We start from the raw sequence: 55,672 nt of genomic DNA, 5'->3' as shown, positions 1-55,672 counted from the left end.
CTGGCCGCACTGAGCGGGAGCGAGCGGCGCCGGCTCGTCGGGGAGTTCCTCGACGCGGTGTTCGGCGGTGTGCGCGACAACCCGGCGATCGCGGGGATCGAGCGCTCACTCACCCCCGAGCTGCCCGACGAGCCCACGCCCGGGCAAGTCGACGCGTGGGTCGAGCTCGCGGAACTGACCCGGGACCCGGAGTTCCGCGCCCTGCTGCAGCGCCTGGTCGAAGACCACCACACCCTGGCCAAGGACGTCGTCCACCGCGTCGTGGAGCTCAAGTCCTCCGGGCAGGACGGCGCGGCTGCCGTTCGAGCCATCGACCCCACAGCCGAAGACCTCACGCGGATCCGCGCAGCCGCCGACCCGAGACGCGACGACTACCTCCGGCTCCTCGCCCGCGTGAACGGCTGGGCGGCGCCGGATCCGCTCACGCCGGCCCTCGACTGGTTCCTCGAAGCGGTCCGCCGTCACTCGCCGAACTTGCTCGCCAGGTAGCCCTTCACGACGTACTTCGCTTCCGCCACGATGCGTTCGTCGCCCTGCGGGTCGCGGCGGAAGGCCAGCTTCAGCAGCGCGTCGGCCGTCTCGTTGGCGATGGCGATGGCGAAGCGGAGTTCGTCGGCCGGGCGGTCGACCTGCACGCGCAGGATGTCGACGAGCGAGTCGACGATCACGGAGTTGTTGTCGCGCACGGGGTCCAGGAGCTGCAGGTCGATCACGTCACCGAAGTGGACCTTGGAGAAGCCCGGGATCTCGCGGTGCATCCGCAGGTAGATGTCGAGCACCGAGTCGACGATGTTCCACCAGTGCTCGGGGTTCAGCTCCTTGAGCCGCTCGTTCACCGCGGCTACGAAACGCTCCAGGTTCCGCTGCGTCAGCGCCTGCACCACGGCCCGCTTGTCGGGGAAGAACTGGTACAGCGAACCGACCGCGACGTTCGCGCGCTTGGCGATCAGGGTGGTCGTCAAGGCGTCGTAGCCGAGCTCGTCGATGAGCTGGGCGCTGGCGTCGAGCATCTGCTCCACCCGCTTCGCGCTGCGTTGCTGCACGGGCTTGCGCCGGAGCGGAGTGGTCTCCGCCTGGGTCTCGGACACTGTCGTTCCTCGGTCCTTCTCGCTTCCCTGTTCCGCCGGTGACGACGGAACCACTCGTCTGATCTGGGACTTTAGCGCCCTTGCGGGCTTCCCCCTGGACGAGTGACGACCTAACATATGAGAACTTTTCATGTTCACCCGACCGGGTGGCCGGATGAGAGAGGTGTTCCGCCGGTGGACTACCCGACCTTCCCGCCCGAATTCCTCTGGGGTGTGTCAACCTCGGCGTTCCAGATCGAAGGCGCCACGGCCGAAGCGGGCCGCGGACCGTCCATCTGGGATACCTTCACCGCGACCGACGGAAAGATCGCGCGCGGTGAGGACGCCAAGGTAGCGGCGGACCACTACCACCGCTACTCCGAAGACATCGCCCTGATGGCGGAACTCGGCGTCGGCGCCTACCGGATGTCGATCGCCTGGCCGCGGGTCCAGCCCACCGGTACCGGCAAGCCCCACGCCGAGGGCCTGGCTTTCTACGACAAGCTCATCGACGAGGTCTGCGCCGCCGGCATCGAGCCCGTCGTCACGCTCTACCACTGGGACACCCCGCAGGCGCTCGAAGACGCGGGCGGCTGGCTCAACCGCGACACCGCGAACCGCTTCGCCGAATACGCCACCGTCGTGGGTGAGCGCTTCGCCGACCGGGTGAAAATGTGGATCCCGCTCAACGAGCCCGTGGTCATGTCGATCTACGGCTACGGCATCGGCGAGTACGCGCCCGGCCAGTTCCTCCTGCTCGACGCCCTCCCGACCGCGCACCACCAGAACCTCGCCCACGGCCTCGCCGTCCAGGCGCTGCGCGCGGCCGGCGCCACCGGCATCGGCACGGCCAACAACCACTCGCCGATCTGGTCCGTCGGCGAGGGCGCCGATGAGGCGAAGGACTGGCTCGACGCCCTCCTCAACCGCACCTTCGCCGACCCGGTGCTGCTCGGCAGCTACCCCGAGCAGATCCACCCCCACCTTCCTGAAAGCTTCGCCGACGACCTGCCGGTCATCCACCAGCCGCTCGACTTCTACGGCGTCAACTACTACGAACCGCTGGGCGTCGCGGCACCCGGTGAGGGGAATCCCCTTCCGTTCGAGCTGCGCCCCATCGAGGGTTACCCGATGACGACCAACGACTCGCCGATCGTGCCGCAGGGCCTGCGCGAGCTGCTGGTGTCGTTCCAGGACCGCTACCTCGAGCACCTCCCTCCCGTCTACGTCACCGAAAACGGCTGCAGCTTCGCCGACGAACCGGGCGAAGACGGCCTCGTCCACGACCCCGAGCGCATCGACTTCCTCGACGGGCACCTGCGGGCCGTGCGCGAAGCCGTGGATGCCGGCGTGGACGTGCGCGGCTACTTCGTCTGGTCGCTGCTCGACAACTTCGAGTGGTCCAAGGGCTACGCACCCCGTTTCGGGCTCGTGCACGTGGACTACGAGACTCAGCGCCGCACGCCGAAGGACTCCTTCACGTGGTATCGAAAGCTGGTCAACGATGAGTGACACGACCACCAACGGGGTCCCGGCCGCGTTCGCCGAACCCGTCGTGCGGGTGCGCCCCGCCTGGATGAGCCTGCTGTTCTTCGCGAACATCGCGCTGTGGCTGGGGATCTACGCGCCGATCCAGGTCCTGCTGCCGCAGCAGGCTGAAATTTTGGACGCGGCGAACAAGGAGACCGTGTTCGGCGTCGTCACCGGCATCGGTGCGGCGGTGGCGCTGGTCGCGAACCCGGCCATCGGGCTGCTGTCGGACCGCACCACCTCGCGCTTCGGCCGCCGCCACCCGTGGACGGTCGCCGGCGCGGTCACCGGTGCGGTCGGCCTGGTGGTGCTCGCCGAAGCGCCGAACGTCGTGGTGATGACCCTCGGCTGGTGCCTCGTGCAGGCGGGGCTCAACGGCATGCTCGCCACGCTCATGTGCGGCATCGCCGACCGCGTGCCGGTGGGTCAGCGCGCGCAGGTGGGCGGGCTCGTCGGCATCGCGCAGATGCTCGGCACGGTGCTCGGCGCCGTTGTCGTGGTCGTGATGCTCGACCTCGCCGGCCTGCCCCTGGGGTACGCGGTGTGTGCGGTGATCGTGCTCGGCGGCGCCGCCGCGTTCGTGCTGCGGACGCCCGACGCGCGCCTGCCGGTGGCGTTCCGGCCGAGCGCGCGCCGCAAGGACGTGCTGGCCGAGCTGTGGGTGTCGCCGCGCAAGCACCCGGACTTCGCGTGGGCCTGGGGCTGCCACTTCATGATCAACCTCGGCAACGCGTTCGGCACCCTCTACCTGCTGTTCTTCCTCAAGGACGCCGTCCACTACCCCGATCCGGACACCGGGCTGCTCATCATGATGGGCCTCTACGGCGTGGCGCTCGTGATCGGCGCGGTGCTGGCCGGGCACTTCTCCGACGCGTCGGGCCGCCGCAAGCCGTACGTGCTGGCGTCCTCGGCCGTGATGGCGCTGGCCGCGCTGCTGCTCGTGGTGTGGCAGACCTGGCCGGTCGCGCTCGTCGCGTCGCCACTGCTGGGCGTCGGGTTCGGCGTGTACATGGCGGTGGCGCTGGCGATGCTCACGCAGGTGCTGCCGGTCGCGCAGAACCGCGCGAAGGACCTCGGCGTGGTGAACATCGCGAGTTCGCTGCCGCAGGTCGTGGCGCCGTTGCTGACGACGCTGATCCTCAAGTGGCTCGGCGGCTACCCGGCGCTGTTCGGGGCGGCGGCGCTCGCGACCGTGGTCGCGGGAGTGCTCGTCACGCGGGTGCGAGCCGTCCGGTAATCGGGCAAAGGCGATAACACCGAAAAGTGGAACCGCGGGCCGGTGCCGGTCGGGGGAGGGGAGTGCAACGGCACCGGCCCACGGAGTTCGTGGACGCAGCAGGGTTTGGACCAGCTGCGATGATCTTCAACCTAGCGGCGGATTTCGCCGTTCGCTAGATCTTGCCGTGATAATTTTCGATTAATCGCGATGGGGGCCGGGGTACCGGGACTGGTTCGTCGCGCTCGGGGGGACGGACGAACCAGTCCGCGGCTGAGGCGAGGGTGCCGGTGCCGGGTCGACTGGGGCGGTCGGACCCGGCGCTCGCTCGCCGGTTCGGGGTCAGGCCGTGGCGGCCCGGGGGGTCACCAGCGCGTGGCGGCCGGTGGTTTCGGCCGGCGACACGCGGTCCGCGCGCCGGGCCTGGTTCGGGAGACGGCGTCGGCTGGAGCGGCTCTCGTCCTGGGTGCGGGCCTGCGGCGCGAGGCCGCCGGCGACCAGGTGCTCGTGCGCCACCTGCCACACCGAGCACGGCGCCTTGCAGCGGTGCCACCGGGTGGAGCAGGTCGGGCAGTCACCGCGCTCGTCGGGCTCGTGCGCCTGCAGCATCGCCCGCCAGCCTTCGGTCAGGCGCGGCAGTTCGGAGCGGGCCACCGAGACGAGCGACTGGGCGTCGGCGCGGTTCGCCAGGTCGGACAGCATGTCGAGGCGTTCCCAGACCGCGTTGCGGAGGACCTGCCCGAGTACCTGATCCATCGAGAGCTCACCGTTACCTTTCCGCCATTTTGGCGGCTTCGTTGAGCGCGGCCCGGAGCTGGCCGAGCTGGCCGGACGTCAGGCGCGCGGTCTCACCCGGGGGTGAAACGACCACGACCTGGTCGTCCTCGACGAACACCGTCACCGCGCGCTCGCGGCTGATGAGGTCACCGCACTGCACGCGCCACACCAGCTGTCCGCCCTCGTAGTGACGCACGCCCGCCGTGCGGGGGTCGGCGACGGCGGAGGGGGTGACCGGCCGGGTCGCCGTGGCGACAGCCGCCGCGCCCGGGGCGGGCCGCACGGGCCGCACCATGGTCCCGGCATGTCCTCCTGCGAGCGAGTCAACGAACTCCACTGGCCCTCCACCGCTCTCTCGTCCGAGTGCACCTTGCGAGATGCACGTCCGCGTCGTCACCGTTCGGTCCGGTTTCCCGTCCGCCGGACGATCTCTCGTCCGACAAACCTCTGACGGGCCGCCCGGTTTTCGTAGCTCTCCGTGATCGCTGCCGGTGTCCGGGCGGTGACGGAGATCTGACAACTACAGTGAAGTGAAAGCGAGTGCGATAGAAGGTCGAAACCGCGTCATAGCGGTGACCGGACGGGGTTCCACGGTAAGCGGTCAGTGGAGTTCGGCCGGGCCGATCAGACACACTGTCTGCTCGTTTCACAAGGTTTCACAGGTGTGCTTAGTCTGCTTCCGACGCCCAACGGATGGTGAGGGGTCGTTATGGACGCCAGCTCCGGCGACAGCGTTTCCGGTGCCGATGCCCGCCAGGGCAGCCCGGTTCCGCCCGACGCCTGGGAACAGCCCGACATGCGTTCGGCGCTGGCGGCCAGGGAGATCAGCGCGGTCTACCGCTTGTTGCGCAAGCACGGCGTCTCGCAGCGCCAGATCGCCGCGATGACCGGCCAGTCGCAGTCCGAGGTGTCGGAGATCCTCAAGGGTCGCCAGGTCATGGCCTACGACGTCCTCACGAGAATCGCCGACGGCCTGGGTGTCCCCCGTGGGTACATGGGTCTCGCGTACGACGAGACCACGGCGATACGGGTCGTCGGTTCGTCCGACGGCCGGCAGGCTGAGGAGGACGAGTCCGTGAAGCGACGGAGGTTCCTCGCGCACGCCGCCCAGGTCACGATGGGTGCGGCGGTGTTCGGTCCGGAATCAGGGACGTGGTCGGAGGCGCCCGCGCGGACGCCCGCTCCCGGGCGCATCGGGATGACCGACGTGCGCCAGGTCGAGGCGGCGACCAGAGCGCTGCGCTCGCTCGACTACCAGTACGGCGGCGGGTTCTGCCGCGACGCCGTGGTGGCGCAGCTGTCCTGGGGCCAGCAGATGCTCGAGGCGAACTCGACGGAGCTGGTCAAGTCCCGCCTGTTCGTGGCGCTGGCCGACCTGCACAGCCTCGCCGGCTGGACGTCGTTCGACACCGGGCTCATGGATTCCGCCCGCGGTCACTTCGCCAACGCGCTGGACCTGGCCAAACAGGGCGACAGCCACCCGCTCGTGGCCAACGTGCTCTACCGCATGGGCCGCGTCTACCTGCACCAGGACGCGCCCAATGACGCGCTGAAACTCTTCCAGCTCGGCCAGATCGCCGCGCAGGAATCGGGTTCGGAGCTTGCCGTCGCGGTGCTCTGCGCCAACGAGGCCTGGGCCTACGCGATGATGGGCAACGAGGAGCAGGCCACGAAGCTGCTCGGCCGCAGCAAGGACGAGTTCGCGCGCGCCGACGTCGCCAACGCCGAGTCGTGGGTGAAGTTCTTCAACGAGACCGACGTCTACGCGATGACCGGCACCGTCCACACGGTGCTGGCGCAGAAGAACCCCGAGCACACTAAGTACGCGATCCCCGCGCTGACCAGGGCCGTCGAGTCCTACACCGACGACATGGCGCGCAGCAAGACGTTCATGCTCAGCGCGCTGGCCACCAACCACCTGCTCGACGGCGACCTCGACCACGGCGCCAAGGTCGGTGGCAAGGCCATCGACTACGCGGAGAGCATCAAGTCCGAGCGCGTCAAGGACCGGATGCGCCCGCTGCAGGTCGAGGCCGAGCGTCGGCGCAACAACGGTGACGCGCGTGATCTCGCCGACCGGCTCAAGATCTTCTACGCCGCCTGAGGTCGCCGCAAGCACCGGTGCGCCGGTCGACGGCCGCTTCACGCAGGCGAAGCTGCACGGGGTCCTGACCGAAACGTGCGCGCTGCTGGGCTTGGACCCGACGGCCGCGCGGCTGCTGCGCTTCACCAACAACGCGGTGTACGCGCTGGCCAGCGCCCCGGTCGTGGTGCGGATCGTCGGCTCCACGCGGCTTCGCCACCGCGTCGACACCGTCGTGCGCGTCGCCCGCCACTTCGCGCACCACGACGTGCCCGCGATCCGGCTGCTGGAGGGCGTCGACCAGCCGCTGGCCGTCGGACCGCACCTGGTCACGGTGTGGCACGAGGTGCCGTCCGCCGGACCGCCGGCTGGCCCTGCCGACCTGGCCGGACTGCTGCGCCGGGTGCACGCGCTGCCGCCGCCCGAGGGCCTCGTCGAGTGGGAGCCGTTCGACGCGGTGCGCGCCCGGGTCTCCGACGCGGAGGAGCTGGCCGACGGCGACCGCGAGTTCCTGCTGGAGCGCTGCGCGGAGGTCGAGGCGCAGCTCGCGACGCTGGAGTTCCCACTGGCCAAGGGTTTCGTCCACGGTGACGCGTATCCGGGCAACGTGATCTCCGGCCGGGACGGCCCGGTGCTGTGCGACTTCGACTCCTCGTGCGTCGGCCCGCCGGAGTGGGACCTCACGCCGCTCGCCGTCGGCCGTGAGCGGTTCGGTGACCGGCCGAGCCGCTACCTGCGGTTTTCCCGCGCGTACGGGTTCGACGTCACCGCCTGGCCCGGCTTCGCCGTGCTGCGCGCCGTGCGGGAGCTCAAGCTCACGACCAGCGTGCTGCCGATCCTGCGCAGCCATCCGAGGGTGCGACCCGAGCTGCACCGCCGGCTCGACGACCTCCGCCACGGGCGCACGAATGTCACCTGGACTCGTTACCACTGAGTACCGCTCACCGGGACAAGTGCCCTGCGTCACATACATGAGCCGATGCACGTGCATTCGACGCCCCGAGATGACCGCTCATCGCTTTCCAGCCGACTGCCGACGAGGTGCTGGCGCGAGTAGAAAATTCGGCTCGGCGGGTCGCCTCGGACGATGGATTGCTAGTTCCGTAGTGCAATTTGCAGCTACGTGACGTGATCTCGGGCCGTTCGGGGCTCAGGAGACGGCGACCGGTGCCCGCGTGAGCACCACGGCGAAGCCGAACGCCAGCCCCATCACCGTGAGCTCGAGCGTGGCCCACGACGCGATCGCCGTGCGGTTGTGGCGCACGATCTGCGGCATCAGCCGCCAGCGGAGGTTGCCGGCGAGCAGCGCGATCGCCCCCGTGCACCCGATCTTCAGCAGCACCAGCTGCCCGTACGGCGTGGTGAAGACGCCCGCCCAGAAGCTGATGGTGGGGTTGGCCAGGATCTCGACGGCGCCGTTGAACACGCCGGTCACCGCGGAGATGATCAGGCACAGCGTCGCCAGCTTGGAGAACCGCGGCAGCGCGTGGGCCAGCAGCGTGCGGTTCGTCGCGAGCAGCACGATCATCGCGCCGAGGCCGCCGCACCACGCGACGGCGCTCATCACGTGCAGCTCCATCGAGATCATCGTGTAGTCGTGCCACGACGAGTTCGACGCGTGGCCGGTCACCGGCAGCGGCAGCAGGGCGAACATGCCCACGCCCACGCGCACCTCGGCCGGCACCTTCTCGCCCTGGCGCAGCGAGAGGAAGCCGAGGCCCGCGTGCAGCAGCGCCAGCACCGCGACGATCACGAGCGCCTTGCCGGCGCCGACCTCCGCGATGTAGGAGCCGATGTCGCTCGCGGTCAGCGTCGACCGGCCCGGCTTGTACTCCGCCGTCTGCAGGATCAGCGCGACCACGGAGGTGGCCGACCAGATCAGTGCGGACGCGACCGCCGCGGGCCGCGCCCGCTGCATGATCGGCTCGGTGAGCTTCGGCCGGTCGTACCCGACCATCACCGACAGCAGCCCCAGCCCGATCGTGGCGACCGCGGCCAGGTCCATCAGCACGCGCACGATCGGGATGGCGGCCGAGACCACCTCGCTGGGCTCCACCACACCCGGCACGGGGGCGGCCGCCGTGAGCGCGACGCCGATCAGCGCGCCCAGCAGGCCCGCCGTGACCACGCAGACCAGCGTGGACCAGCGGACCGTGGAGGTGGTCTCGGCTCGCGTCACTGCTTCGTCTTCTCCTGCCTCGGCTCACGCCCGGTGCGCAGCGCGACGGTCAGCCCGATCGCGAGCAGGACCACGGCGCCGGCGATCCACACCCAGATCGGGATCCCGGTCGAGTTCGACGTCGAGCCGGTGGCCGCCGAGGCGGGTGCCCCGGACGCCTTGGCCGCGTCGACCTTCGCCGGCGTACCGGCACCCGCTTTGGTGAGCGTGAACGGGATCTCGCCCGACACCGGGTGCCCGTCGGCCGACAGGATCCGGTAGCCGACGGTGTACTTGCCCACGGGGCCGAGTGGCCGCAGCGGCGCGCTGATCACGTTGTTCTCCACGGTCACCGGGCCTTCGGCCCACTGGTTGCCGTCCGGCCCGGTCACGGCGATCTGGTTCACGTCGGCGTTCTGCACGTATTGGTCGAACGTCAGCGTGACCTTCGCCGGACCGGCGGCGACGGACGCGCCGTTCGCCGGGTCGGAGCTGATCAGCACGTTGTGCGCCAGCGCCGGGGTGGCCGTGCCGAGCAGGGCCACCCCGGTGATCGCCAGCGCGAGGAGCGCTTTCCGCATCACTTGGTTCCTTCGGTGTTTCCGTTCGCGGCGCTGTGCCCGGTGGCGGCGAGGCGCGAGCGCAGGACGGCGCCCCCGCCGATGCCGAGCCCGAGGGCACCCACGACGAGGCCGGCTCCGCCGAGCCACCGGGCCGTGGTGTCTTCGGACGCCGGTGCCGCGGCTTCGGTGCCGCTCGCGCCGGCGGTCATCGACGCGTGGTCGCCGTCGGTGCTCTCGGCGGCGAGCTTGACGGTGGGCGCCGGGTGTTCCGGCTCTTCACCGCCCGCGGGGGTCGGCTGGTTCCACTCGACCACCTTGCCACCCTCGTAGGTCTGGATGGCGGGGAACTCGAGCTGGTCGACGTTCGCCGGCAGCGGGCCGGCGCTGATCTGGAACTCCTGGAACTCGTTCTGCCCGATCTTGGTGCCGGGCTGCGCGGTCCAGACCACCTTGGTGACGGCTTCGGTGATCTTCGTGCCGGAGGCCGTGGTCACCGGCTGCGGCAGCGCCGATTCGGTGACCTGCGCGGTCCAGCCGGGGATCGGTTTGGTGCGCACGCTGCCGATGCCGTACTCCGGCTTGATGTCGACCTCGAGCTTGACGGTGCCGAGCTTCGCGTCCTCGTTGGGGACGCGGAAGAAGATCGAGCCGTAGCCGCCCTTGGCCGGCTGGTCGCCGTAGACGTTGGCGGTCACGTGCGCCGACGCGATGCCGGCGCCGAACAGGCCGGCGAGGCCGACGGTCGCGGCCACCACGGCGGCGCGCTTGAAGACGTGCTGGGACAAGGGTTTCTCCTGAACAGGGTGAGCCGGCGGAGCGTTTCGCGGGCTCCGCCGGTGAGGAAAGAGGGGATCGAGCTGGGTTCAGGAGAAGACGGGTGGCCCGCGCCGGCCGCGGACGCGCCGCAGTTCGACGTCGAGGATCGCCACGGCCCCGGCGGGCCGCGGCGGGAGGACCGCACCCGCGGCGGCGGGTACGGGAAGCGTCGGGATGAGGCGCGGCAGGACCGCGCGAAGCACGTGGAGCACGGCCAGCAGCAGCGCGTCCGCGCGCGCGAGAAGCAGAGCGGTGACCAGCGTGGCGACGGCGTGGGCCGCCGTCATCGTCCAGCCGCTCGTCCAGCCGGCGGCGGGGTGGCCGTCGTGGGTCGCGAGCGTGGTGAGCACGAGGTGCATGACCAGCTGGCCGGCGCCGAGCACGCCGACGGTCGCGAGCCGGCCGCGGGCCTTGCCGGCGAGCGCGGTGGCGGTCCAGCCGAGCAGCCCGGTGAGCAGCACGGTCAGCGCGGGGTCGGGCAGGCCGCCGTCGGCGACGGCGTGAGCGGTCACGGCGAGTGACGCGCAACTGGCCGCGAGCAGCCCGCCGCGCGCGGCGGCGAGTGCGCCGCGTTGCCGGATCCGGGTGCTCACCGCAGCAGCTTATCGCCGCTTCGGCCCGTGATCGAACGGTCTCGGCCCGTGAGCCCGCGTTCGCTGAACGTTCAAGTAGATGCAGGTGGGCGCGTTGCGATCAGGTGACGGCCCCCCGGTCAGGCCACTTGCTTCGGTTGCCGAAGTTCTCAGGATGCGAAACGGTGGGCCGATCATCGGTGAGACGGGAGGTTTGGTCCGTGCCCGTTCTGGGTAGTCACGCTACCGGTTGATGAGCTACTCCGAACGGGTGACGTCTGGGGCATCTCACAAGCGGCGGGAGAACGAATACGCATGAACCTCTTCGAGTACATCTCGGACCGGTGGGACAGGCTGTTGCTGCAGTCCTGGCTGCACACGAGCATGGTCGTGCAGTGCACGATCCTCGCGGCGGTGCTGGGCGTGGTGATCGGCATCGCGGTGTACCGCAGTCCCATCGGCTCGGCGGTCGCGACCGCGCTGGCCAGCACGATCCTCACCGTCCCCTCCTTCGCCCTCCTCGGGTTGCTGATCCCGATCTCGGGGCTGGGGTCCACCACCGCGGTCATCGCGCTGGTCCTCTACGGCCTGCTGCCGATCGTGCGGAACACGATCGTCGGCCTCGCCGGCGTGGATCCGTCGATCACGGACGCGGCCCGGGGCATCGGCATGAGCCGGTTCGCGGTGCTGACGCGCGTGGAGCTGCGGCTGGCCTGGCCCGCGATCCTCACCGGGATGCGGGTCGCGACGCAGATGCTGATGGGCATCGCGGTGATCTCGGCCTACGCGAAAGGCCCCGGCCTGGGGTCGGAGGTCTTCTCGGGCCTCACCAACGCGGGCAGCACCAACTCCCTCAACCAGGCCCTCACGGGCACCGTCGGCGTCGTGATCCTCGCGCTCGTGCTCGACGGCATCTACGTCCTGATCAAGCGATTCACCGTAACGAGGGGGCTCCGTGGCTGAGCACACCGACGACCAGGTCTCCGGCGTCGAGATCGAACTGGAGCACGTCACCAAGCGCTACTCGGGCACCCGCGCACCCGCCGTCGACGACTTCTCGATGGTCGTGCCCGCAGGCAAGATCGTGGTGTTCGTCGGCCCGTCGGGCTGCGGCAAGACCACCACGATGCGGATGATCAACCGCCTGATCGAGCCGACGTCGGGCCGCATCACCATCGGCGGCGACGACGCGCTCAAGCTCGACGTGGACACGCTGCGGCGGCGCATCGGCTACGCGATCCAGCAGGCCGGCCTGTTCCCGCACTTCACGGTGGCGCAGAACATCGGCGTGGTTCCGGGCCTGCTGGGCTGGGACAAGAAGAAGGTCGCCGCGCGCGTCGAGGAGATGATGGACCTGGTCGGCCTCGACCCGGCCGACTTCCGCGACCGCTTCCCGCGCCAGCTCTCCGGTGGCCAGCAGCAGCGCGTCGGCGTGGCCCGCGCGCTCGCGGCCGACCCGCCGGTGCTGCTGATGGACGAGCCGTTCGGCGCCGTCGACCCGATCACGCGCGGCAACCTGCAGGACGAGCTGTTGCGGCTGCAGACCGACCTCAAGAAGACGATCGTGTTCGTCACGCACGACTTCGACGAGGCCGTGAAGCTCGGCGACAAGATTGCCGTGCTCGGCAACCAGTCGAAGATCCTGCAGTACGACACCCCGGACGCGATCCTCGCGAATCCGGCCGACGACACCGTGGCCGGCTTCGTCGGCGCCGGTGCCTCGCTGAAGCAGCTGACCCTCCTGCGCGTGCGCGACGTCGAGTTGAAGCAGAACGTGCTCACCGCCGGCGTCGACGAGGCACCGGGTGAGGTTGCCAAGCGGCTCGACGAGCAGCGCAAGAACTTCGTCCTCGTGCTCGACGCCCGCCGCCGTCCGGTGCGCTGGGTGCACCGGCGTGAGCTCACCGCGGCGACGTCGCTGGGCACGGCGGGCAAGCCGCTGCGCGACATCGTGAGCCTGCAGTCGACGCTGCAGGACGCGTTGGAAGCCATGCTCGCCGAGGGTGGCGGCGTGCCGGTCACCGGCCCGCGGGGCGAGTTCGCCGGCATGATCGAGCTCGACACCGTGATCAGCACGATCCAGCAGCTGCGCGAAGAGCACGCCGACGACCACGAGCCGGTCGCGGGTGGTGCGCAGTGACGGCGGTCGTCGACACCGGCTTCAGCACCGAATCCGGCTCCCGCGGCGCGGAGCGCTTCCGCCTGTTCGCCCAGCCCATCGCGGTCGTCGTGCTGGTCGCGGCGACGCTCGGGTGGGTCTTCGGGACCGGCCTGACGGCCACGGAGAAGGAGACGCTGAACGCGACGTCCCTGCTCACCGCGCTGCGCGACCACGTCGCGATGACGCTGGTCGTCGTGGTGATCGTGGTGATCGTGGCCGTGCCGCTGGGCGTCATGGTCACGCGGCGCTGGGCCCGGTTCCTCGCGCCGTTCTTCCTCGCGATCGCCAACATCGGCCAGGCCGCGCCCGCGTTGGGTGTGCTGGTGCTGTGGTTCATCTTCACCGGCGCGGTCGGCGGCCTGTGGGTCGCGGCGCTGCCGCTGGCGTTCTACTCGCTGCTGCCGGTGCTGCGGAACACGATGGTGGGCCTGCAGCAGGTCGACCCGGCGCTGATCGACGCCGGGCGCGGCATCGGGATGTCGTCGTCGGCGGTGCTGTGGCGCGTGGAGTTCCCGCTGGCCATCCCGCTGATCCTGGCCGGCCTGCGCACGTCGCTCGTGCTGGCCGTCGGCACGGCGACGTTCGGCATGTTCGTCAACGCCGGCGGGTTCGGCCTGCTGATCGACACCGGGTACAAGCTCAACCTCACGAAGGTGCTGATCACCGGTTCGGTGCTGGCCGTCGCGCTGGCGCTGCTGGTCGACTGGCTCGGCGCCGTGGCGGAGCAGTACTTCGGACCGAAGGGACTGCGCTGATGAAGGTCCTGAAGACGGCCGGTGCCCTGGCCGGCGCGGCGGTGCTGGCCGTGTCGCTCTCGGCGTGCGGGCTCGACCTCAACACCGCGCTGCCGTACTCGATCCAGTCCGGGTCGATCCAGCCGACGCCCGGTGTCCAGGGCGTCCGGGTCGTGGTGGGGTCCAAGGACTTCACCGAGAACATCATCCTGGGCTACATGGCGGAGATGGCGCTGAGCGCCGCCGGTGCCGACGTCGTCGACCTCACCGACATCAAGGGGTCGAACTCGTCGCGGCAGGCGCTGCTCAACGGCCAGACCGACGTCACGTGGGAGTACACGGGTACCGGGTGGATCAACTACCAGGGCAACGAGCTCCCCGTGCCCGGCGGTGAGAAGGCGCAGTACGAGGCCACCGCGAAGGCCGACGCCGAGAAGAACGGCATCACCTGGCTCAACTACTCGCCGCTCAACGACCAGTACGCGTTCGCCACGACGGAGGCGTACGCGCAGAAGAACAACCTGAAGTCCACGTCCGACCTGGCGACCTTCCTCAAATCGCACCCGGACCAGGCGCGGTTCTGCCTCGAGACGGAGTTCACCAGCCGGCAGGACGGCTTCCCGGCCGCGGTGAAGGCGTACGGCTTCCAGAACCCGAAGATCGAGAACTTCGGCATCGGCACCATCTACTCCGCCGTGGCCAACGGCACGTGCCCGGTCGGCGAGGTGTTCACCACCGACGGCCGCATCGCGGGCCTGAACCTGCGGGTGCTCCAGGACGACAAGAAGGCGTTCCCGCAGTACAACGCGGCGGTGACGATGCGCACCGACTTCCTGAACGAGCACCCGGCGCTGCGGGGCCCGCTCGAGAAGATCACGGCGGCGATCGACAACAAGCAGATGGTGGAGCTGTGCAAGCAGGTCGACGTCGACGGCGAGGACGCCGGCGTCGTCGCCCACCAGTGGATGCTGGAGAAGGGCTTCATCAAGTAACCGACCCCACACGGGCCGCTCGCTAAGGAATGCTAAGTTGCTCAGGATTCCTTAGTCGAGCGGCCCGCGTGTCGGGCCGGGAGGAGGCGGAGGCGTTGCCGAAGCTGGAGATCATCCTGGCGAGCACCCGGCCCGGCCGGGTCGGACTGCCGGTGGCCAAGTGGACGGAAGCCGCGGCGATCGAGCACGGCGGGTTCGACGTCGAGCTCGTGGACCTCGCCGAGGTCAACCTGCCGTTCATGAACGAGCCCAAGCACCCGCGCCTGGGCCAGTACGAGCACCAGCACACCAAGGACTGGAGCGCGAAGGTCGCCGAGGCGGACGCGTTCGTCTTCGTGATGCCGGAGTACAACTACGGCTACAACGCCGAGCTCAAGAACGCCATCGACTACCTCCACAACGAGTGGAAGTACAAGGCCGTCGGCCTGGTCAGCTACGGCGGCGTCGCGGCGGGCACGCGCGCGGTGCAGCAGATCAAGCAGGTCGTGACGACGCTGCGCATGACGCCGGTGTTCGACGCCGTGTCGATCCCGTTCGTGCAGCAGTTCCTGAACGAGGCCGGCGAGTTCGTGCCGAACGACATCGTCCAGACCTCGGCCAAGGCGATGTTCGACGAGCTCGTGCGCGTCACCGACTCGCTCGCGCCGCTGCGGGCGGGCAACTAGGGAGCAGGTCATGGAGGGGCAGCGGGAGGACGTGCAGGACACGTGCGTGCGCTTCCACGCGGCGATCGAGCTGATCGGCCCGCGCTGGACGGGCGCGATCCTGCGCGCTGTCCTCACCGGGCAGCACCGCTACGGCCAGATCAAGGCCGCGGTGCCGGGCGTCAGCGACACGATGCTGTCGCAGCGGCTGAAGACGCTGGAGGAGGAGGGCGTGCTCGAGCGGCAGGTCATCGCCACGTCGCCCGTGCAGGTCGAGTACCACGCCACGGCCAAGGGCCGGGACCTCGAGCCGGTGCTCGACGCCGTGCGCTCTTGGTCGCACAAGTGGATCCAGTTGCCGTCTTGACCTGCGTCGAGTTCGCGGCCGGGCCGGTCACCTCACGGGGTGAGCGGCCCGGAGCGCGCTCAGACGCCGAGGCGGTGCAGCAGCTGCTCTTCGAGCGAGTCGAGCTCACTCGAGACGGCGCGGTGCGCGGCCTTGCGCCGGGCGGCGGGCATGCGTTCGGCGGCGCGGACGGTGGCGGAGAGCTGTTCGAGCGTGTCCTGCGTGCCGGCGGCGAACTTCTGGTCGGCGTCGGTGGCCTTGCTCGACTTCTTGAGTTCGTTCAGCCCCTGCACGAGCCCGGCGATGCGGGCGTGCAGCGCGGCGCCCCGCCCGGTGAACTCGCCGAGCTGGTCGACGGCGACGCCGAGCTTGCGAGCCTGGTAGCGGTCGTACGCTTCCCGCGCCGCCCCGGCCGCGCGCACGGCGTACGGCGCGACGACCGGCAGCACAGCCGGGCCGATCACCTTGGCCACCGCGATCGCGTTCTTCGCCTTCTTCGGGGTGATCCGAGCTTCACCCGCGTCTTCTTTGGCCTTGCGCGCCATGGCCCACCTCCTGCGACGTGTCGGGGTCGAACTTACTGGTCCCTTCGGCCCCGGGCATGTCGGCTCGCAGCACGGAAAGGCGATTCTGACGGGGGCGGCGGATAAGGTGATCGTCATGGGTAACGAGGTGCTGCTCGACGCCGGCGCGGTCAGCCGCTGCCGTCGTCGTGTGCATCTGGAGCACGACCCCGCGATGCGCGAGGTCCCGCTGCCGCCGCCGGATCCCACGGCGCAGCAGCGGATCGCCGACGCGACGGCGCACCGCGAGGCGATCGTGCGTCGGCTGGTCGAGAGTTCGGGGCCCGACGCGACGTGGGCCCGGATCCCGCGTGACCTGCCGGTGGCCGACCGCGTGCGGCTCACGGAGGAGGCCCTCGCCGAGGGCGTCCGCTACATCTGGGGTGCGCTGCTGCGCGCCGACCCGATCGGCCACCGGCGCGGCGGCGCCGACCTGCTCGTGCGCACGGCGACCGGATACGTGCCGGTGCTCGTGGTGCGCCACCGCATCACCGACCGCGGCCAGGGTGCGTCGACGACTGAGCTGACCGACCTCGATCCCGGCCACCGCACGCCCGACGAAACGCGCAAGGTCCGGTCGCAGCCGCGGGACCAGCTGCGGCTCGCGCACCTGCGCCGGATGCTGCAGACGTACGGGAAGGCCGAGACCGGCCGCGCCGTCGGCGGCGTGATCGGCTTGGACGCCGACGTCGTGGTGTGGCACGACCTGACCGCCGGCACCTGGCCCGGCGGGCGCAGCGCGCTGAACGAGTACGACGTGCGCTTCGCCGACCGGCTGGCCGTGGCCACGGCGGCCGCGACCGGCGGCGAACCGCTGGCCATGCCCTCGCGCGTGCTGGAGTGCCGGCGCTGCCCGTTCTGGCCCACGTGCGAGGTGCTGCTGGGCGAGCTGCGCGACGTCAGCCTCGTGGTGCGCGGGGAGGACGCCGGGGAGCTGCGCAAGGCGGGCGTGTCCACTGTAGACAAGCTGGCCGCGCTCGACCCCGCCGCCGAGCCGCCACCGATGAACTGGACGGGCGGCACGTTCGCCGACGCGATCGTGCTCGCGCGCGCGTGGCTCGCCGACTTGACGGTGGTGCGCCGCACGCCGCACGTCGAGGTCCCCCGGGCCGACGTCGAGGTCGACGTGGACATGGAGAGTTTCGGCGACGCCGGCGCGTACCTGTGGGGCACGCTGCTCTCGGGCGCGGACATCGGCGTGCCGCAGGGCTACCGCGCCTTCGCGACGTGGGACCCGCTGCCGACGGTCGACGAGGCTCGCTCGTTCGCGGAGTTCTGGGCGTGGTTCACCGACGTGCGGGAGCGGACGCTCGCGGCCGGGCTCACGTTCCGCGCCTACTGCTACAACGCGCTGGCGGAGAACCGCTGGCTGTTCGGCTCCGTCGACCGCTTCGGCGACCAGCCGGGGGTTCCGGCCAAGAAGGACGTCCAGTCCTTTGTGGATTCCGACGAGTGGGTCGACCTGTTCCGCAGCGTCACCGACCAGTTCCTGTGCTCGCGCGGCAAGGGGCTCAAGGTGATCGCGCCCGTCGCCGGGTTCGAGTGGCGCGACCCGGAGGCCGGCGGCGAGGCGTCCATGCGCTGGTACCGCGACGCCGTCGGCATGGACGGCGAGGCACCCGACGACGAGCAGCGCGAGCGGCTGCTGCGCTACAACGAAGACGACGTGCTGGCCACCAAGGCCCTGCGCGAGTGGATGTCGACGCGGGCGCAGACCGAAGTGCCGTACATGCTCGACCTCTGAGATCCCGGGGTTTTTCCCTGAGTCGGTTCCCCCGCGCCTGGCGCATACTCGTAGGCGAGTACTCGTTGGCGAGGAAGTGGTGTGGGTGAAGCGGCGGAAGGTCGGCAACATGCTGGGGCTGGCGGTGCTGTCGGCCCTGCTGGAGCGGCCGATGCACCCCTACGAAATGGCGACTGTGCTGCGGGAACGCGGCAAGGAAGCCGATCTGAAGATCAAGTGGGGCTCGCTCTACACCGTGGTCGGCAACCTGGAGAAGCACGGGTTCGTGGCCGCTGTCGAGAGCGTGCGCGACGGTGGGCGGCCCGAGCGCACCATCTACCGCCTCACCGACGCCGGCCGCGCCGAGCTGGAGGACTGGGTTGCCGAGCTGCTCGGCGAGCCGGACCTGGAGCCGACGAAGTTCCGGGCCGGGTTGTCGATCATGGCGTCGCTGGGGCCGGACGAGGTCGTCGCGCTGCTGGCGACGCGGCTCGTGACGCTGGACGAGCGGATCGAGCAGCAGTCGGCGGCGTTGGACGCCGCGCGAGCCGAGGTGCCGCGCCTGTTCCTCGTGGAAGGCGAGTACGAGCTGGCGCTGCTGCGCGCCGAGGCCGAGTGGGTGCGCGGCCTGCGCCGCGACCTGACGTCCGGCGCGCTGCCGGGCGTCGCCGAGTGGCGGCGCTACCGGGAGACCGGGGAGCTGCCGGAGGACTTGACCGCTTTCGCCGAAGGCGGCCAGGAGTAAATGAGCCGGCTCCGGTGGCGGTGCTGGCACACCGCCGCCGGAGCCGGGGAAACCGTCGAACCGATTCCGCGGAGCGGATCCGATCCTCAGGCCGCGAGCACAGGATACGGGCCCGCGCTCGCCGGACCGGTTCGGCCGATCACCGAACGGGAGACGAGACATGGGGAACACCGAGGTCAAACGGCACCGGACGAAGCTCGTGCCGGAGATGGAAGGGCCCGTCGCGCGGGCGTACGCGCGGGGGCGGGGGACCGAGCCGCAGGTGGCGTACTACCGGTCCTCGGCGGCGGCGCTGGCGAAAGACCTGCCCGACGGTGCCGACGTGCTGGAGGTGGCGCCCGGCCCGGGCTTCCACGCGGTCGAACTGGCGCGGCTGGGGTTGGCGGTCACGGGGCTCGACGTGAGCCGGACGTTCGTGACGCTGGCTTCCGACTACGCGCGGGAGCAGGGAGTCGCGGCGAAGTTCGTGCACGGGGACGTGGCGAAGATGCCGTTCGACCCGGAGTCGTTCGATTTCCTGATCTGCCAGGCGGCGTTCAAGAACTTCGCGGACCCGGTCGACGCGCTCGACGAGATGTGGCGCGTGCTGCGGCCGGGTGGCGTGGCCGTGGTGCAGGACCTGCGGAAGTCGGCGACGGCCGCGGAGATCGAGGCCGAGGTCGACGGGATGGAGCTGGGTCCGATGGGGGCGTTGATGACCAGGTGGACGTTGGGGCAGTTGAGGAAGCGGGCGTACACGCCGGAGGGGTTCGAGGCGTTGGTGCGGGAGAGCCGGTTCGGGTCGTGTTCGGTTGTGGCGGAGGGGATCGGGATTGAGGTGCGGATGAGGAAGAGCGAGTAGGTTTTCGGGTCGCCTGGCTGTGGGGCTGGGTTGGGTTGGGTTGGCAGCCCAGCACCCCGATCCTTGATGGTGACGACGGTCTGGACCACCTTGTCAAGGCTGGAAAGCGTGCCTTGACAAGGTGGTCCAGACCGCGTGGAAGGCGGGGATCGAGGTGCAGGGCAGGGACTGGGTGCTGGCGGGGCCGGCGTAGTCCTTGGTCGTTGGGTGCCCGCAAGGGGCCGGCGTAGTCCCTGGCCGTGGGGTGCTCGGTTGTTGGTTACCGCGGGGCCATGCGGAGGGCGCCGTCCATGCGGATGACTTCGCCGTTGAGGTAGTCGTGGTCGATGAGGGACAGGGCGAGCTGGGCGTATTCGTCCGGGCGGGCCAGGCGCTTCGGGAAGGGCACGCCGGCGGCGAGGCCCGCGCGGAATTCGTCGCTGACGGTGGCGAGCATCGGGGTGTCGACGATGCCCGGGGCGATGGTCAGCACGCGGATGCCCTGTGACGCCAGGTCGCGCGCGGCCGGCAGCGTGAGGCCGACGACGCCGCCCTTGGACGACGAGTACGCCACCTGCCCGATCTGGCCGTCGTAGGCGGCGACGGACGCGGTGTTGATGACGACGCCGCGGGCGTCGTCCGCGAGCGGCTCGGTCTTGGCGATCGCTTCGGCGGCGATGGTGAGCACGTTGAACGTGCCGATGAGGTTGATCTGGATGACCTTCGCGTACAGCGCGAGGTCGTGGCGGCCCTTCTTCGACAGGATGCGGGCCGACGGGCCGATGCCGGCGCAGTTGACGACCGTGCGCAGCGGCACCCCGGAGCCGGCCGCGGTGTCGACGGCAGCCTGGACCTGGTCGGGGTCGGTCACGTCGGCTTCGACGTAGATGACGCCGTCGACCTGCTCGGCCTTCTCGATGGACGCGGCGAGGTCGAGCGCGAAAACGCGCGCGCCGTTGGCGGCCAGCGCCTTGGCGGTCGCGCCGCCGAGGCCGGAAGCACCACCCGTGACGAGCGCTGCGGTGTCGGTGATCTGCATCTTCAGCCTTTCTGGTCCGGGTGCGGCCCTGCACCACAGTCGACAGGTTAACGGCCGTTCGCACCCGCGCCGGGTGTGTTGGCTCACGCACGGCGTGTTCTTCACTTCTCGCGTGGAGTATTCGGCTTCGCCCACTTCCGTTAGCGCCCGCTTCAACTCCGAATGTCACCTTCGGCAGCATGAGCGCAGCTCGGATCGTGGTGGTGGGGACGGGGTACGTCGGATTGACCACGGGGGCATGTCTCGCGAGCCTGGGGCATCGCGTCACCTGCGTGGACGTGGACGAGGCGAAGGTCGCGCGCCTCTCCGCCGGCAGAGTGGACATTCTCGAACCGGGGCTGGCCGAACTGGTCGCCGGCGGCATCGCAGGCGGGCGGCTCTCCTTCGTCGTCGGCGCCCGGGAAGCGGTGCGAACCGCCGACGGGGTGTTCCTCTGCGTGCCGACGCCGATGGGTGCGGGCGGTTCCGCCGACCTGCGCGCGGTGGAGGCGGTGACGGCCGAGATCGGCGACGTCCTGCCCGCCGGCTGCGCGCTGATCACCAAGTCGACCGTGCCCGTGGGCACCTCCAAGCGGATCGCCGCCATGCTGGGCCGCGACGACGTACCGGTGGTGTCCAATCCGGAATTCCTGCGTGAAGGCACTGCGGTGTCGGACTTCCTGAACCCGGACCGCATCGTCGTCGGCTCCGACACGCACGCCGCCGCGCGCTGGGTCGGGGACCTGTACGCGGACCTCGGCGCCCCGGTCGTGGTCGCCGACGCCGCGAGCGCGGAACTCGTGAAGTACGCGGCCAACTGCTTCCTCGCGCTCAAACTGTCCTATGTGAACTCGATCGCCGAGCTGTGCGAACGCCTCGGCGCCGACATCAACCTCGTCACCGAGGGCATGGGCTACGACAAGCGCATCGGCCGCACGTTCCTCAAGCCCGGCCCGGGCTGGGGTGGCTCGTGCCTGCCCAAGGACACCAGCGCGCTCGTGAAGGTCGCGGAGTCGGTGAACTACGACTTCCGCATGCTCACCTCGGCCATCGACGAGAACATCGCCCAGCGCGACCGGATCGTCGCGAAGATCGCCGGCGCCTGCGGCGGCACGCTGGCCGGCGCGCGGATCGGTGTGCTGGGCCTGGCCTTCAAGGCCGGCACCAACGACCTGCGCGACTCGCCGGCGCTCGCGGTGTCGTCCGTGCTCGGCGCGCTGGGTGCGGAGATCACGGCCTACGACCCGGCGGTCGACGGCGGCCTCCCCGGTCTGGGTGGCGGCATGACCGTGGTCGACGACCCGTACCAGGTCGCCAAGGACGCCGACGTGATCGTGGTCCTCACCGAGTGGGCGGAGTTCAAGAACCTCGACTGGACCGTGATCGCCGAGGCGATGGAGGGCGACGACGTGGTCGACACGCGCAACCTCCTCGACCCGACCACGATCATCGACGCCGGCCTCTCGTGGCAGGGCGTCGGCCGGCCGCGCGCCGCCGGGCGCAAACGGGTGGCCGTTTCGTAGCGGGCTCGGTTAGGGTCGCGGACGCGGCATCGCGTGTCGGTCACCGGCTGGGTGAGACATGGAGGTGCCGGGATGCCTTCTGGAGGCATTGTCCGTGTCCGTCCCCGTTTCTGTTGAACTCAACCACTTGATCGTGCCGTCCCGGGACAACCGGGAGTCCGCGGAATTCCTCGCCCACTTGCTGGATCTCGAAGTGGGTGAGGAATGGGGGCCGTTCATCCCCGTCGAAACCCGCAACGGAGTCCGCCTGGACTTCGCGACCGTCCCGCCGCAGGACTTGCGGCTGCAGCACTACTGTTTCCTCATCCCCGAAGACGCGTTCGACGCGTTTTTCGCACGACTGAAGGAAACCGGCGTCACTTATCACGCCGATCCGCAGGGCCGGCTGCTCGGCGAGCTCAACCACAACCACGGTGGCCGCGGCGTCTACTTCCTCGACCCGGGTGGCAACGGGATGGAAGTGATCACGCAGCCGTACGAGCCGCAGCGCCGCCGGCCAGCGAGCTGGTAGCGCTTTCCGGGCGGTCCTCACGCGGGCAGTGAGGACCACCCGCCGCCCGTGGCGAGCAGCGTGCGGACCGCCGTCGCGTGGTCGGCGAAGCTCGCGAGGTCGCTGTGCAGCAGGGACGCGCGGTCGGCGTCGAGCGGCGCGGTGTCGTCGCGCCAGAGTTCGAGCGTCCAGTTGGCCGCGAGGAACATCGAGCGGACGAGGCCGATGATCCCGGCGTCGTCCGGGCCGCCGCTGTCGCGGTAGGCGTCGAGGATTTCGTTGCAGGTCTCGAAGAGCCGCTCGAGGCCGCGGACGGCTTCGGCGGGCGTGCCGTCCCAGTCGGGGCCCGGCCAGGTGCACGAGCCGAGCTCGAGCCACAACCGCCAGCCGGCGGTGAGCTCAGCGTCGTTGCACGGTGTCCAGTGCCCGGGCATGCCCTCGAGTGTGCGCCCCGGCGGCGGGAAAACCGCCGGGGCAATGGGGTTTCTCACTCGTGGGGGCGTTCCCAGAGCCAGAACTCGATGCCCTGGTCGTCAAGGCAATCGGCGGTCGTGCCGTACGGGTGGTGCTCGACTTCGCCCGCCGTGCCGCCGTGGTCGCGCACGCGCGCGAGAGCGGCGGTGAGGTCGTCGACGGCGTACATGAGCTTCCAGCCGACCTGCCGGCCCGGGCCGCCCCACAGCCCGCCTTGCAGGCCGGGGCCTTCGAAGCCCCACGCGCCGGGCACCGAGCCCGGCGAGAACTGCCAGCCGAGCACGCCGCCGTAGAACGCCTTGGCGCGTGTGTCGTCGGGCACCTGGAACGTGAAGTACATGGCTTCGCCCTGGTGCGCGGCCGGGGTGTCGTGCTTGCCGGTCTGCGCCGCCTGCGCGACCAGCCACCGCTGACCGTACGGGTCCTTGAGGGTGCCGGCGAGCCCGTAGCCGCGGTCCTCGACCGGCCGCAGCAGTTCGGCGCCCCGCTCGACGGCGCGGCGGGCCGACTCGCGGGGGTCGGCGACCTCGACGCGGATCAGCGGCCCGCCCTCGGGGGCCACGACGTTGCCCAGCTCGGGGAACTCTTCGGCGAGCATCAGCACGCTGTCGCCGATGGCGAGCTCGGCGTGGCCGATGCGCCCGTCGTCCATCACGATCGGGTCGGACCGGCGGCGGGCGCCGAAGACCTCGACGTAGAAGTCCAGCGCGGCGCGGGCGTCGGTGACGACCAGGTACGGCGCGAGGGCGCGCACGGCGGCGTCGGCAGGGGTTTCGGTGGTGGTCATCTCGGCTCCGTTCAGGATGAGGCGCTGCAGGTTGTCGCGCAGCTCCGCGGCGAACGCCGGGTCGGGATCGACCGGAGCGGAGGGCAGGCGGAGCGCGTCGAACGGCTCAGGCATCACGGCCCCCCTTCTCCTCGTAGCTGCGCCGGAACGCTGCCTTGGCGCGGGTCAGCAACGCCTCCGTGGCGTTGACCGTGCGCCCCAGGCAGGCGGCGACGTCGCCGACCGGCAGGCCGTCGACGTACCGCAGCGTGAGCACGGCCTGGTGGTGCGCCCCGAGTGACTCGAGCACCTGCCGCGCGCGCAGGGCGTCGAGCTGTTCGTCCCACGGGTCGTGGGTTTCGGGTTCGGTGTCGCGCACCAGCCGCAGGCCGCGCTCTTCGCGAGCCTTGCGCCGCCAGTGATCGGCGAGCTTGTGCCGGGCCACGCCGATCAGCCACCCGGTGCTCACCTGCGGCGCACTCTCCTTGCGACAGGCGGCCACCGCCCCGAGGAACGTCTCCGACGTCAGCTCCTCGGCCAGCACGCGGTCCCCGCACCGCGCGAGCAGGTACCCGTACACCTCCGGCAGCGCGGACTCGTACAGCCCGAGCAGCGCGAAGGCCGGGTCCGGTCTCACGCGGGGTTCCGTCACACCCTCATCGTCGTCCCGGCGCGGCGATTTCCGTCGGGCGAATTTCGGCGGGTTGCGCCGGCCACTTCATCCGCAAGGTCACGACGTGCTTCCTGACGCCGGGGAACAGGCGGAACACGCTGACCACGTAGCTGCCCGGCTTGGCGTGCTTGCGCGCGAGGAAGTCGTGCGCGCAGGCGGCCCCGTACCTCAGCGTCCACCCGGCGTACCGCTCCGACCGGTGCTCCAGCACGAACCCCATGTCGTCGACCAGCTCGGTGTACTCGTGCACCCGCGTCGCGCCGACTTCGCGCCGGTACTCCAGCTCGTGCGGATAACCCCAAACGTCCATGACCAGCAGGTTCCTGGTGCGAATCCAGCCGACACGGCGGCGAGATGGGAATCCCACTTCGCTGCGCCCGCCTTACGATTCGTGATCAGTTCGTGGCGAGGGGTGAGAGGGCGCATGGACCGGCCAAACTATCGGCGACGCCAGCTCGGCCGGACCTTGCGCAAGCTGCGCGAGCAGGCCGGCCTCAGCCAGGAGGACGCCGGACGACCGCTGCGCTTCTCCACCTCGAAGATGAGCCGGATCGAGCAGGGACACATCCCCGGCTACAACGACTTCCTCGCTCTGCTCGACCGGTATGGCGTGATCACCTCGGACTACGACGAGTACATCCGCATGTTCGACTACGCCAAGGAACGGGGCTGGTGGCACGCCTTCGGTCTGAACGACCGCGGCTTCGTGAGTGTCGAGGCGGAAGCATCGGCGCTGCGCACCTACGAGATCGGCTTTGTACCCGGCTTGCTGCAGTCGGAGTCGTACATGCGCACAACGTTCGCCTCAGCCCAACAACCCTTACAGGGCGACCGGCTCGAGGCCGAGATCGCTGTGCGCCTCAGGCGTCAGCGCAGACTCGCGGAAGTTCCACTGCTTGCTTTGCACGCCATCATCGATGAAAGCGCCTTGCTGCGGAGCCACTGCGGGAGCGAGGAGTTGGAGCACATCCTCACCGTTGGCCGACTCGCGAATGTCACTGTGCAGGTGATTCCGAAGGCGGTGGGTTCGCACAGCGGTCTCGCCGGCAACTTCACTGTCGTGAGCTTTCCTGATCCCTCGGAGCCCGACATGGCCTATGTCGAGTACAGCTTCGGTTCACTGCAGATCGAAAAGGATCAAGAGGTTCGCGCTGCTAGGCTGATGTTTGAGCATCTCGCCGATCTTGCGCTGGACCAGGAAGACTCCGCCGCCCTGATCAAGGAGATGATTGCCAGGCAGTGAGCGGAGGAGACCAGCCCATGGGCCTGCCGGACCTCCAGTGGCGCAAGAGCAGTTTCAGCTCCGGCGACGGTCAGGGCGGCAACTGCGTCGAAGTGGCCATCGCTCAGCCGGTGGTCGCGGTACGCGACTCCAAAGCTCCGGCCGGATCTCTGGTCTTCACCGAAGCGGCTTGGCGAGGACTCGTGAGCGCCCTCCACACCCACGAGTCCTGACCACCTCAGCGAGGATCAGGCAGCCGCCGCGCCAAGCCCGTCACCGCCAGCGCCACCACCGCCAGCAAGGCGATCACCAGCACAAACGCCCCCTCGAACCGCAGCGACCCGGTGCTCAGCCCGGCGAACAGGCTCCCGAACACCGCCACCCCCAGGGCCAGCGACGTCTGCTGCGTCGTGGTCATCACGCCGCCGCCGATGCCGGCGAGGTCGTGGGGGACGCGGGACAGGACGATGCGGAAGAGGGTGGTCATGGCCATGCCGTTGCCGACGCCGATGAGGATCATGGCGGGGGCCAGTTGCCACACGGAAAGTGACGGCCAGGCCAGCCAAGCCGAACCCGCCAGCACCAGCAGGCCGACCGTCAGGATCGCGCCGCCGATGGGCACGACCTTGCGGCCGAGGCGGACCACCAGGTGGCTGCTGACCAGCGACGTCGCGAAGTACGCCACGGCCATCGGCGTCAGCGCCAGGCCCGAGCCGAGCGGGCCGAGGTGCAGGCCGTCCTGCAGGGTCACGGCGTAGATGAACATGAAGGACCCGAAGCCGCAGAAGAACGGGACCGCGACGACCAGGCCGTGGCGCACGTTGGCGGTCCGGACCAGGGCCGGCGGCAGCAGCGGCATGTGGCCCCGCGCTTCCAGCCGGGATTCGACGCGCGCGAAGCTCACCACCGCGAAGGGGAACAGCACCAGCAGCGCGATCGTCCACCACGGCCAGCCCAGCGCGGAACCCTCCATGAGCGGCACCAGCAGCGAGAGCAGCGACGCGGCGAGCAGCACCGTGCCCCAGCGGTCGACGCCCAGCGGGTTCGCGGCGCGGCTGTCCGGCACCGTCCGCCGGGCCACGAGCAGCCCGACGAGCCCGATCGGCACGTTGACCAGGAAGATCGGCCGCCAGCCCGTGCCCCACAGGTCCGCGGCCACGAGCACGCCGCCCAGCAGCTGGCCGACGACGGTGGAAATGCCGCCCATCGCGCCGTAGTAGCCGAGCGCGCGGGAGCGGTGGGCGCCCGAAGTGCCCGCCTGGATGATCGACAGCACCTGCGGCAGCAGCAGGGCGGACGCCGCGCCCTGCGCGGCGCGGGCGAGCACGAGCGTCAGCGCGTCCGGCGCGAGGCCGCAGACCAGCGACGTCAGCGTGAACAGCGCGAGCCCGAGCAGGAACAGCCGGCGGCGGCCGAACGCGTCGCCGAGGCGGCCGCCGAGCACGAGGAGCACGGCGTACGCGATGCCGTACGCGGCCACGACCAGCTCCAGCGTCGCGGTGGACGCGTGCAGGTCGGCATCGATGGTGGGGAGGGCGACGTTGACGATGAAGAAGTCGATGACCGGCAGTGCCGCCCCCAGCAGCACGGTGACCAGGCCCGCCGAGGTGAGGGCGGGTCTGGCGGACACGTCGGTGGGGTGCACCGGCGTGGTGGTTGTCGTCGTCATGACAACCACGCTCCGACGCTTCTCAACCTGGTACCAGGTGCGCTCTCATCCTGGTAGTGGGACTACCTGGTACCAGGCACGGAGTCGTGCTGAACTGGGAGCATGACCTCCGCTGTCGAAGTACGCCTGCGCCGCGGCGAGCTCGGCGCGTTCCTGCGCAGCCGGCGCGCCCGCATCACGCCCGAGCAGGTCGGCCTGCCGCTCAGCGGCCGCCGCCGCACGCCCGGGCTGCGCCGCGAGGAGGTCGCGCAGCTGGCCGGCGTCGGGGTCACCTGGTACACGTGGCTCGAGCAGGGCCGCGACATCAACGCGTCCGAACAGGTCCTCGGCGCGATCTCCCGCACGCTGCGCCTCGACCCGCACGAGCACGCGCACCTGTTCACGCTGGCCGGCTCGCCGGAACCGGCCGCGGTCAAGGAGTGCAACGCCATCACCGCGTCGATGCGGAAGATGCTGACCAAGCTCGAGCCCTACCCCGTCGCGATCCGCAACGCGCGCTGCGACCTGCTCGGCTACAACCGCGGGTACACGTGGCTGATGGGCGACGTCGACGCCATCCCGTTCGAGGACCGCAACACCCTCGTCCAGTGCCTGCTCAACCCCGACTGGCGCGCTCGCATGCTCGACTGGGACTCCAACGTCCCGCGGGTCATCGCGTCGTTCCGCGCCGCGATGGCCGAACACGTCGGCGAGCCGGCGTGGAAATCGCTGGTCAAACGGCTGAAGGCGGAGTCGCCGCTGTTCGCCGAGCTGTGGAACCGCCACGACGTGAACGCCGAGCCCATCCGCACCAAGTGCTACGACCACCCCGAGGTCGGCCTGCTCAAGTTCAACTTCACCTACCTCTACTCCGGCCGCCGCTCCGAGATCACGGTGTCGACCTACACCCCGGCCGACGAGGAGACCGCGGCCAAGCTGCCGCTCGCCTTCGACTGACCCCTACGGCGCCGGACGTAGCGGAGAAGCCGCTTCCGGACGGACGCGCGAACGGCCGTTGACCGGTAGTTTTCTGCACCATGCAGGAGTGGTGGCGGGCGCGGAACCCGTGGTTCGGGCGGGTGTTCCGGACCCTCGTGGTGCTCGCGTTCGTGCTCGGCGCGACGAGCGCCGCGGGCCGCTGGCAGCCGGGCGCGCCCCACCTCAGCGCCGGCGGCGCCGCGTGGCTGGCTGCGACCGCGTTGACGCTGCTGGTCGTCCACCGCTACCCGCTGCCGGTTTTCGTGGTCACGGCCGCGTCGGCGTACGCGTTCTACGCGTCGAGCGAGCCCGGCGGGCCCGTGATCCTGGTGCCGACCATCGCGTTGTTCATGCTCACCCGGCGCAGCGGCCCGGTGATCGCGAGCTGGACTGCCGGCGGTGTGCTGGTGGCGGGGTACTTCGCGCACGTGATCACGACGCGGTCGTTCGCGATCACCGGCACGGCCGGTGTCTTCGTGGTCTGGGCCGCGGCCGTGATCGGCATCGGTACGGCCGTGCGCTACCAGTTCGCCGCGCTCGCGGCCCGCCGCGAGCAGGCCGCCGAGCACCGCCACCGCCTGGCCGAACAGGAGCGGCTGCAGATCGCGCGCGAGGTGCACGACGTCGTCGCCCACAGCCTCGCGATGATCAACGTGCAGGCCGGCGTCGCCGCCCACGTCGCCGACCGGCGGCCCGAGCAGGCGAAGGAGGCGCTGCTGAACATCAAGGCGGCCAGCGCGTCGGCGCTCAACGACCTGCGCGCGACGCTCGCGGTGCTGCGCTCGGGCGAGGACAAGGCGCCCGCGCCGAGCCTCACGCAGATCGGCGAACTGCTGGACCACGCGCGGTCCGCGGGGCTGGACGTCGAGCTGCACGGCGACCCCGGCGAGGTGCCCGCGCCCGTGGCCGGCGCGACCTACCGGATCCTGCAGGAGTCGCTCACCAACGTCGTCCGCCACGCCGACGGCGCGCAGCACGTGGCCGTGCGCTTCGACCGGCGGCCGGGCGCGCTGACGCTGACCGTGCGTGACGACGGCCGCACCACCACCGCGCCCACGCCCGGCCACGGGCTGCGCGGCATGAACGAGCGCGCCGCGGCGCTGGGCGGCACCGTGCGGGCGGGCGTGACCGATGGCGGTTTCGAGGTGCGGGCCGAACTGCCCGTGGAGGGGGAAACATGACGATCAAGGTGGTGCTGGCCGACGACCAGGCCCTGGTCCGCGCGGGGTTCCGCGTGCTGCTGGAGACGGAGGACGGCTTCGACGTCGTCGGCGAGGCGGGCGACGGCGCGGAGGCCGTGGCGCTCGCGCAGCAGCACCGGCCGGACATCGTGGTGATGGACGTGCGCATGCCCGGCACCGACGGCCTCGAAGCCACGCGCCGGATCACCGCCGATCCAGCATTGGGCGAGACGAAAGTGCTGGTCCTGACCACCTTCGACGTCGACGAGTACGTGTACGAGGCCCTGCGCGCGGGCGCGAGCGGGTTCCTGCTGAAGGACACCGAACCGGTGGAGCTGCTGCGCGCGTTGCGCGTGGTCGCCGCGGGCGAAGCGCTGCTGGCGCCGACCGTCACGCGCCGGCTGATCTCCGAGTTCGTCGGCCGCCCCGAGCACCGGCGCATCGACACCGGGGCCGTCAAGGAGATCACCGAACGCGAACGCGAGGTCCTCGGGCTCGTCGCGGGCGGCCTGTCCAACGACGAAATCGCCGCCCACCTGGTCATCTCCACCGCGACGGCCCGCACGCACGTCAGCCGCATCATGACGAAGATCGGCGCGCGCGACCGTGCGCAGCTGGTGGTGCTCGCCTACGAATCCGGGCTGGTCACGCCGCGCCGGCACTAGCCCGAAGGTGTGAGTTACGCCGTGTCGGTGAACGTCCTCCCACGCTCGGACGCCTTACCGGCAGAGCATCGCTTCACTCAGCGATGTGTTCGGCGGAAGGAGCTCCCATGGTGTGGGAGGTCGTCGTGGTCGCCGCGCTGGCCGTGGTTTTCCTGGTCAGGCTGGTGCTGCAGCTCAAGCGGGGCTGACGGGCGGCGCCGCGGGGTGCTCCGCTGCGCGCGAGGCTCGGCCGTGCGGTCGGAGCCACCTTCCTGCGTGAGCGCAGGCCGGGGGCGGGGACGCCGCGGCGGGACCGCTCGCGTGATCACGGTCTTCTCCGCGTCCGATTCCGGCGCTGGAGGTTTCGGTGCCGGCGGCTTCGGCGCCGAGGCTTTTTGTGCCGGGCTGCCGTTGGGCGGCGTCGGCGGGTTCTTCGGGGTCCGCTCGGCGGCCAGGGTGCCGTTCAACGAGCCCGAGTCACTCGCCGGGCGCGACTTGGGCGCCGAGTGCCGCGGCCGTCCCCCCACCCTCGGGATCTCGATCGTGATCTCGCTGGTCACCTTGAGCGGCGCCGGCTTCGCGCGGTACGAGAGCTTGCGGGCCAGCGCGTGGCTCGGCCGTTCCACGTACCGGTAGCTCACCTCGACCACACCGAACACCGCCGGGATCACGATCAGCAGCGCGATGGGCAGCGGCACGGCCGGGCGCAGCAACTGCAGCAGCACGAACGACACGAGCATGTGCAGCAGGTAGATCGAGTAGCTGCGCTCGGACACGATGGTCCAGAACTTCCGCTGCTTGAGCTTCGGCTCCGCCATCATGCCCAGCATGAACAGCACCACCGCGAACGCCATCGACAGGTTGTAGGAGGTGTCCACGCGGCCGACGTTGATGATGTCCGCCAGTACGTACAGCGACCAGGCGATCGCGCCGTACAGCGCCCCCGTCCACAGGGGGATCTTCTTCGAACTGCTGGCCCAGATGATCTGGCCGATGATCATCACCGGCAGGTACGACACGTTCACCGCGAACAGCGAGTACGACGGGCCGAGCTGCGAACGGCTCATCATCACCACGAAGATGAACGTGAGCTCCACCGCGATCGCGAGCCACACCGAGCGGCGCAGCAGCGGCAGCACGGCCATCAGCAGCACGTAGTAGACGACCTCGACGATCATCGACCACGCCACCGGCACCAGCACGATCTGCGGGTAGATCAGGTAGTTCACCAGCAGGGTGTTGGTCGTGATCGTGAGCGGGTTGAGCTCCTGCGACTGCCCGGTCGAGGGCGGGTGCAGGTTCACCACCAGCATCAACGCGGTGAGCAGCACCACGAACAGCATCGGCGCGTACACGCGGATCAACCGGTTCACGGCGAACCGCCCCTGCCCCTGGCGCAGTGCGATCGGCGTGACGACGAATCCGCTGACCACGAAGAAGAACGGCACGGCGATCTCGCCGATGCCCTGCGTGGACATGTGCATCGGGTCGCTGGTGAGCGCCTCGATGAAGGTGATGTACGGGGCGCTGTCGTGCTTGGCGATCACCCACGGGTGCGCGATGTGGCTGTAGAAGACGAGCAGGGCGCCGAGGCCACGGCCGATGTCGATGAAGACGATGCGAGTTTTCTTCTCGACAGGAGGCTGGTCAACCAGCGCGACCACCCCCTGCTCCTCGGCTGATTCCCCCGAGCAGGGTAGCGCCTTGCTCCTGGGCTGCGGACTACTCCCCGGAAATACGCGGGATGCGAGAAAAAGCACCCACGGCGTCTTGGCCTCGGAATATGCCGTAAGTCGGTACCATCGGGTAGGAATTCGTCCCGTTTCACCCGAGCCGTTCAGGAGTTCCGCGCGAGTGCAATCGCCTACCCTCGACGCGGGCTTCGAACCCCGATCGGTCTTCGCCGCCAGAGTCCGCCCGGCTGTGCCCGCGGTCGGTCTGTACGTCCTGTTCCAGCTCCTGGCCTTCGGGGTGCTCTGGCTGATGAGCTGGAAGGCGGACGTGTCGCCGGGCCGCTTCGTCGGCGCCTTCGACGCGAACTGGTTCACCGCCGTGGCGACCCACGGTTACGACCAGGTGCCCACGGTCCTCCCGAACGGCGCGCCCGGCGAGAACAGCCTGGTCTTCTTCCCGCTCTACCCGGCGCTGACCGCCGTGCTCACGTTCGTCGGCCTCCCCGCGCTGCCCGCCGCGTTGACGGTGTCGCTGCTCGCGGGGTGCGCCGCGGCGTGGGGGCTGTTCGTGCTGGGCCGCGACCTCGCGGGGCCGCGGGTCGGCCTGCTGCTCGCGGTGCTGTGGTCACTCGGCCCCGGTTCGACGGCGCTGCACCTGGCGTACTCGGAGTCGCTGCTCGTCGCGCTCGTGGCCTGGACGCTCGTCGCGGTGAGCCACCGCCGGTGGCTGCTGGCGGGCGCGCTCACGACCTTCGCCGGCCTCACGCGCGCGAGCGCCGGCGCGCTGGTGGCGGCAGTCGGCATCGCGGCGATCGTCGCGATCTGCCGGCGCCAGGACGGCTGGCGGCCGTGGCTCGGTGGCCTGCTCGCGCCGCTGGGGTTGCTGGGCTACCTCGGGTACGTCGCTCTGCGCACCGGGCGCCTCGACGGCTGGTTCTGGCTGCAGAACGCCTGGCAGATGCACTTCGATCTCGGTCGTTTCACTTGGATCCAAGTCCGCGAGGGCCTCACGGCCAACACGTCGAGCTGGATCACCGTCACGGCGATCATCGTGCTGGCGGCCGTCGCGCTGCTGCTGTGGACGTGGTGCACGCGGCTGCCGGTGGCGTGGCACGTCTACGGCGCGCTGACCGTGCTCATCGCGCTCTGCTCGTCGAACTACTTCCAGTCCCGCGCCCGGTTCCTGCTCCCGGCGTTCGTGCTCACGGTGCCGCTCGCGCTGGCGCTCGCCAAACTGCCGACCCGCGTGCTCGCCGTGTTGCTGCCCGTGGGGGCGGCGATCAGCGCGTGGTACGGCTCGTTCCTGATGGCGATCGCGCACCTGGCCCCGTGAGCCGGACTCACGCCTGCGGCGCCAGCCAGAGCGTCACGAAGGCCTTCTCGTCGGCCTCGGCGGCCGCGATCAGCGCGGCGTCGTCGAGCTCCCGCGGGTCCGGTCCGGTGTCGCCGACGATCTTCGGCGCGTAGCCCAGCGAGCGGTAGCCCGCGAGCACGGCCGCCGGGTCGTCGCCGAGTTCGCGGATCGCGTCCGGGTCGAACTCGCAGACCACGTGGGGCCGGTCGCGGCGCAGGACCTCGTCGAGGCCCGCGAGCGCGCGGTGGTCGCGGCCCTGCAGGTCCACCTTGACCAGGCCGATCCGCTGCGCCGTCACCTCCGGCAGCGCGTCGAGCCGCACGGCGGGGACCTCGAGGCCCGGGCCTTCGGCGCTCACGCGGTTGTCGCCGCTGTTGCCCTCGGACGCCTGGGTCAACCGGACCGTGCCGGGGGAATCCCAGGCCGCGGACTCGACGACCGTGACCAGCTCGGCGGCCACGGCGGGCAGGTTGACCTCGACGTTGCGGCGCAGGTACGCGGCGTTGACCGGGTCGGCCTCCACCGCGACCACGCGCGTGACGTCCGGCGTGGCCCGCAGCAGGCGCAGCGTGTGGTAGCCGACGTGGGCACCGACGTCGAGGAACACGCCGTCGGCCAGGCGCGCCATCAGCTCGGCTTCGCTGTCCTCCCAGGACCGGTGGAAGACGATCCACGGGAGCATGACCTCGTCGACCGGCATGAGCAGCGAGCCGACGTCGCACGGGACCACGTCGGCGCCGTGCGGCACCGGGGCGTGGGCCAGGCGGGCCGCGTCGTGCATCGCGCCGACGTCGAGCGTCACGCGCTGGATGGCCTTCTCGTCGGCGTCGAGCCGTTCGTCGCGGGCGGCGAACATCTTGTGCACCGACGCCGAACTCGCCTCCAGCTCGGCCCCGACCCCGCCGTAGCCGTCGGAGAGCTTCGCGACGTCCGCCTCGAGGTTGCGCAGCGCGAGGTCGGTGTCCGGACCACGGCGGCGCAGGTCCTCGACCGTGCCGCGCAGGCCCTCGATGCGTTCGGCGAGCCCGCGGCTCGAATCGGCGGCGCGCCGGGTGTCGGCGAGCGAGTTCTCCAGCGACTCGATGCGTTCGAGCAGCCGCCGGTTGCTCTCCTCCGCGCCGGCCAGCAGCGCGCCCATCACCTTGCGCTGGTGCACGTCGTAGTGGTCGATCGCGCGCAGCACGGCCTTGCGCAGCGCCGGGGCGAGCGGCAGGCGCGAAGGCGTGTCCGCCTCCGGTCGCCAGTGCAGCGCCTGCGACGCCTCGTGCAGCGGCGAGATCGGGTGCGGCGGCGCGGGCTGCCCGGCGTGGCGGCCGGACTGCCAGACGCCGTGCGCGTGCTCCAGCTCGCGCCGCATCCACTCGGCCGCGGTGGCCATGGAGCGTTCGCGCAGGATGTACTCCCGCGCGGCCTGGCCACGCTTCGCGGCTTCGGCGGGGTCGTCGGCGACCTGGCGCATCGCGGCGGCCGCGGCGTCGAGATCGGGGTCGGCCCAGACGGCGTCGGCGTGGTACGGGTAGTTGTCCTTGCCCACGTTGACCAGCTGGTACGGCACGGGCCAGCCCGTCGACGCGTCCAGGAACTCCGTGGTGCTGGAGTAGTTCGTGGAGATCACCGGCATCGCGCGCGCCATCGCCTCGGCGACGGTGAGGCCGAAGCCCTCGCTGCGGTGCAGGGAGACGTAGCAGGTGCTGCGCTCGTACAGCGCGTGCAGCTCCGCCACCGACAGGTAGTGCTCGACGAGTTCGATGCGGTCGTCACCGAGCACGGTGGCGCGCAGGCGCTCGGCCGCGTTCGGGTGCAGTTTCGAGTTGATCGCCTTGACGGTGAGCCGCACGTCGTCGCGGCCGGGGAAGGCGCGGCGGAACGCTTCGACGGCGCCCCAAGGGTTCTTGCGCTCGGCGACGCTGTTGAAGTCGAACGCGAACAGGAACCGCACCGGCTCACCCTGCTCACGCGCGGGCGGCGACGGCTCACCCGGATCGCGCACCGGCACCGGGATCGTCTTCACCGGGATCGGCGAGTGCGCGGCGATGGCGCGGCGGCAGAACTCGCTCACCGTCCAGACCTCGTCGAGCATCCCGAACGCTTCGTGCTGCCACTCGGGGAAGTCCTCGAGCTCCCAGGCCCACAGCCCGATCCGGTAGCGCCCGGCGCCGACCTCGGGGTGGTTGGTCAGGATGACGCGCGTCTGGTCGGCGTTCACCGCCAGCACGCTCAGCGGGAACCGAGGGTCGCCAACGGTCGCCGGCCGCTCGATGCCCGTGCGGTTCGACACCGCCTTCTCCTCGAGCACCGACGCCACCGGCACGCCGCCGGTCTCGATGGCCTCGAGCACGATCCGGCCCATCTCGCCCAGGCCCAGCTCGGCCGTGAGGTACCCGAGCAGGTTCACCCCGAACTCGTCCGACGGCGCGTGGCTCGCCGGCCGCTCGCCGGGCAGCGCCCACTCGGGCAACCCGGCTTCGCTCACGCCGGAACCCGCGCACCAGAAGCGGAAGTTCTCCGCGTCGGCGCCGTACGGGTGCGGGAACGCCATCTGCAGGTCGATGCGCGACGCCCAGATCGCGTGCGTCAGCCGGTTGAGCCCGGCCGCGGCCTGCGCCTGGTCCTCGGGCGTGGCCAGCCATTCGCGCAGCGCCTGGCCACCGTCCTCGCCGTAGGCGTGCGGCGGCGCGGGCTTGTTCTTGCGCTCGGCCTTGATCCAGCCCTCGCGGAACACGCGGCGGGCGAGCTTCGGCACCTCGGTGCCGTCGCGGAAGTTCTTGAAGCCGTACGGGATCGAGTCCAGCGTCTCGGCGTACCCCGCCTCGCGCAGCTTCGCGCCGTACGAGTCGCAAACGGCGCGCAGGTCGGCGTTGTGCGACAGCAGCACGCGCGGTTTGCGCGCGCAGTGGAAGCTCAGCAGCCACGGCTTCTCCGGCCGGTAGCCGCTGAAGTGGAAGAAGCGCAGCTTCGCGCCGCCGGCGGTGAGCGTGCCGTCTTCGTCGCGCGCGATCGGGCGCTCGTGGAGGTTCCAGTACGCGACGTCGAAACCCGGGTCGGTGACCACGTGGTTGCGGAACAGCGCCGGCACCTGGTCCACCCACCGCTGGTCGGTGAACAGCTGCTGCTCGGGCGCCACGATCGCGTCGTGGCGCAGGCGGCCGGCCCAGAAGTCGAGGAACGCGCCCGCGCCCTGGCCGACGCCGATGAAGCCCAGGTTGAAGATGCCGGTGCCCATGATCACCGCGTCGTCGGGCTCGAGGCCGTCCTGGGGCAGCGGGGTCAGGAAATGGGGCACGAGCACGATGTCGTGCTCGCGCGCCAGGTCCGTGACCTCCGTGATCGGCGCGAACAGCTCGATGTCCGGGTCGATGTACATCGCGACCTCGGACGTCTTGAGCAGCTCGCGCAGCAGGTACGGCTTGACCGACGTGGCGAGCTCGGTGACCGAGTACGCCGTGGCCATCCGCAGGTAGTCAGCCTCGTCGATGCCGAACGCCGCGGGCCCGACGACGCGCGTGCCGTCGTCGAGCTCCGTCACCTCGTCGCGCGGCGCGTCGATCACCGCGATCACGAAGCCGTCGCCCGGGTGGTGCTCGAGGTACGAGCGAGCCAGCACGCGCGCCGCGGGGACGTAGTTCCGGGCGACGATCGTGCAGGCGGTGGTGCCGTCGGGCTCAGGCATTGGCGGGCAGGGTGGTGAGCTGCTGGTTCAGCGCCGAGGTGAAGTCGGTCTTGACCTGCGACAGCGAACCCGGGCCGGACACGTCGATGCGGACGATCACGTTGCCGTGCGAGTAGTGGCCGCGCTGCTGGGCCGACTGGCCGTCCTTCTTGTCGATCGTCGTGGCGAACACGCCGTCCGGCGCGGTCGTGTCGCGCTTCGCGCCGTTGTTCACCTGGATCGACATCAGCTTCTCGGCCGCGGTCGCCGCGGCCTGCGGGCTCGACGCCTGGGTCAGCAGGAGCGTGATCTGGTCGCCGTTCTCGAGGTGGTAGACCACGAACTTGACCTTGTTCGCGCCCGCCGACTGGTAGGCCTCGAGCTCGTCGCTGTTGAGGTACTGCAGACCGTCGACCTGGCTGAACGACGTGATGTCGTCGTGGGTCTCGGCCTTGCCGGGCATCTGCGCGACGGCCATGGGGTCCGGCGGCTTCGGCGCGTTGGACGACGCGGCCGGCTGGTTCGGCTGGGCGGTGGGCTGGTCGTTGCCGCCCCCGGTGTCGCGGCCCCAGAGCCAGTAGGCGCCGAAGGCGATCGCGGCCAGCACGACGACGGCGCCGACGATCGCGCCGATCTTCGCGCCGTTGCCCTTCTTGGGCTTCTCGGAGAAGAACTCGGGACCCTGGCGGAAGGAGTCGCCGCTCGACGGGCCGAGCGGCGGCAGGTCGCCACCGCCCCACGGCGGGCTCTGGTCGCCCTCGGGTGCGTTCCACGCCTGCTGCTGCGGGAATCCGCCGGCCGGCGAATTCGGCTGCTGGAACCCGCCGGGCGGGGAGTAGTGCGCCTGCGGCGGCTGCTGCGACGGCTGCACGTACTCGGTGCGCGAGGGGTCGGCGTGCTGCTGCACCTGCCAGCCCTGCACGGCCTGGGTCCGCTCGGCGCTGTTGTCGGCTGGGGACTGCTGCTGGGGCTGCTGCTGGGGGGTCTGTTGCTGCGGGGGCTGCTGCTGGGGCTGCGCCGGCACGCCCTGCGGCGGGCTCACCGGTGCGATCACCTGCGTCGAGTCCGCGCCGGTGTTCGCCTGTGGCTGGGCCGGCTGGTCCTGCTGGCCGACGGCCGAAGACAGCACCTGGTCGCGACGGATCCGGTAGTCGTCCGCGGACAGCCGCCCTGACGCGAGCTCCTCGTCAAGCCGCCGCAGCTCCTCCTGCCAGGACACCAGGGCCCCCCTTATCTGTCGGCAAGGCGACGATCGGTGCGCCACCCGACCCGATGTGTGTGACGACGTGGACATTGTGCACGGCAGTGACCCCGCGCGACCCCGCGGGTCGGGTTCCGTGTCCGGCCTCGCGTCAGCGGGCGGGCAGTGCCGCCGCGACCTTCTCGCGGATCTGCTCCACGCGCGACCGGAGCACCACCGCGTCGTCCGTGACCGGCTCCGACACGCCGATGCCAACCGCGACGGGACCGGAGGTGTACCAGAACGCGAGCACGCGCCCGGCCGGGGCGCTGGCGGAGTAGAGGAGGTCGCTCGGCGCCGGGCCGAGCGGCGTGGCTTCGAAACCGCCGGCCGTGAGGTTCTTCTGCAGGCCCTTCACGAGCTGGGCCGCTTGCGCCGGCGACGGCGTCGGGATCGCGAGCAGGATCGTGCCGTTGTCCTTGTGCGAAGTGTCGGCGTACGCGTGGTAGACGAGCTCGTTCGCGGCGGCGGTCTTCATGAGGTCCGCGTCGGCCTGCGTGACGACCTTCAGCTCCACGGCCTTGTCCAGCGACATCGTGGAGTTGTCGGGGCCCGGGGTCCCCGCGAGCACCGGCAGCTTGTCCTCCAGCGACGCCGACGCGCCGGCGCTGCCGGTGGGCGAGGGGACCGGTGGGGCCGAAACGGTGTCGGCCGCGTTGTCCGCGTCCGGCCGGCTCCCGATGTACCAGGTCACGCCGACGATCAGCGCCAGCACCACGAGCACGCCGAGCGACAGGAAGAGCCACGTCGGCCGCTTCTTCCGCGGTGGCGCTTCTTCCCACAGGCGGCGCATCTCGGGTGGCTTGTTCAGGTCGGCCGCGTCACCGGTGACGGGGAGGTAGCCGGTCGGGTTCACGTCGGCCGGGCTGGGCGCGGTCGCGAACGACTTCTCACCCTTCTTCGGATCCCACCGCGCCTTGCGGGTCAGCGCCGAGCGCGGCGGCCGCTCGGGGTCCGCCGTCTCGGGCTCGGCCGGCGGTTCCGGCTGCTGGGGCGCGGTCTGCTGCTGCGCCGGGGCGGTCCACAGGTCGGCCGTCTGCTGCTGGGCGTTCTGCTCGGGCGCCGGGTGCCAGGCGGGCTGCGGCTGAGCCGGGTTCGCGCTCGCCCACGTGTCGGCGCCGGCCGCCCACGGTTGCGCGGGCTGGTTCCACGTCACGGGTTCGGCGCTCCACGTGCCCCCGGCCGCGCTGGGCTCCGGGGCCGGCGCCGCCGGCTCGGCGGGCGAGCGCAACGGTGAGGCCACCGGCGAGGCCGCGCTCCCACCCGACGCCTCGGCCAGCAGTTCGTCGCGTTTGCGCCGGTGCTCGGCGTGCCCGATCCGGCCGGCGGCCAGCTCGGAGTCCAGCCGCCGAAGCTCTTCCTGCCAGCTCATCGCCATCCCTCTGCCACCGGTGCGGGTTCCAGTTTTTCATGCACCCGGACCTGCTCGGGTACCGGTTCGTGATCGACTTTCCACTCGCGGATCGTCGGCGAGATCATTCCGCGCCGCTCGCGTGCCGTCCAGGGTGGAGCGGCATCCGTAGGATCGCTGTATGTCCTCCGCCCGCGGTGAACTCGCCGCACTGGCCGTGGACCGGCTCGCCGGCCGGACCGTTCTCCCCGACGACCTGGTCGCCGCCGCGGGACGGGCGGTCGTCGCGGGGCTCGATTCGCCGACGCTGGCGGAGCTGGCCGGGCTCGGGCGCGACGACGGCACGGCGCCCGACCTGTTCGGGCGGGTCGTGGCGGAGCTGGGCATCGAGGTGCCCTTCGACGCGGCCACGGCCCGGTGGCAGCTGCTCGGCGAAGCACTGGCCGCCCTCGCGCGCGGCGACGTCTCCGTGAACGAGGGGTCCACGGCCGTCGGGGAACTCGACGATCGGCTCGGTCATCCGGATGCGTTGCGCGAGATGCGGCGCTGGATCGCCATGTTCGACTCCTGGATCCCGACCGACGTCACCCCCGTCAGCTTCCCCGAGGACCAGATCCGCCAGCAGGCCCGCGAACTCCTCGCCGGAGCTTGGCCGCCTGTCACCCGTTGAGCCGCAAAAACTGTCGTACACCTGTTCTAAAATTGGCGTTGTCCAGGGGAGATGCCGCCCGCGCCAAGGGGGCGGCGTCGCCGAGAACCGGTGCGGAAGGCGGCTGTCGAATGGCCTACATCACCCTGCCCACGTTCGTCGGGTACAGCGCGAGCTCGGGTCCCTCGCGCTCGGCGTTCGTGCGGCGGCAGCGGCGGCTCTACGAGGATCCGGCGCGCGCGGCGTTCAACTACTACCGCCGCGCGGCCACCGCGGTGCGCGCCGGCCGCGCGGCGCGGCAGGACGAGGTGGCCATGCGCTCGCTCGTCCACCACGCCGACGACCGCACGCGCCCGCACTACTCCGCGATCGCCGAGGGCTGGCTGCGGTACCTGGGCCGGCGCGACCCGAAGCTCGTCGAGGTCGGGCGGGCGCGCGTGCCGCTCGGTGAGCTGGAGGTGGGTGTCAGCCCGCAGCTCGGCCTGCGCAAGAGCACGGGCCGCCGGTACGCCACCTGGCTGTACTTCAAGGAGGAGCCGCTGAGCCGCGACGCCGCGCAGCTCGCGTTGTGGCTGCTCGACCGGGGTCTGCCGAAGATCCTGCCGGGCGCCGAGCCGCTGGTCGTCGACGTGCGCCGGGCCAAGGAGTTCGCGCTCACGCCGCGCGACCGCGAGCGGCTGCGGCCGTGGGCGCACAGCGAAGCCTCGGCGTTCATGACCCTGTGGGACGCGGCGTGAGGTGACGGCCGGGGCCGGGGCGTGCGGGCCGCCCGGCCCCGGCCGCGTTCGGTGCCGAGGCCACGAGTTTTGTCTCAGGACGCACCCGGACGGGTGACGGTTTTTGCCCAAGGCGGCCGTGGACTGGACAATCTCGGCCCCGGACACGAAGCTTTCGACAGTTTTGAACCCCGGGATGACTTCGAGGTTGACAAGGTGAACGCAGCAGCAGCCTGGGAGCCGCTCTCACGGGTGGCGGACGAGCCCGCGTGGTACTGGGTCTACGACAAGCTCGGCTTCTGGCCGAGCACGTTCGCGCACGACTGGCCCGGTTTCCGCGAGCCGGCGCCGTCGCGCACGTGGGACCTGTCCGCGGGCGAATACGACCGCGGCTCGGCCGAGTTCCGGCTCGGGCCGTACGCGGTGGAGGAGCCCGACGTCGCGCGGATCGCGCTGGCGGCGCTCAAGGCGACCGTCCGCGAGGACGAGTGGCTGTGGGTCCTGCACTGGCAGCACCAGTCGTTCAAGTTCTGGCCGCACCGCATGCCCGAGAACGCCGTGTGGCCCGTACCGGTGTTCCCCCGCGGCGACTACCACCTGTTCCTGTCCGAGGACTTCAGCTACGGCACGCTCGGGCACCCGTGGGAGCGCACGCTGTGCGTGTTCGGCGAGCGCCTCCTGCCCGCCGTGGAGAAGCACGGCGAGGGCGTGCTGACCAAGGTCCTGCGCCGCGACGGCCGCCCGAGCGCGCTGGCGCGCTGACCGTCCGGCTCGCCGCGACCGCCGCCCGCCGCGGTGGTCCCGACCAGCGCCTCGGGGCCGCTTGAGCCGCTGCTACCGTTCGCGACGTGTACGAATACCACGGCTGGGTGACCATTGCGGCGACCGCGAGCGGCGACGACGACGCGAACCTGCTCGAGCGCCTGGTCGACCGCGTGCACCGCGCCGTGCGCGACGCCCGCACGCTCGACCTCGTCGACCTCCGCTGGAGCGCGGGCATGCCGATGCTGCACCTCGGCGGCCTCGACAAGCACGGCGGCGCCATCGCCCCGGAGCTGATCGAAACGTTCACCCGCGTCGGTGAACTGGCGCCCGGTTCCTACGGACTGCTGCACGTCTGGGACGACCAGGATCCCGACCACGACAACGAGTTCCGCGTGTTCCGCATGGCCCGCGGCCTCGTCAGCGAGCACTCCGACGCGCACCTCACGCCCGTCGCGCCGACGGTGCTGGACGTCTACGAACTCTGACGCCGCGGACGCGCACGAACGGCCCCTTCGCACCTGAACGCGAAGGGGCCGTTCGCTTTTCGCCCCGCGGGAGGCGGGTCAGTGGTGGTGCGGCGGCTGCGGGGTCTGCGGGCGGTGGCCCGGCTCCTGCTTCGGCGGCGTCTGGTCCGTGCCCGGGAAGACCGGCGCGGGCAGGTTCGCGGCCTCGTAGCGCGAGAGCGTGAGCGGACCGGAGGTGTCGGGCAGCGTCGGCGGCTGCGACTTGTGGTCGCCGAAGCGGAAGGCCGACGTCAGGTCACCGAAGGTGTCGCGGCGCCACTCGGAGATGTTCGGCTCCTGAACGCCCGTGACCTTCTCGAGGAACTGCAGCGTCGACGTGTGGTCGAACGGCTCGCTGCACACCCAGCCACCCGCCGTCCACGGCGAGATGACGATCGCCGGCACGCGGTAGCCGCCGCCGACCGACAGGCCGTTGCCCTTGGTGCCGCCCGGCGAGGTCTTCGTGACGAACTCGTGCGGCGTGCCCGCGGGCGGGACCGGCGGGATGACGTGGTCGAACAGGCCGTCGTTCTCGTCGTAGTTGAGGATGAACGCGGTCTTGGCCCACACGTCCGGGTTGGACGCGATGGCGTCGATCTTCGAGGCGACGAACGCCGCGCCCTCGGCGGGCGTGTAGTTCGGGTGCTCCGAAGCCGTCGAGGTGCAGATGATCCACGAAACCGTGGGGAGCTTGTCGTTGCGCGCGTCGTACTCGAACTGGCCCTCCGGGCGGTGGGTCAGGCCGTTGACGGCGAGCGGCGAGTCGGCCGGCGCGTTCTTGAAGCTGGCGAAGTTCTCGAGCATGTTGCAGCCGTAGGTGTCGCTCTGCTCGTAGACCTTCCAGCTCACGCCCGCGGCCTGCAGGCGCTCCGCGTACGTGGTCCAGGTGTAGCCGCCGGCGGGGGCGGTGTTGTCGAGGATCGGGCCGCCGTTCTCGCCATCGGGGTCGATGGTGCCGGTCATCCACATCATGCGGTTCGGCCACGTGGGGCCGAGCACCGAGCAGTGGTAGGCGTCGCAGATCGTGAACGCCTCGGCCAGCGCGAACTGGAACGGCAGGTCCGCGCGCGTGTGGTAGCCCATCACGTACGGGCCGTTCTTGCCGTCGGCCTTGCGGTGGGCCGGCAGCCAGCTGTCCATCTTGCCGCCGTTGAGGGCGTCGTGCTGGACCTGCCAGGCGTGCGACGTCGACGGGATCTTCTGGGCGTTGGTGGCGTGCGTGTCGAGGTGGAAGGGCAGCGCGTAGCCGGCGGGGTTCTCGGCGTCGGGCTGGTAGAACACGGGCTTGCCGTTCGGCAGCTTCGCCGCGTGCGGGTCCCCGAACCCGCGGACGCCGCGCATGGTGCCGAAGTAGTGGTCGAACGACCGGTTTTCCTGCATCAGCAACACGACGTGCTCGATGTCCTTCAGCGAGCCGTGCTTGGGGGCGCCTTGGGCCAGGGCCTTCTGGACGCTCGGCGGGAGAAGGGTGGCCGCGGCCGCGGCGGCAGCCGCGCCCGCTGTGGATCCGAGGAGACGGCGACGAGTCAGTTCGGTCATGGCGAACACCCTGCTGACCGCCCGTCATCGAAAGGGTGGTTATCCCCGAACTGGTGGCGAACACATGGTGAAAACCAGTGCCGAACCGGGCGATGGGGGCAAGTGGGGTGTTCTCGCAGGTAGGAGGGTTGGGCCGGGTGGGGGATTGCTTTTGGGGTGAGGGGTGGTTTGCCGTCGGATTGCTTTGGGCTGGGTGTCCGCTTGCTTTGGGGTTGGCGGTGTTCGGGGTGAGGGATGCGCTTCCGGTTACGTTCTGTTGGAGTCGGCTCGCCTTTGCGGGTTGGCTTCGGCTCGCCTTCGCGCGGGGTTCGGGGTGCGCGGGACGGCACCCCGATCTTTGATTGTCACGACGGTCTGGACCACCTTGTCAAGGCAGGAAAGCGTGCCTTGACAAGGTGGTCCAGACCGCGTGGAGGCTGGGGATCGAGGTGGTGGGAGGGGGCTGGGTGGTCCCGCGCTGTCCGCACTTGGCTGGCGGTCTCGTGGGTGGTGTGCGCTGCCGGTGTGGTGGTGGCTGGCTTTGCCTGGCTGGGTTGCGTGGTGTCCGTACTTGGCTGCCGGTTTGGCAGCTGGCGTTTGCTACCGGTGTGGTGGTGGCGTGCTTTGTTGGCTGGGTGGTTGCGCGGTGTCCGTACTTGGCTGCCGGTTTGGTAGGTGGCGTTTGCCGCCGGTGTGTTGCTGGCGTGCTTTGTTGGCTGGGCGGCTGCGTGGTGTCCGTACTCGGCTGGCGGTCTCGTCGGTGGTGTGCGCTGCCGGTGTGGTGGTGGCTGGCAATGCCGGGCTGGGTGGTTGCGCGGTGTCCCGTACTTGGCTGCCGGTTTGGCGGGTGGCGTTTGCTACCGGTGTGGTGGTGGCTGGATGGTCCAGACCGCGTGGAGGCTGGTTGGGTTCGGGGGTGGCGTTCGCCGCCGGTGTTCCGCTTTCTGGCCGGCGGGTTGCGTGGTGTCCGTACCTGGCTGCCGGGTTCGTGGGTCGCGCGCTGCCGGTGTGGTGGTGGCTCGCTTTGCCGGCTGGGTGGTTGCGCGGTGTCCGTACTTGGCCGTCGGTCTTGTAGTTGGCGTCCGCCGCCGGTTGCGTGGGTTCGGCTTTGCCGCGCGGGGTGCGGGGCGGTGGCCGTGCTTGGTGTCGGTTTGGTGGTGGCGTCGCCGGCGGGTCGGTTGGTGGCTGGCCTACCGGTTCGGGCAGGCGCGTCCCGCCGGTGCTCGGCTGTGGTCGCCCGCGCGGAGTTCGCCGCCGTTTCGTCGCGGCTCGCTGCTCCCACTCAGCCGGGAGGTTTCGAAAGAGCCATTCACTCCCGCTCCGCAGCGTCCCCCGTCAAATTCACCGCACCGGACACGCCCATCGGCCCTCACCAGCCACCATCTTTTTCAACGACAAAACCACCCTTGTCACCCATCACCCAAGGCGACTCACCCACACAAATCCCCCACCAGCGGGCACTGCGCCCCGTGCAGTAGCCCACTCATCCACGCTGGGTTGGTCACCGACAGCACCGCGGGGGTCCGGGGGGCTCGGCCCCCGGGAGATATGGCGAGGGCCACCCGGTCCACGAATTCCGTGGACAGAGTGGCCCTGGACTGAGCGGATGACGGGATTCGAACCCGCGACCCTCACCTTGGCAAGGTGATGCGCTACCAGCTGCGCTACATCCGCGTTAACCGCTTGTTGCTCGGTGTTGACAACACTCTATACCGGGGCGCCTTGGTCACTTTCGGGGGGTCCACCTTGGGTAGGGCTGAGTCGGCGGCGTGCTTCGACCCGGTGCTTCGTTGTCACATCGGGCGTACAAGGGGTGACGACGAGCTTTTCGCTCCGTATGGTGTCCCCATTCGACCGAATGGTGAGTCCTTCGGGGGAGGAGGTGCCTTGCCGGATGACCGAGCTGGGCACGGCGCCGCCACCAGCGGCCTCGGAATCCGACGAGCAGGCACTCTTGCAACGGCTCCGCAACGGGGAAGACGCCGCCTTCGGGGAGCTGTTCGAGCTCCACGCTCGGGCCGTGCGGAGGCTCGCGCAGACCCTCGCCTCTGACCGCTCCGAGGCGGAGGACATCACGGCCGAGACGTTCTTCCGGGTTCTCCAGGCACTGCGGCGCGGCGCGGGGCCGCGTGACTACGTCCGCGCGTACCTCCTCACCGTCGCCCGCCGGGTTTCCTGGGAGTGGCACGGGGCGCGGCGCGACGTGCCCGTGACCGACGACGAGCTGACGTTCCGGGCGGGCGCCGGCGCGGACACCAACGCGCGGACCGCCGAGCACACGTTGATCACGACCGCCTTCACGAGCCTGCCGGAGCGCTGGCGCACCGTGTTGTGGCAAACCGAGGTCGAGGGCGAGCAGCCCTCGATGGTCGCGCCGCACTTCGGGTTGTCGGCCAACGCGACGGCGGCGCTGGCCCGGCGGGCGCGACAAGGCCTCAGGGCCGCGTACCTGCAGGCGCACCTGTCGGTGAACCGCGGGCCGGAGACGTGCCGGGGGGTCGTCGAGAAGCTGGGTGGTTTCACCGCGGGCAGCGTCACGGGCGCGGAGGCCGAGCGGATCAAGGCGCACCTGCTGGGGTGCGCCTCTTGCCGTGCGACGCAGGACGAGCTGCGGGACGTGTGCTCGTCGCTGCGGGCGCACGCCGAGGTGCTGGTCGTCGCGGTGCCGGCGTTGGCTGGCCTCGGCAAGGTGACCGGTGTGGCCGCCACCGTGAAGAGCGTGCTGTTCGGGTCGAAGGTCAAGGTCGGGCTGGCGCTCGCGTCGACGGCGGCCGCAGGCGCGGTCGGGATCTCGACCGGTCCGCTCGTGTTCGGGTCGCACCCGGTGCAGGACCTGGGGTTGCGCGGCGGCGCGCCCGAGCTGGCGCTGAAGCCGCCGGACCCGCCGGGGCAGCAACCACCGCCGCAGGTGCAGCACGGGCCGCGCGTCGCGACGGGGCAGTTGCACGGCGTCGCTCGTCCGGAGCGCGTGGTCCACCACACCGGAACCGGGTCGGAGCTCAAGACCAACGACGTGCCGAAGCTGCCGGACGGGCCCGGGCCGGGCGCGGGCAACGCCGCGCCGCCGCCGTCCGACGGGACCGGTCGCGCCGACTTGCCCGCCGGCGGTGAGCCGTCGGACGCGCCGATGTCGAGCCAGGAGTCCACGGACTCGCGCGCCGACACCGAACCGGACCAGACCACGTCCGGCGACCCGTGCGACGACCCGACGATCGACGGGCCGTACAACACGACGCGGTCCCGGCCGCCGTCTTACGTGCCGCCGTCCTCCACGTACGTGCCGCCGCCGGAGACCTACCTGCCGCCGCCGGTCACGACCACGTCGACGCCGAGTGACACGTCGACCACCGAGACCACCGAGACGACGCGGTCGTCCGGGTCCGAGACCACGTCGACCTCCGGAACTGAGTCCGAGGACAGCGCCACGTCCCAGGACTCGGGAGACAGCACCCCCTCGGATGTCACCGGTTCGGCCGATTCCGAAACCACGTCGGCGCGCTGAGCAGCGAAAACCGGGCAAACCTCGCGCCACGCTCCGTGACCACCTCGCGCCGCGGGGCAGCGTCACGGTAGCTTTGGGGGACTCGAGCGTCGCCCGGGAGGCAACAGGATGAACCGGCTGGTGCGCGGTGAAGACGGCCGCGACTGGGTGGTCCGTGCCCAGATGGAGTGGCGTGCGCCCGCCACCGCGGACGATTTCGAACACGACGTCGCCGGCAGCTACACGCCGGGCATCGCGATGCTGCTGGTCACCGCGTTCCTGGCGATCGTGCTCGTGGTCTGGACCCCTGACCAGGTGCGCGTGCCCGCGTGGGTGTTCCTCGCGATCGTGCTGGTGCTGCTGTTCTTCCCGTTGCGCTGGATCCTGCGCCGGCCGTGGACGGTCGTCGCCGAGACCGAGGGCGACGTGGCGGGCGACCGGCCGTCGGAGCGCTGGGTCGGCACGATCCGGGGCATGTTCACGGTCTCCGGCGAGGTCAAGCGGATCACGAAGACGATCCAGAAGCACTCGCTGCCCGATTTCGACGGCCCGCTGCACCCGGTCGAGTAACAGCGCCGTCCAGCAAGGGGACCTGGCCGGATCCGGGTTCACGGGTAAGACTGGTGTCATGCCCGAGTTGCCCGAGGTCGAAGCACTGGCCCACCACCTGCGCGAACACGCCGTGGGCTCCACGGTGTTCCGGATCGACGTCGCGTCGCTCAGCGTCCTGAAGACGGCTGTGCCGCCGTACACCGAACTGCACGGCCGCGAGATCACCGGCGCCACGCGCCACGGCAAGCACCTCGACGTCGTCCTCGGCGACCTGCACCTCATCGTCCACCTGGCGCGCGCCGGCTGGCTGCGCTGGTCCGACCAACTGTCGCCGACGCCGTTGAAGCCGGGCAAAGGCCCGATCTCCTTGCGCGTGCACCTCAACGCGGCCGCGGGCCCGGGCTTCGACCTCACCGAGGCCGGCACGAAGAAAGGCCTCGCCGTCTGGATCGTCCACGACCCCAGCGAGGTCGCCAGCGTCGCGCGCCTCGGCCCCGACGCGTTGTCGCTCGACGCGTCGCAGCTGCGCGAGCTGTTCGCCGGCAAGGGCACGCGGCTCAAGTGGGCCCTCACCGACCAGTCGCTCATCGCCGGCATCGGCAACGCCTACTCCGACGAGATCATGCACAAGGCGAAGCTCTCGCCGTACGCCACCGTCGGCAAGCTCGACGAGGGCGCGCTCGAAACCCTGGCCGCCGCGATCCACGACGTCGAGACCGACGCCGTGCAGCGCTCCGTCGGTCAGAAGGCCGCGATGCTGAAGGGCGAGAAGCGCTCCGGCCTTCGGGTGCACGCCCGCACCGGCCTGCCGTGCCCGGTCTGCGGCGACACCATCCGCGAAATTTCCTTCGCCGACAAGTCGTTCCAGTACTGCCCGACGTGCCAAACGGGCGGCAAACCCCTGGCCGACCGCCGGATGTCGCGCCTGCTCAAGTAACACGACCCCGCGGCCGTCGCTCGGAGTGATCGTGCGGAGCGGGCGAGCTGCTCGGTAGGGTTCAGCCACCCTGGGTCGTCACAACTCGACAGAAAGTGGAGAGCAGACCTTGCACCCGGCTGGTCGAGCGCAGAGCATGGACGTCGTGTCCGCCTTCCCCCTCGCGCAGGTCGTCCCGTGGGCACTGGTCGGCGTGCTCGCGATCGTGGTTCTCGTCCTGCTCTTCAAGGTGCGCCGCCCCAAGGGCGTGATCCAGGACGCCGTGCTGCAGGCCGTGCACCGGATGTCCAAGGCCACGCCGAACCTGCGCGCCGGCCTCGACGAGGAGGCCGCCAACCGCATGACGGCGGAGCTGCTCGAGGTCCTCGACTGCCTCGCCGTGGGGATCACCGACAGTGAGGGCACGCTCCTGTCGTGGGCCGGTGAGGCGACGGACCACTACCTGGACCTCGTCGAGGACATCGGCACCGCGTTGCGCAAGCACCGCCGCGCCGTCGCCGACCACAACAAGCTGCCGTGCAACCACCGCGGCACCTGCAAGATGAAAACGGCCGCGATCGTGCCGATCCTGGTCGAGGGCGGTGCGGAGGCGACGCTGATCGTCGTCGGGCGCACGCGCGGCAAGCTCGTGCAGATGGCCGAGGCCGTGGCGCAGTTCGTCTGCACCCAGTTCGAGCTGGCCCGCCTCGAGGAGTCGCGCAACCAGCTGAACCAGGCCGAGATCAAGGCCCTGCGCGCGCAGATCTCGCCGCACTTCGTCTACAACGCGCTCAACACGATCTCCGCGCTCATCCGCACGGACCCCGAAGAGGCGCGCGAGCTGCTGCAGGACTTCGCCGACTTCACGCGTTACTCGTTCCGCACGTCCGGCATGTACACCACGCTCGCCGAAGAACTGCGCAACATCGACCGCTACCTCACGATCGAGAACGCCCGCTTCGGCGGCCGCCTCGAGGTGCGGATGAAGATCGCGCCCGAGGTGCTCAGCGTCGTCGTGCCGTTCCTGATCATCCAGCCGCTCGTGGAGAACGCGGTGAAACACGGCCTGGCCAGCAAGCCCAGCGGCGGCTGCGTCACCGTGATCGCGCAGGACTACGGCACCGAGGCGCTGATCAGCGTCGAGGACGACGGCATCGGCATGGACCCGCGCGCGCTCACCGACCTGAAGAACGCGCACCGCACCGGCGCCCACGTCGGCCTCGGCAACATCAACCAGCGCATGCGCCAGGTGTTCGGCGAGGACTACGCGCTCACCGTGGACACCGCGCCCGGCGCCGGCATGAAGGTGACGCTGCGCGTGCCGAAGTTCAAGCTCGGCGTGCGCCCCAACATGCCCGACTACTCCGCCGACGTGCCGCCGCAGGGCGAGTCCGAGAACGAGGTCGAGCACAACGGTGTGAACGGATCGCGTTCGGGCATGCTGCCGGCGCTCTGAACTGGCTAGCCTGGCGTCATGAGCGTTGCCGACAAGCTGACGTCCCGCCTGCCCGTGCTCGGTGACCGCGTCGAACGCAAGGACGTGGTCGCCGTGGTGAAGCTGCACGGCGTGATCACCCCGACGCCGTCGCCGCTGGCGCGTGGCTCGATCAACCTCGCGGCCGTCGAGTCGGCGCTGACCAGGGCGTTCGGCCACGACCGGCTCAAGGCCGTGGCGTTGCTGATCAACTCGCCCGGCGGCGCGCCGACGCAGTCGGGCCTGATCGCGGAGCGCATCCGCCAGCTGGCCGACGAGAAGAACGTGCCCGTGCTCGCCTTCGCCGAGGACGTCGCGGCGTCCGGCGGCTACTGGCTCGCGTGCGCGGCCGACGAGATCTTCGCCCACCGCACGTCGCTGGTCGGGTCCATCGGCGTGATCAGCGGCGGCTTCGGGTTCACCGGCCTGCTCGAGCGCTTCGGCATCGAACGCCGCCTGCACACGGCGGGCGTCAACAAATCGCGCCTCGACCCGTTCAGCCCGGAGAAGCCCGAAGACGTCGAATGGCTGAAGCGGATGCACAGCCAGCTCCACGAGCTGTTCGTCGAGTGGGTCAAGGAACGCCGCGGCGGCCGGCTGATCGACACCGAAGACCTGTTCACCGGCGACGTCTGGCTCGGGCAGAAGGCGCTCGACCTCGGCCTGGTCGACGGCCTGGGCTCGCTGCGCCAGATCGTCACCGAGCGGTACCCGGACGCCGAGATCTCCGTGGCCGAGCCCAAGAAGCCGCTGCTCGCCCGCCTGGGCATCGGCGCGCCCGCGGCGGCCAGCGCGGTGCTCGACGCGGTGAGCGCCAAGGCCGCGTGGGCCCGCTTCGGGTTGTGAGCCGCGAACAGCCGGTTTCACCCCGTTGGCCGCGTGGTTGTGCCCCGCTCGTGATCGCCGTTGAGGCAAACGGGGGCGAGGTCGTTCCCCGACGGGCGGATGACCGGGACGGGGCTGGACATCGCACTCGGCAATCGGCAGGATGCGACTCACTGTGAGTGCTCATGAAGACACCCGAAGGCTCATCGTCCTGGCAGTGGACGACGAGCTGAACGGGCTCGACGAACTGACCCACGGCCTGGGGAACAACCCACACGTCCACCGCGTCTTCAGCGCGTCGGACGCCTCCGACGCACTGCGGCTGTTCTCCCACGACGACCCGGAGCTCGTGGCCCGGCGCGCGCAGGGCCTGCCGACGGTCGACGCGGTGTTCGCCGACATCGACATGCCCGGCCTGTCCGGCATGGAGATGTCCCGGGTGATCGCGGCGATGAACCCGTCGCCGATCCTGGTGTTCGTCACCGGCCACGCCGAGGAAGCAGTGAACGCGTTCGACCTCGGTGCCGTCGACTACGTGCTGAAGCCGTTCCAGCAGGACCGCCTCGACCGGTCCGTGGCGCGCGTGCGCGAGAAGCTGACCGTGGCCGCCACGCCGCCGCAGGGGCAGAGCCCGGCCGGGCCGGTGAAGAACGACGACGAGGTCATCCCGGTCGAACTCGCCGGCACGACCAAGCTCATCCCGCGCTCGTCGGTGCGCTGGGTGGAGGCGCAAGGTGACTACGCCCGGCTGTTCACCACCGAGGGCAGCCACCTCGTGCGCATCCCGCTGGCGCAGCTCGAGGAACGCTGGGAGAAGGCCGGGTTCGTCCGCATCCACCGGTCGTTCCTGGTCGCGTTGCCGCTGATCACGGAGCTGCGCATGGGGCAGGGCGGCTACCAGGTCGTGATCGGCAACGAAGAGAAGGTGCTGCCGGTCAGCCGTCGGCACACGCGGGCGCTGAAGGACCGGCTCGTCGGCTCCGGCCGCGGCGGCTGACGTCGTGTCCTCACCCGACGACCCGTACCACCGCCTGGCCAACGGCGTCCGCAAACCGGACCCGACGCTGGGCAAACCACCCGAGGACAGCGCGGTCGTGGAGCCGGTGCCGCCGGCGCCGAAGCCGCTGCGCGCGGCTGAACCCGCGCACGAACGGCCGAAGCGCCAGCGCGTCGTGCTCGCCGACCCGAAGCAGTCGGCGGGCCGGATGCGGGCGCGCATCGAGCTGGAGGAGCAGACCAGCTGGGGGAAGCTGCTGATCCGCGACCTGGTGAAGGTGCAGCTGCGCACGGCCGTGCTGCTGGCGCTGCTCGTGCTCGGAGTCCTCGGCTCGATGCCGGTGCTGTTCTACCTGCTGCCCGGCGTCGCGCGGTTCACCGTGATCGGCATCCCGATCCCGTGGCTCGTGCTGGGGCTGCTGCCGTTCCCGTTCCTGTTCGCCGTCGGCCTCTGGTACAACCGGCTCGCCGAACGCCACGAACGCGATTTCGTGGACATGATCGAAAACTGAGCGCGCGTCCCGAAACGCCCCGGTAGCGGGCACCAGCGGACCGCACGCTCGTGCGAGGATTCCAGCCGTGCAGCTGAACCCGTGGGCGTTGACCGGCATCGTGCTGGTCGCCCTCGCGACGTACTACCTCGGGTACCGCTCCTCGCGTTCGGCCACCAGCACGCACGACTTCCTCGTCGCCCGGCGAACGGTCCGTTCGCGCCGCAACGCCGCGGCCATTTCTGGGGAGTACCTGTCGGCGGCGTCGTTCCTCGGCGTCGCGGGCATCGTGCTGAAGGAAGGCGCCGACGCGACCTGGTACCCGATCGGGTTCACCGCCGGGTACCTCGCGCTGATGTTGTTCGTCGCCGCGCCGCTGCGCCGCTCGGGCGCGTACACGCTGCCGGACTTCGTGGAGGCGCGGCTCGGGTCGCTCGGGTTGCGCCGCTTCGCGACGGCGTTCGTGGTGTTCATCGGGATCCTGTACATGGTCCCGCAGCTGCAGGGCGCGGGGCTGACGCTCGCGACGATCCTGCCCGTGCCCGCCTGGGTGGGCGCCGTCGTCGTCACGGTGCTGGTGGGGGTCAACGTGATCGCCGGCGGCATGCGCGCGATCACCGTGGTCCAGGCCTTCCAGTACTGGCTCAAGCTGTTCGCGATCTCGGTGCCCACGTTCATCCTGTGCCTGGTCTTCTTCTCCGGCGGCGGCCCGGGCGGCCCGCGCGCGCTGGGCTCGCCGGCGCCGCCGGTGTTCACCCAGGACACGACGGTGTCGGTGCAGACCGACGTGACCGTGAAGGTCACCACCGAGACCTACTTCTACGCCGACGGCCGCATCGACGACGGGCCCGCGCGCGGCGTCGCGCGCTGGTCGCCGCTGATCCCGCACACGGTCGAGCAGGGCACCACGCTCCGCTTCGCCGCGGGCACGCAGGTGCCGGTGATCAGCGACGCCCCGGCGACGAACGACGCGTGGCTGCACCCCGCGTCCGGCAAGATCACCGACCTGCTCCAGACGTATTCGCTGATCTTCGCGCTGTTCCTCGGCACCATGGGCCTGCCGCACGTGCTGGTGCGCTTCTACACGAACCCGGACGGGAAGGCCGCGCGCCGCACGACCGTCCACGTGCTGCTGCTGCTCGGGCTGTTCTACCTGTTCCCGACGATGCTGGGCGCGCTGTCGCGGATGTACGTGCCGCAGCTGTTGCTCACGGGCAAAACCGATGCGGCCGTGCTGATGCTGCCGTCGGCGATGCTGCCGGGAGTCGCGGGCCAGATCCTCGCGGCGGTGGTGGCGGCGGGTGCGTTCGCCGCGTTCCTGTCGAGCTCGTCGGGACTGCTGGTGAGCGTGGCCGGCGTCGTGTCCACGGACCTGTTGCCAGGGCGGGTGAAGGACTTCCGCGTGGGCACGGCGATCGTGGCGCTGTGCCCGCTGGGGCTGGCGTTCCTGCTGCGCACCGAGGACATCTCGCTGTCGATCGGGCTGACGTTCGCGCTCGCCGCGTCGACGTTCAGCCCGCTGCTGCTGCTGGGCATCTGGTGGCGCAAGCTGAGCTGGCAGGGTGCGCTCGCGGGCATGGTCGTCGGCGGCGGTCTGGTGCTGACGGCGCTGGGCGTGGACATCGCGAGCGGCTACGTCGGGTTTTCCCCGCCCTGGTACACGAGCCAGCCGGGCCTGATCTCCGTGCCGGCGGCGTTCCTCGTGACGTACCTGGTCAGCCGCGTAACGCGCTACGGCCGGCCCGAACTCGTCAACGACATCATGCTGCGGCTGCACGCCCCCGATCCGCTGGGCCTGATGCGCGACCGCGCCGTCGCGCGGTTCGGCCAGGCGGAGGACCGAGCGCGCGCCGGACGTGGGCGGCACCGCAAGTAACTGTGGGTCAGGGGCTCATCACCCGATCCGACGGGTCCGCGTCAGCCTTTCCGGGGCGGAAGATCGTCCTGACGGAAGGGGCCGCCCGTGGAGCGCACCGAAGCCGACATCGACTGGGAACTCGTGCAGGCGACGCCCGAGTTCCGCCTGCTGCGCCGTCGCCTGCGCGGGTTCGTGTTCCCGATGTCGGCGGCGTTCCTGGCTTGGTACCTGCTGTACGTGCTGCTCGCCGATTACGCGCACGGTTTCATGAGCGTGCGCCTGTGGGGCAACATCACGGTCGGGCTGGTGCTCGGGCTGGCGCAGTTCGTGACGACGTTCGTGATCACCGCGCTGTACGCGCGCTTCGCGCACCGGAAGCTGGATCCGCTGGCCGCGGAGCTGCGTGCCGAGTACGGGCACTAGCGTCTTCCTCACACGCGTACAACGCCTGGACATGGGAGCATGGAACTGTGGTGAGCCCCGCTGAACTGCCGACGGCCGAGGTCCGTGACCTGCCGAAGGACAGCATCCCCCTGCTCGACGTCCGCGAAGACGACGAATGGGCCGCCGGCCACGCGCCCGGCGCGAAGCACATCCCGCTCGGCGAACTGCCCGCGCGCGTCGACGAACTCTCCGAGTTCCCCGACGACCAGCCCGTCTACGTCATCTGCCGCAGCGGCGGCCGCTCCGCCCGCGCGACGGCCTGGCTGAACGCCAGCGGCTGGGACGCCGTCAACGTCGCCGGCGGCATGGGCTCCTGGGCCCACGAGGGCCGCCCCATGGTGAGCGACCACCCGGACACCGAACCCGAGGTCATCTGACGGATGCACTCAGGCCAGCCCCCCGTCCCTCCCGGCACCCCGGGCCCGCCCGGCTCCGGCGGGCCGGGCTGGCCTCAGTACCCACCTTGGCGCGGCCCTGAGTCTGCGGCTTCTCCCGAATCCGCCCCGGACGGCTGGGTCCCCGGCTTCGACGCCCCGACCCCGGACGACGACTCCGACGCCGGGCCTGAGACTGCGGTCCCTTACGCCCCGCCGCCCGCGCCGAACGGCTTCGACGCCGACCCCAACAACCCGTACGCGCGCCCCGGCGCCGGCGCGCACCCCCAAAACGGCTTCGCCGCGCCCGACAGCGGCAACCCGTACGCTCCGCCGTCCGGCAGTGCTCAGCACCTGCCGAACGGTTCCGCCGCCGGCCCCGAGGGCGGCAATCCGTATGCCGGGCCGGGAGTCGGCGAGGACCCGCAGAATGGCTTCGCCGCGCCCGCCGGTGGCAATCCGTACTCGGCGCCCGCCGGCGGCGAGTACCCGCAGAACGTTCGTGGCGACGGACCCGAGAGCAATCCGTACTCGGCGCCCGGCGCTGCCCAACATCCGCCGAACGGTTTCGGTGCCGGCCCTGAGGGTGGCAATCCGCCAGCCGGGCTGGGCGTCGGCCAGGACCCGCAGAATGGCTTCGCCGCGCCCGCCGGTGGCAATCCGTACTCGGCGCCCGCCGGCGGCGAGTACCCGCAGAACGTTCGTGGCGACGGACC

At 70.6% G+C, this 55,672-nt stretch carries 54 protein-coding genes, 1 tRNA gene and 2 pseudogenes (1 of these 57 running past the window's edge); 37 read left to right on the top strand and 20 right to left on the bottom strand.

Annotation, left to right across the window (positions count from 1 at the left end):
- Positions 1–489: the 3' portion of a MerR family transcriptional regulator gene (locus ACIA77_RS28885; RefSeq protein ID WP_395889135.1), read on the top strand. It extends 363 nt beyond the left edge of the window; the window shows 489 of its 852 coding nt (coding positions 364–852); its start codon lies beyond the left edge, outside the window; it ends in the stop codon at positions 487–489.
- Here ACIA77_RS28885 and ACIA77_RS28880 read toward each other — a convergent pair.
- Complete coding sequence (locus tag ACIA77_RS28880; RefSeq protein WP_395889134.1) at positions 462–1,088, bottom strand: TetR/AcrR family transcriptional regulator; 627 nt, start codon at positions 1,086–1,088, stop codon at positions 462–464. The genes ACIA77_RS28885 and ACIA77_RS28880 overlap by 28 nt on opposite strands.
- 174 nt (positions 1,089–1,262) lie before the next feature.
- On the opposite strand from ACIA77_RS28880, the gene ACIA77_RS28875 reads away from it, so the two are divergent.
- On the top strand, positions 1,263–2,579 hold the full coding sequence (locus ACIA77_RS28875; protein ID WP_395889133.1) for a GH1 family beta-glucosidase: 1,317 nt from the start codon (positions 1,263–1,265) through the stop codon (positions 2,577–2,579).
- Entirely contained in the window at positions 2,572–3,834 is a 1,263-nt protein-coding gene (locus ACIA77_RS28870) for an MFS transporter (protein ID WP_395889132.1), read from the top strand. Before ACIA77_RS28875 ends, ACIA77_RS28870 begins: the two co-directional genes overlap by 8 nt.
- 321 nt (positions 3,835–4,155) lie before the next feature.
- Here the strand turns inward: ACIA77_RS28870 and ACIA77_RS28865 are convergent, their stop codons facing one another.
- Both ACIA77_RS28865 and ACIA77_RS28860 read right to left on the bottom strand, forming a co-directional pair.
- Positions 4,156–4,569 (bottom strand): hypothetical protein, encoded by a 414-nt coding sequence (locus ACIA77_RS28865; protein WP_395889131.1) that lies wholly within the window; start codon positions 4,567–4,569, stop codon positions 4,156–4,158.
- Positions 4,570–4,582: 13 nt separating this feature from the next.
- Complete coding sequence (locus ACIA77_RS28860; RefSeq protein WP_395889130.1) at positions 4,583–4,927, bottom strand: hypothetical protein; 345 nt, start codon at positions 4,925–4,927, stop codon at positions 4,583–4,585.
- A 372-nt stretch (positions 4,928–5,299) separates the two neighbouring features.
- Here ACIA77_RS28860 and ACIA77_RS28855 point away from each other — a divergent pair, with 372 nt between their 5' ends.
- Positions 5,300–6,694: a tetratricopeptide repeat protein gene (locus tag ACIA77_RS28855; protein WP_395889129.1), complete on the top strand. Its 1,395-nt coding sequence runs from the start codon at positions 5,300–5,302 to the stop codon at positions 6,692–6,694.
- Between the two features lie 52 nt (positions 6,695–6,746).
- Positions 6,747–7,607 carry a phosphotransferase family protein gene (locus ACIA77_RS28850; protein ID WP_395889264.1) on the top strand — a complete coding sequence of 287 codons (861 nt, stop codon included), beginning with the start codon at positions 6,747–6,749 and terminating at the stop codon, positions 7,605–7,607.
- Positions 7,608–7,823: 216 nt separating this feature from the next.
- On the opposite strand, the gene ACIA77_RS28845 is transcribed toward ACIA77_RS28850, so the two are convergent.
- The 4 genes from ACIA77_RS28845 to ACIA77_RS28830 form a co-directional block, all read right to left on the bottom strand.
- Positions 7,824–8,852 (bottom strand): copper resistance D family protein, encoded by a 1,029-nt coding sequence (locus ACIA77_RS28845; RefSeq protein ID WP_395889128.1) that lies wholly within the window; start codon positions 8,850–8,852, stop codon positions 7,824–7,826.
- On the bottom strand, positions 8,849–9,412 hold the full coding sequence (locus ACIA77_RS28840) for a copper resistance protein CopC (RefSeq protein WP_395889127.1): 564 nt from the start codon (positions 9,410–9,412) through the stop codon (positions 8,849–8,851). The genes ACIA77_RS28845 and ACIA77_RS28840 overlap by 4 nt, the downstream gene beginning before the upstream one ends.
- Positions 9,412–10,179 carry a YcnI family protein gene (locus ACIA77_RS28835; protein WP_395889126.1) on the bottom strand — a complete coding sequence of 256 codons (768 nt, stop codon included), beginning with the start codon at positions 10,177–10,179 and terminating at the stop codon, positions 9,412–9,414. The genes ACIA77_RS28840 and ACIA77_RS28835 overlap by 1 nt, the downstream gene beginning before the upstream one ends.
- A 78-nt stretch (positions 10,180–10,257) precedes the next feature.
- Positions 10,258–10,752, bottom strand: coding sequence for a hypothetical protein (locus ACIA77_RS28830; RefSeq protein WP_395889263.1), 495 nt, complete (start codon positions 10,750–10,752; stop codon positions 10,258–10,260).
- 345 nt (positions 10,753–11,097) lie between these two features.
- On the opposite strand from ACIA77_RS28830, the gene ACIA77_RS28825 reads away from it, so the two are divergent.
- From ACIA77_RS28825 to ACIA77_RS28800, 6 genes are all read left to right on the top strand, one after another.
- On the top strand, positions 11,098–11,745 hold the full coding sequence (locus tag ACIA77_RS28825; RefSeq protein WP_395889125.1) for an ABC transporter permease: 648 nt from the start codon (positions 11,098–11,100) through the stop codon (positions 11,743–11,745).
- Positions 11,738–12,922: an ATP-binding cassette domain-containing protein gene (locus ACIA77_RS28820; RefSeq protein ID WP_395889124.1), complete on the top strand. Its 1,185-nt coding sequence runs from the start codon at positions 11,738–11,740 to the stop codon at positions 12,920–12,922. Before ACIA77_RS28825 ends, ACIA77_RS28820 begins: the two co-directional genes overlap by 8 nt.
- Positions 12,919–13,698, top strand: coding sequence for an ABC transporter permease (locus ACIA77_RS28815; RefSeq protein WP_395889123.1), 780 nt, complete (start codon positions 12,919–12,921; stop codon positions 13,696–13,698). Before ACIA77_RS28820 ends, ACIA77_RS28815 begins: the two co-directional genes overlap by 4 nt.
- On the top strand, positions 13,698–14,669 hold the full coding sequence (locus ACIA77_RS28810) for a glycine betaine ABC transporter substrate-binding protein (RefSeq protein ID WP_395889122.1): 972 nt from the start codon (positions 13,698–13,700) through the stop codon (positions 14,667–14,669). The genes ACIA77_RS28815 and ACIA77_RS28810 overlap by 1 nt, the downstream gene beginning before the upstream one ends.
- A 68-nt stretch (positions 14,670–14,737) precedes the next feature.
- Entirely contained in the window at positions 14,738–15,334 is a 597-nt protein-coding gene (locus tag ACIA77_RS28805) for an NADPH-dependent FMN reductase (RefSeq protein ID WP_239154251.1), read from the top strand.
- Between the two features lie 10 nt (positions 15,335–15,344).
- Positions 15,345–15,680: a winged helix-turn-helix transcriptional regulator gene (locus tag ACIA77_RS28800; protein ID WP_395889121.1), complete on the top strand. Its 336-nt coding sequence runs from the start codon at positions 15,345–15,347 to the stop codon at positions 15,678–15,680.
- 59 nt (positions 15,681–15,739) lie between these two features.
- Here ACIA77_RS28800 and ACIA77_RS28795 read toward each other — a convergent pair.
- Positions 15,740–16,213 (bottom strand): annotated as a pseudogene (locus ACIA77_RS28795) (DUF6474 family protein); the annotation flags it as partial.
- Positions 16,214–16,319: 106 nt separating this feature from the next.
- On the opposite strand from ACIA77_RS28795, the gene ACIA77_RS28790 reads away from it, so the two are divergent.
- From ACIA77_RS28790 to ACIA77_RS28780, 3 genes are all read left to right on the top strand, one after another.
- Entirely contained in the window at positions 16,320–17,966 is a 1,647-nt protein-coding gene (locus ACIA77_RS28790; RefSeq protein ID WP_395889120.1) for a TM0106 family RecB-like putative nuclease, read from the top strand.
- Positions 17,967–18,051: 85 nt separating this feature from the next.
- A complete protein-coding gene (locus ACIA77_RS28785) occupies positions 18,052–18,690 on the top strand; it encodes a PadR family transcriptional regulator (protein ID WP_395889119.1) in 639 nt (212 codons plus the stop codon).
- Between the two features lie 160 nt (positions 18,691–18,850).
- Positions 18,851–19,531 carry a class I SAM-dependent methyltransferase gene (locus ACIA77_RS28780; protein ID WP_395889118.1) on the top strand — a complete coding sequence of 227 codons (681 nt, stop codon included), beginning with the start codon at positions 18,851–18,853 and terminating at the stop codon, positions 19,529–19,531.
- Between the two features lie 259 nt (positions 19,532–19,790).
- Here ACIA77_RS28780 and ACIA77_RS28775 read toward each other — a convergent pair whose 3' ends face one another.
- Complete coding sequence (locus tag ACIA77_RS28775; protein WP_395889117.1) at positions 19,791–20,549, bottom strand: SDR family NAD(P)-dependent oxidoreductase; 759 nt, start codon at positions 20,547–20,549, stop codon at positions 19,791–19,793.
- Between the two features lie 179 nt (positions 20,550–20,728).
- Here ACIA77_RS28775 and ACIA77_RS28770 point away from each other — a divergent pair, with 179 nt between their 5' ends.
- A complete protein-coding gene (locus ACIA77_RS28770) occupies positions 20,729–22,051 on the top strand; it encodes a UDP-glucose dehydrogenase family protein (protein WP_395889116.1) in 1,323 nt (440 codons plus the stop codon).
- A 127-nt stretch (positions 22,052–22,178) separates the two neighbouring features.
- Positions 22,179–22,562: a VOC family protein gene (locus ACIA77_RS28765; RefSeq protein ID WP_395889115.1), complete on the top strand. Its 384-nt coding sequence runs from the start codon at positions 22,179–22,181 to the stop codon at positions 22,560–22,562.
- 17 nt (positions 22,563–22,579) lie between these two features.
- Here the strand turns inward: ACIA77_RS28765 and ACIA77_RS28760 are convergent, their stop codons facing one another.
- From ACIA77_RS28760 to ACIA77_RS28745, 4 genes are read right to left on the bottom strand one after another with little or no spacing between them, the layout of a single operon-like run.
- Positions 22,580–22,975, bottom strand: a complete 396-nt coding sequence (locus ACIA77_RS28760; protein WP_395889114.1) for a hypothetical protein — start codon at positions 22,973–22,975, stop codon at positions 22,580–22,582.
- A 53-nt stretch (positions 22,976–23,028) separates the two neighbouring features.
- A complete protein-coding gene (locus ACIA77_RS28755) occupies positions 23,029–23,916 on the bottom strand; it encodes a VOC family protein (RefSeq protein WP_395889113.1) in 888 nt (295 codons plus the stop codon).
- Positions 23,909–24,433 carry an RNA polymerase sigma factor gene (locus tag ACIA77_RS28750; protein ID WP_395889112.1) on the bottom strand — a complete coding sequence of 175 codons (525 nt, stop codon included), beginning with the start codon at positions 24,431–24,433 and terminating at the stop codon, positions 23,909–23,911. The genes ACIA77_RS28755 and ACIA77_RS28750 overlap by 8 nt, the downstream gene beginning before the upstream one ends.
- 4 nt (positions 24,434–24,437) lie before the next feature.
- Positions 24,438–24,764, bottom strand: coding sequence for a hypothetical protein (locus ACIA77_RS28745; RefSeq protein ID WP_395889111.1), 327 nt, complete (start codon positions 24,762–24,764; stop codon positions 24,438–24,440).
- A 114-nt stretch (positions 24,765–24,878) separates the two neighbouring features.
- Between ACIA77_RS28745 and ACIA77_RS28740 the strand changes: the two genes are divergently transcribed.
- A complete protein-coding gene (locus tag ACIA77_RS28740) occupies positions 24,879–25,697 on the top strand; it encodes a helix-turn-helix domain-containing protein (protein WP_395889110.1) in 819 nt (272 codons plus the stop codon).
- The gene (locus tag ACIA77_RS28735; protein WP_395889109.1) at positions 25,694–25,909 is read left to right on the top strand and encodes a DUF397 domain-containing protein; all 216 of its coding nucleotides are present in this window, start codon (positions 25,694–25,696) and stop codon (positions 25,907–25,909) included. The genes ACIA77_RS28740 and ACIA77_RS28735 overlap by 4 nt, the downstream gene beginning before the upstream one ends.
- Positions 25,910–25,914: 5 nt before the next feature.
- Here the strand turns inward: ACIA77_RS28735 and ACIA77_RS28730 are convergent, their stop codons facing one another.
- Positions 25,915–27,345, bottom strand: a complete 1,431-nt coding sequence (locus ACIA77_RS28730; protein WP_395889108.1) for an MFS transporter — start codon at positions 27,343–27,345, stop codon at positions 25,915–25,917.
- Between the two features lie 102 nt (positions 27,346–27,447).
- Between ACIA77_RS28730 and ACIA77_RS28725 the strand changes: the two genes are divergently transcribed.
- The 3 genes from ACIA77_RS28725 (at position 27,448) to ACIA77_RS28715 (ending at position 30,148) form a co-directional block, all read left to right on the top strand.
- Positions 27,448–28,281, top strand: coding sequence for a helix-turn-helix transcriptional regulator (locus ACIA77_RS28725; protein WP_395889107.1), 834 nt, complete (start codon positions 27,448–27,450; stop codon positions 28,279–28,281).
- A gap of 80 nt (positions 28,282–28,361) precedes the next feature.
- Positions 28,362–29,483, top strand: a complete 1,122-nt coding sequence (locus ACIA77_RS28720) for a sensor histidine kinase (protein ID WP_395889106.1) — start codon at positions 28,362–28,364, stop codon at positions 29,481–29,483.
- On the top strand, positions 29,480–30,148 hold the full coding sequence (locus tag ACIA77_RS28715) for a response regulator (RefSeq protein WP_395889105.1): 669 nt from the start codon (positions 29,480–29,482) through the stop codon (positions 30,146–30,148). The genes ACIA77_RS28720 and ACIA77_RS28715 overlap by 4 nt, the downstream gene beginning before the upstream one ends.
- 77 nt (positions 30,149–30,225) lie before the next feature.
- On the opposite strand, the gene ACIA77_RS28710 is transcribed toward ACIA77_RS28715, so the two are convergent.
- The gene (locus ACIA77_RS28710) at positions 30,226–31,791 is read right to left on the bottom strand and encodes an acyltransferase family protein (protein ID WP_395889104.1); all 1,566 of its coding nucleotides are present in this window, start codon (positions 31,789–31,791) and stop codon (positions 30,226–30,228) included.
- 259 nt (positions 31,792–32,050) lie between these two features.
- Between ACIA77_RS28710 and ACIA77_RS28705 the strand changes: the two genes are divergently transcribed.
- Positions 32,051–33,133: a hypothetical protein gene (locus ACIA77_RS28705; protein ID WP_395889103.1), complete on the top strand. Its 1,083-nt coding sequence runs from the start codon at positions 32,051–32,053 to the stop codon at positions 33,131–33,133.
- Between the two features lie 7 nt (positions 33,134–33,140).
- On the opposite strand, the gene ACIA77_RS28700 is transcribed toward ACIA77_RS28705, so the two are convergent.
- The 3 genes from ACIA77_RS28700 to ACIA77_RS28690 form a co-directional block, all read right to left on the bottom strand.
- On the bottom strand, positions 33,141–36,824 hold the full coding sequence (locus ACIA77_RS28700) for an FkbM family methyltransferase (protein ID WP_395889102.1): 3,684 nt from the start codon (positions 36,822–36,824) through the stop codon (positions 33,141–33,143).
- On the bottom strand, positions 36,817–38,022 hold the full coding sequence (locus ACIA77_RS28695) for a hypothetical protein (RefSeq protein ID WP_395889101.1): 1,206 nt from the start codon (positions 38,020–38,022) through the stop codon (positions 36,817–36,819). The genes ACIA77_RS28700 and ACIA77_RS28695 overlap by 8 nt, the downstream gene beginning before the upstream one ends.
- Before the next feature lie 133 nt (positions 38,023–38,155).
- The gene (locus ACIA77_RS28690) at positions 38,156–39,415 is read right to left on the bottom strand and encodes a hypothetical protein (RefSeq protein ID WP_395889100.1); all 1,260 of its coding nucleotides are present in this window, start codon (positions 39,413–39,415) and stop codon (positions 38,156–38,158) included.
- 160 nt (positions 39,416–39,575) lie between these two features.
- Here ACIA77_RS28690 and ACIA77_RS28685 point away from each other — a divergent pair, with 160 nt between their 5' ends.
- The 4 genes from ACIA77_RS28685 (at position 39,576) to ACIA77_RS28670 (ending at position 42,009) form a co-directional block, all read left to right on the top strand.
- The gene (locus ACIA77_RS28685; protein WP_395889099.1) at positions 39,576–40,064 is read left to right on the top strand and encodes a hypothetical protein; all 489 of its coding nucleotides are present in this window, start codon (positions 39,576–39,578) and stop codon (positions 40,062–40,064) included.
- A gap of 110 nt (positions 40,065–40,174) precedes the next feature.
- Positions 40,175–40,780, top strand: coding sequence for a hypothetical protein (locus tag ACIA77_RS28680; RefSeq protein WP_395889098.1), 606 nt, complete (start codon positions 40,175–40,177; stop codon positions 40,778–40,780).
- Positions 40,781–41,011: 231 nt separating this feature from the next.
- A complete protein-coding gene (locus ACIA77_RS28675; RefSeq protein WP_395889262.1) occupies positions 41,012–41,521 on the top strand; it encodes a DUF2716 domain-containing protein in 510 nt (169 codons plus the stop codon).
- Positions 41,522–41,607: 86 nt separating this feature from the next.
- On the top strand, positions 41,608–42,009 hold the full coding sequence (locus tag ACIA77_RS28670) for an immunity 7 family protein (RefSeq protein WP_395889097.1): 402 nt from the start codon (positions 41,608–41,610) through the stop codon (positions 42,007–42,009).
- 78 nt (positions 42,010–42,087) lie between these two features.
- Here the strand turns inward: ACIA77_RS28670 and ACIA77_RS28665 are convergent, their stop codons facing one another.
- Complete coding sequence (locus ACIA77_RS28665; RefSeq protein ID WP_395889096.1) at positions 42,088–43,566, bottom strand: phosphocholine-specific phospholipase C; 1,479 nt, start codon at positions 43,564–43,566, stop codon at positions 42,088–42,090.
- A gap of 1,580 nt (positions 43,567–45,146) precedes the next feature.
- A tRNA-Gly gene (locus ACIA77_RS28660) sits at positions 45,147–45,219 on the bottom strand.
- Between the two features lie 220 nt (positions 45,220–45,439).
- Between ACIA77_RS28660 and ACIA77_RS28655 the strand changes: the two genes are divergently transcribed.
- The 11 genes and pseudogenes from ACIA77_RS28655 to ACIA77_RS28605 form a co-directional block, all read left to right on the top strand.
- A complete protein-coding gene (locus tag ACIA77_RS28655) occupies positions 45,440–47,047 on the top strand; it encodes a sigma-70 family RNA polymerase sigma factor (RefSeq protein WP_395889095.1) in 1,608 nt (535 codons plus the stop codon).
- 108 nt (positions 47,048–47,155) lie between these two features.
- Positions 47,156–47,596 (top strand): DUF983 domain-containing protein, encoded by a 441-nt coding sequence (locus tag ACIA77_RS28650; RefSeq protein WP_204092223.1) that lies wholly within the window; start codon positions 47,156–47,158, stop codon positions 47,594–47,596.
- A gap of 58 nt (positions 47,597–47,654) precedes the next feature.
- Positions 47,655–48,515, top strand: coding sequence for an Fpg/Nei family DNA glycosylase (locus ACIA77_RS28645; RefSeq protein WP_395889094.1), 861 nt, complete (start codon positions 47,655–47,657; stop codon positions 48,513–48,515).
- 136 nt (positions 48,516–48,651) lie between these two features.
- Positions 48,652–49,950, top strand: a complete 1,299-nt coding sequence (locus ACIA77_RS28640; RefSeq protein WP_395889093.1) for a sensor histidine kinase — start codon at positions 48,652–48,654, stop codon at positions 49,948–49,950.
- 18 nt (positions 49,951–49,968) lie between these two features.
- Positions 49,969–50,814, top strand: a complete 846-nt coding sequence (locus ACIA77_RS28635; protein ID WP_395889092.1) for a S49 family peptidase — start codon at positions 49,969–49,971, stop codon at positions 50,812–50,814.
- A gap of 142 nt (positions 50,815–50,956) precedes the next feature.
- Positions 50,957–51,790: a LytR/AlgR family response regulator transcription factor gene (locus ACIA77_RS28630; protein ID WP_395889091.1), complete on the top strand. Its 834-nt coding sequence runs from the start codon at positions 50,957–50,959 to the stop codon at positions 51,788–51,790.
- 4 nt (positions 51,791–51,794) lie between these two features.
- A complete protein-coding gene (locus ACIA77_RS28625; RefSeq protein ID WP_395889090.1) occupies positions 51,795–52,301 on the top strand; it encodes a hypothetical protein in 507 nt (168 codons plus the stop codon).
- A gap of 67 nt (positions 52,302–52,368) precedes the next feature.
- On the top strand, positions 52,369–54,156 hold the full coding sequence (locus ACIA77_RS28620) for a cation acetate symporter (protein WP_395889089.1): 1,788 nt from the start codon (positions 52,369–52,371) through the stop codon (positions 54,154–54,156).
- An 87-nt stretch (positions 54,157–54,243) separates the two neighbouring features.
- Positions 54,244–54,561 carry a DUF485 domain-containing protein gene (locus tag ACIA77_RS28615; RefSeq protein WP_395889088.1) on the top strand — a complete coding sequence of 106 codons (318 nt, stop codon included), beginning with the start codon at positions 54,244–54,246 and terminating at the stop codon, positions 54,559–54,561.
- Positions 54,562–54,608: 47 nt separating this feature from the next.
- Positions 54,609–54,959, top strand: coding sequence for a rhodanese-like domain-containing protein (locus ACIA77_RS28610; protein ID WP_395889087.1), 351 nt, complete (start codon positions 54,609–54,611; stop codon positions 54,957–54,959).
- A gap of 3 nt (positions 54,960–54,962) precedes the next feature.
- Positions 54,963–55,672, top strand: a pseudogene (locus ACIA77_RS28605) (hypothetical protein); the annotation flags it as partial.

The sequence above is a fragment of the Amycolatopsis sp. NPDC051903 genome, from assembly GCF_044452505.1.
Lineage (GTDB): Bacteria > Actinomycetota > Actinomycetes > Mycobacteriales > Pseudonocardiaceae > Amycolatopsis.
This window is presented reverse-complemented; position numbering and strand designations above follow the sequence as displayed.

Excerpts from the sequence above, each read along its gene's own strand:
- ACIA77_RS28870 (WP_395889132.1), top strand. The coding sequence starts at position 2,572 with ATGAGTGACACGACCACCAACGGGGTCCCGGCCGCGTTCGCCGAACCC.
- ACIA77_RS28865 (WP_395889131.1), bottom strand. The coding sequence starts at position 4,569 with ATGGATCAGGTACTCGGGCAGGTCCTCCGCAACGCGGTCTGGGAACGC.
- ACIA77_RS28855 (WP_395889129.1), top strand. The coding sequence starts at position 5,300 with ATGGACGCCAGCTCCGGCGACAGCGTTTCCGGTGCCGATGCCCGCCAG.
- ACIA77_RS28840 (WP_395889127.1), bottom strand. The coding sequence starts at position 9,412 with ATGCGGAAAGCGCTCCTCGCGCTGGCGATCACCGGGGTGGCCCTGCTC.
- ACIA77_RS28825 (WP_395889125.1), top strand. The coding sequence starts at position 11,098 with ATGAACCTCTTCGAGTACATCTCGGACCGGTGGGACAGGCTGTTGCTG.
- ACIA77_RS28810 (WP_395889122.1), top strand. The coding sequence starts at position 13,698 with ATGAAGGTCCTGAAGACGGCCGGTGCCCTGGCCGGCGCGGCGGTGCTG.
- ACIA77_RS28800 (WP_395889121.1), top strand. The coding sequence starts at position 15,345 with ATGGAGGGGCAGCGGGAGGACGTGCAGGACACGTGCGTGCGCTTCCAC.
- ACIA77_RS28790 (WP_395889120.1), top strand. The coding sequence starts at position 16,320 with ATGGGTAACGAGGTGCTGCTCGACGCCGGCGCGGTCAGCCGCTGCCGT.
- ACIA77_RS28780 (WP_395889118.1), top strand. The coding sequence starts at position 18,851 with ATGGGGAACACCGAGGTCAAACGGCACCGGACGAAGCTCGTGCCGGAG.
- ACIA77_RS28775 (WP_395889117.1), bottom strand. The coding sequence starts at position 20,549 with ATGCAGATCACCGACACCGCAGCGCTCGTCACGGGTGGTGCTTCCGGC.
- ACIA77_RS28770 (WP_395889116.1), top strand. The coding sequence starts at position 20,729 with ATGAGCGCAGCTCGGATCGTGGTGGTGGGGACGGGGTACGTCGGATTG.
- ACIA77_RS28760 (WP_395889114.1), bottom strand. The coding sequence starts at position 22,975 with ATGCCCGGGCACTGGACACCGTGCAACGACGCTGAGCTCACCGCCGGC.
- ACIA77_RS28755 (WP_395889113.1), bottom strand. The coding sequence starts at position 23,916 with ATGCCTGAGCCGTTCGACGCGCTCCGCCTGCCCTCCGCTCCGGTCGAT.
- ACIA77_RS28745 (WP_395889111.1), bottom strand. The coding sequence starts at position 24,764 with ATGGACGTTTGGGGTTATCCGCACGAGCTGGAGTACCGGCGCGAAGTC.
- ACIA77_RS28740 (WP_395889110.1), top strand. The coding sequence starts at position 24,879 with ATGGACCGGCCAAACTATCGGCGACGCCAGCTCGGCCGGACCTTGCGC.
- ACIA77_RS28730 (WP_395889108.1), bottom strand. The coding sequence starts at position 27,345 with ATGACGACGACAACCACCACGCCGGTGCACCCCACCGACGTGTCCGCC.
- ACIA77_RS28725 (WP_395889107.1), top strand. The coding sequence starts at position 27,448 with ATGACCTCCGCTGTCGAAGTACGCCTGCGCCGCGGCGAGCTCGGCGCG.
- ACIA77_RS28720 (WP_395889106.1), top strand. The coding sequence starts at position 28,362 with ATGCAGGAGTGGTGGCGGGCGCGGAACCCGTGGTTCGGGCGGGTGTTC.
- ACIA77_RS28715 (WP_395889105.1), top strand. The coding sequence starts at position 29,480 with ATGACGATCAAGGTGGTGCTGGCCGACGACCAGGCCCTGGTCCGCGCG.
- ACIA77_RS28700 (WP_395889102.1), bottom strand. The coding sequence starts at position 36,824 with ATGCCTGAGCCCGACGGCACCACCGCCTGCACGATCGTCGCCCGGAAC.
- ACIA77_RS28690 (WP_395889100.1), bottom strand. The coding sequence starts at position 39,415 with ATGAGCTGGCAGGAAGAGCTTCGGCGGCTGGACTCCGAGCTGGCCGCC.
- ACIA77_RS28685 (WP_395889099.1), top strand. The coding sequence starts at position 39,576 with ATGTCCTCCGCCCGCGGTGAACTCGCCGCACTGGCCGTGGACCGGCTC.
- ACIA77_RS28680 (WP_395889098.1), top strand. The coding sequence starts at position 40,175 with ATGGCCTACATCACCCTGCCCACGTTCGTCGGGTACAGCGCGAGCTCG.
- ACIA77_RS28665 (WP_395889096.1), bottom strand. The coding sequence starts at position 43,566 with ATGACCGAACTGACTCGTCGCCGTCTCCTCGGATCCACAGCGGGCGCG.
- ACIA77_RS28655 (WP_395889095.1), top strand. The coding sequence starts at position 45,440 with ATGACCGAGCTGGGCACGGCGCCGCCACCAGCGGCCTCGGAATCCGAC.
- ACIA77_RS28650 (WP_204092223.1), top strand. The coding sequence starts at position 47,156 with ATGAACCGGCTGGTGCGCGGTGAAGACGGCCGCGACTGGGTGGTCCGT.
- ACIA77_RS28645 (WP_395889094.1), top strand. The coding sequence starts at position 47,655 with ATGCCCGAGTTGCCCGAGGTCGAAGCACTGGCCCACCACCTGCGCGAA.
- ACIA77_RS28640 (WP_395889093.1), top strand. The coding sequence starts at position 48,652 with ATGGACGTCGTGTCCGCCTTCCCCCTCGCGCAGGTCGTCCCGTGGGCA.
- ACIA77_RS28635 (WP_395889092.1), top strand. The coding sequence starts at position 49,969 with ATGAGCGTTGCCGACAAGCTGACGTCCCGCCTGCCCGTGCTCGGTGAC.
- ACIA77_RS28630 (WP_395889091.1), top strand. The coding sequence starts at position 50,957 with ATGCGACTCACTGTGAGTGCTCATGAAGACACCCGAAGGCTCATCGTC.